Raw genomic sequence first — 57671 nt, forward strand, 5'->3', positions numbered from 1 at the left:
CATCTAAGCGTGAAGCCCCCCTCAAGATGAGATCTCCTAGCAGAAATGTGAGAGACCCCTTAGAGACGATGAGGTAGATAGGGCAGGGGTGGAAGTGCAGCGATGCATGGAGCTGACTGTCACTAATCGGTCGAAAGCTTGACCTAAAAAAAGCTTGATAAAGTAAGAGAAATCTGATATAATGTGTGCAGTTTTCAGGGTGCGCCCTGTAGATATTCCTCGATAGCTCAGTCGGTAGAGCACGCGGCTGTTAACCGCGCTGTCGTAGGTTCAAGTCCTACTCGGGGAGTTCTGGCTCCTTGGTCAAGTGGTTAAGACACCGCCCTTTCACGGCGGTAACAGGAGTTCAAATCTCCTAGGAGTCATATGGCGTCGTAGCCAAGTGGTAAGGCAGAGGTCTGCAACACCTTCATCACCAGTTCAAATCTGGTCGACGCCTCTACGAGAGACTAGTCAATGATTAGTCTCTTTTTACATTCATTAATTTTATATCGCGGGGTAGAGCAGTCTGGTAGCTCGTCGGGCTCATAACCCGGAGGTCGTTGGTTCAAATCCTTCCCCCGCAATTTCCGGAGGTCATCAGTAGTTGATGGCCTTTTTTTCATTTCATATGGTAAAAAAGGCAAATGAGCGCAGAAAAAGAAGTTTTTGTGAAAATTAAATAAAAGGTAGCGTTAAAAGAAAAAACATATTATAATGTTATTGCAAAGAAACCGAGATTGTGATAAACTTAACACATCGTACTAGATATTTTCTAGCCCAGAGTAACTATCATTTAGTAATTTTGATGATTAAAATGGAGGAATTAGTATTATGGCAAAGAAAGTTGTATTAGCAGGCGCTTGTCGTACCGCAATCGGAACCATGGGTGGGGGATTAAGCACAGTACCTGCAGCTGACCTCGGTACCATCGTAATTAAAGAAGCACTGAAAAGAGCAAATGTTGCTCCAGAGCAGGTTGACGAAGTATTAATGGGTTGTGTAATCCAGGCAGGTTTAGGCCAGAACGTTGCACGTCAGGCATCTATTAATGCTGGTCTTCCTGTTGAAGTACCTGCAACTACTATCAATATCGTTTGCGGTTCCGGTCTTAACTGTGTTAACCTGGCAGCTACAAAGATTATTGCTGGAGACGCTGATATCGTTGTTGCCGGTGGTATGGAGAACATGTCCATGGCTCCATTCTGTCTGGACAAGGCTCGTTTCGGTTACAGAATGAACAACGGCGTGTTAAAAGACTGCATGGTTAATGATGCATTAACAGATGCTTTCAATCATTATCACATGGGTATCACAGCAGAGAACGTAGCTGAGCAGTGGGGACTGACAAGAGAAGAGCTGGATGAGTTCGCAGCAGATTCTCAGCAGAAAGCAGCAGCAGCTATCGAAGCTGGCAAATTCAAAGATGAGATCGTTCCTGTAGAAGTTAAACTGAAAAAGAAAACAGTTATCTTTGATACAGATGAAGGCCCACGTCCGGGAACCACAGCAGAGAGCATTGCTAAATTACGTCCTGCATTCAAACCGGATGGTATCGTAACAGCAGCTAACTCTTCAGGAATCAATGATGGCGCTGCAGCAATCGTTGTTATGAGCGAAGAGAAAGCAAAAGAACTTGGCGTAACACCAATGGCTACATGGGTAGCAGGCGCTTTAGGCGGAGTAGATCCATCTATCATGGGTGTTGGTCCGGTTGCAGCTACCAAGAAAGTGCTCGCTAAAACTGGCATGAGCATTGATGACTTCGATTTAATTGAGGCAAATGAAGCTTTCGCTGCACAGTCTCTGGCAGTTGGAAGAGACCTTGGTTTCGATACATCCAAATTAAATGTAAACGGCGGAGCTATCGCTCTTGGACATCCTGTAGGAGCATCAGGATGCCGTATCCTTGTTACATTACTGCATGAGATGCAGAAACGTGACGCCAAGACTGGTCTTGCTACACTTTGTATCGGCGGCGGAATGGGCTGCGCTACAGTAGTTAAGAGAGATTAATCGCCATAGAATAATCCGGTAGCAGCTTTTGCTGATACCGGTGATTTCCATGATATGATTTGCTATCTGAAAGGAGATACATAACAATGGAATTCATTAATTACGAAGTAGATGGACAGGTTGGTATTATTACAATTAATCGTCCAAAGGCTTTAAATGCGTTAAACAGCGCAGTTTTAAAAGAACTGGACGCTACAATTGATGCTGTTGATTTAGATGCCATCAGATGTCTGATTCTGACAGGTGCAGGAGAGAAATCTTTTGTTGCCGGCGCTGATATCGGAGAAATGAGCACTCTGACTAAAGCGGAAGGTGAAGCATTCGGTAAAGCTGGTAATGATATTTTCAGAAAAATTGAAACATTACCGATTCCTGTTATCGCTGCAATCAACGGATTCGCTTTAGGCGGCGGCTGCGAGATTTCCATGAGCTGTGATATCAGACTCTGCTCTGAAAATGCCGTATTTGGTCAGCCGGAAGTTGGTCTTGGAATCACTCCTGGATTTGGCGGAACACAGAGACTGGCTCGTATTGTCGGACCAGGCAAAGCAAAACAGTTGATTTACACTGCACGTAACATCAAGGCGGCAGAGGCTTACAGAATAGGCCTTGTAAATGAAGTGTACCCATTAGAAGAGCTTATGCCTCAGGCAATTAAGATGGCAAAAGGCATTGCAAAGAACGCTCCGATTGCCGTTCGCGCATGCAAGAAAGCTATCAACGAAGGTCTTGAAGTTGGAATGGACGAAGCAATTGTGATCGAAGAGAAATTATTCGGAGACTGCTTCGAGACAGAAGACCAGAAATATGGTATGGCATTCTTCCTTGACAAAAATAAAGATAAAGTAAAAGAACCATTTAAAAATTGCTAATTGATAGTGAATAAGTCCTGCATTCCATCTATGGAGGTGGGATGCAGGCAAATTATATATTTTAGGAGGAAAGATCAATGAAAGTTGGAATTATTGGCGCAGGTACAATGGGTTCCGGAATCGCTCAGGCTTTTGCTCAGACAGAAGGTTATGAAGTATATTTATGCGATATCAACGATGAATTTGCTGCAAACGGCAAAAATAAAATCGCAAAAGGCTTTGAAAAAAGAGTAGCAAAAGGAAAGATGGACCAGGCTAAGGCTGATGCAATCCTTGCAAAAATCACAACAGGTACCAAAGATATCTGTACAGACGCTGACTTAATCGTGGAAGCAGCTCTGGAGAATATGGAAGTTAAAAAACAGACTTTCAAAGAATTACAGGATATCGTAAAAGCTGATTGTATGTTTGCAACAAATACTTCTTCCTTATCCATCACAGAAATTGGTGCAGGATTAGACAGACCGGTTATCGGTATGCATTTCTTCAATCCAGCTCCGGTTATGAAATTAATCGAAGTTATCGCTGGTATCAACACACCGGTTGAAATGGTTGACAAGATCAAAGCTATCTCCGAAGAGATCGGCAAAACACCTGTACAGGTAGAAGAAGCTGCCGGATTCGTAGTTAACAGAATCTTAGTTCCAATGATCAATGAAGCTGTAGGAATCTATGCAGACGGCGTTGCTTCTGTTGAAGGCATTGATACAGCTATGAAATTAGGTGCAAATCATCCGATGGGACCTCTGGCTCTGGGTGATCTGATTGGTCTTGATATCTGCCTGGCAATCATGGAAGTTCTGTACAACGAGACAGGAGATCCAAAATATCGTCCACATCCATTATTAAGAAAAATGGTTCGTGGAGGAAAACTGGGACAGAAAACTGGTATCGGTTTCTACGATTACAGCAAATAATTTAAGCAAATTTATAATGCCGTGGGGGCATTCTGTCTCCACGGCTTTAGGTGAGTTATGGACAGACTGCTCAATTTGTCCGGCTTGCTGAAATAACCAATTTAAATGGAGGAATGAAAATGGATTTCACATTAAGCAAAAAGCATGAAATGGCTAGACAGCTTTTCAAAGATTTCGCTGAGAACGAAGTAAAACCTCTTGCTCAGGAGGTAGATGAAACAGAACATTTCCCAGAAGAAACCGTTGCTAAAATGCAGAAATTAGGTTTCATGGGAATCCCGGTTCCGAAGGAATACGGCGGACAGGGCTGTGACCCGCTTACATACATTATGTGTGTAGAAGAATTATCCAAAGTATGCGGTACTACAGGCGTTATCGTTTCTGCACATACCTCTCTTTGCGCAGATCCGATTATGACCTACGGAACAGAAGAGCAGAAACAGAAATATCTGGTTCCACTGGCTAAAGGCGAATTATTAGGTGCTTTTGCACTGACTGAGCCAGGTGCTGGTACAGACGCTCAGGGCGCTCAGACAAAGGCTGTATTAGACGGAGATGAGTGGGTATTAAACGGTTCTAAATGTTTCATCACCAACGGTAGCTATGCAGATATTTATATTGTAATCGCTATCACAGACGTTAAAGTTGACGCAAGAGGAAGAAAGAAAAAGAGCTTCTCCACATTTATCGTAGAAAAAGGAACACCAGGATTTACATTCGGAACAAAAGAAAAGAAAATGGGTATCCGTGGTTCAGCTACATACGAGCTGATTTTCCAGGATTGCCGTATTCCAAAAGAGAACCTCCTTGGACCGCAGGGTAAAGGTTTTGGTATCGCTATGCATACTCTGGACGGCGGACGTATCGGTATCGCTTCCCAGGCTCTGGGTATTGCAGAAGGCGCTTTAGACCTTACCATCAACTATGTAAAAGAAAGAAAACAGTTCGGCAGAACAATCGCTCAGCAGCAGAATACACAGTTTGTACTGGCTGACCTGGCTACGAAAGTTCAGGCTGCTCAGCTTCTGGTTTACAAAGCTGCGATGGCAAAGGCTACACAGAAAGTTTACTCTGTAGAAGCTGCTATGGCTAAGCTGTTTGCTGCAGAAGTAGCAATGGAAGTAACAACCAAGTGCGTTCAGTTACATGGTGGTTACGGTTACATCAGAGAATACGATGTAGAACGTATGATGCGTGACGCTAAGATTACAGAGATTTACGAAGGAACTTCTGAAGTTCAGCGTATGGTTATTTCTGGCAGCTTATTGAAATAAGGAGGGAAAATACTGTGAAAATCGTAGTATGTATTAAACAGGTGCCTGATACAAAAGGTGGAGTTAAGTTTAAACCGGACGGAACTCTGGACAGAGCAGCTATGCTCACCATCATGAATCCGGATGATAAAGCAGGTCTTGAAGCAGCCCTTAGATTAAAAGACCAGTTTGGCGCAGAAGTAACAGTTGTTACAATGGGACTTCCAAAAGCAGAAGAGGTTCTTCGTGAAGCTATGGCTATGGGCGCTGACAAGGGTATTCTTGTTACAGACAGAGTTTTAGGTGGAGCTGATACATGGGCTACATCCACCACACTTGCAGGAGCAATCCGCAACCTTGAATATGATTTAATCATTACTGGTCGTCAGGCTATCGACGGTGACACCGCTCAGGTAGGTCCTCAGATCGCTGAGCATCTTGACCTTCCTCTGATCTCCTACGCACAGGATATCAAGATTGAAGGCGACAGCGTTATCGTTCAGCGTCAGTATGACGATAGATATCATGTATTAAAGGCAAAAATGCCATGCGTAATTACAGCACTTTCCGAATTAAACGAGCCACGTTATATGACACCGGGCGGAATCTTCGATGCATATGACGCAGAGATCACAACATGGGGAAGACCAGACCTCAAAGATGTAGATGACAGCAACCTGGGTCTTGCAGGTTCACCTACACAGATCGCTAAGGCTTCCGATAAGGTTCGTAAAGGCAAAGGTGTCATGATGACAGCAGAAACACCGGAAGAAGGCGTTGATTACATCATGGACAAACTGTTAACTAAACATGTTATCTAATAAAAAGGGAATGTGGTGAATAGAATGAATTTACAAGAATATAAAGGTGTATTTATCTATGCTCAGCAGGTTGACAATAAGATTGATTCCATCGCTTTAGAATTACTTGGAAAAGCAAATGACCTGGCTGCAGATTTAGGAACAGACGTAACAGCAGTTTTAATCGGCTCTGACGTAAAAGGTCTTGTAGATGAACTGGCTGAATACGGTGCTGACAGAGTCATCGTTGTAGATGATCCAGCTTTAAAAGAGTACAGAACAGAGCCATATACTCATGCACTGGCTTCTGTAATCAATGAATACAAACCAGATATCTTACTGGTTGGCGCTACAGCTATCGGACGTGACCTGGGTCCTCGTGTATCCGCTCGTGTCGCTACTGGTCTTACCGCTGACTGTACCGTTCTTGAGATTGGTGAGTTCAAAGCACGTGGTGATGCAGAACCACGTCAGGGACAGTTACTTATGACACGTCCTGCTTTCGGCGGAAATACAATCGCTACTATCGCCTGCCCGAACCATCGTCCACAGATGGCTACCGTACGTCCGGGCGTTATGCAGAAAAAAGACCCTGTACCGGGAGCTAAGGCAGAAGTTATCGAATTCAATCCGGGATTCGAAGAGAACGACAAATATGTAGAGATTCTCGATATCGTGAAATCTGTATCTGAAACTGTTGATATCCAGGCAGCTAAGATTCTCGTATCCGGCGGCCGTGGCGTTGGATCACCAGAGAACTTCGCTCTTCTGGATGACCTGGCAGAGGCTATCGGCGGAACAGTTTCCTGCTCTCGTGCAGTTGTAGATAACGGCTGGAAACCAAAAGACCTTCAGGTTGGACAGACAGGTAAAACCGTTCGTCCTCAGGTTTACTTCGCAATCGGTATCTCCGGAGCTATCCAGCACGTAGCTGGTATGGAAGAGTCCGATATCATCATCGCTATCAACAAAGATCCGGATGCACCTATCTTTGATGTAGCTGACTACGGTATCGTTGGCGATGCTCTGAAGATCGTTCCTAAGCTGACAGAAGCAATCAAAGCTCAGGTTGGCAAATAATTCATCGTGCGATGAGAAACTGTGGCTCGAAAGTGAAACAGAAGAAAGCGGACAGGCCTGTTCCTCTTAGTTTTCATCGAATCGCAGGATAAAATAAGGCAGATCGCAATTTCTCAGGAAGAAATGTGACGTACAGATACGGCGCATGGCATCCAAAGGGAAATGATGTTCGGATATGATCTGTCACAAATATGAATAACATTGAAAATATGCCGGTGCAAACCGCGCGGCAGCATTCAATATGGGACTGCAGTCAAGGACTGTGGTCCCTTTTTGTTTAAATAATAAATAAGATTTTGTGTTAATTTTTCATACCCTTTTGCTTTATCAGGAAAATAATATCTTTTGTCAATTTTTTGTAAAAATGTAAAAAAATGTGTTATACTGTTTTTGCAGACAGATATTTGGAAGCACAGGAACGGAAGGAGGGGATGTAGTCATATTTTGCTTCCGTACAGGAGATGAAAAATGATTTCAGTTTTGATTTTTTGTCATAAGAAGAAAGAAGCAGATATACTACATAAGCTTTGCGGATATTGTACAGGTATGATGGGAGCAGAGATGCAGGTCTGTGATATATATGGGGCATCTATGAGAAAGCAGACAGAAAGAACGGCTGAACATGGTCATTCCTGGGATATACTTATTTTTGAGATAAGCAGCGAAGAGGACTTATCAGAACTAAAAAGACTCCGAAATATATTTCCGGAGGCGGAGCTTCTGATTATTGCCAGTCCCAGGATATCGCCGGAGCGATATCTGGTACCTTCTTTGCATCCAATAATGCTGCTGATGCAGCCAGTAAACAGACAGAGAGCCCTCGAAGCCATACGCCAGGTGCTGACGTACCACTACAGACGGAGAGAGAGGGAAATGTATACCCACAGATTGTTTGTCCGCATCGGTGAAGAGAGAAGATATTTTCACTATACACAGATTTTATATCTGGAGGCCAGAGAGAAGAAGCTGATTTTACACTCTGGTCAGGAAGAACTGTCATTCTATGGTTCGCTGCGTGAGATGGAAAAGGTTCTGCCGGAATATTTTGTTCGCTGTCATCGAAGCTATATTGTGAATTTCATGCATATAAGCAGGCTGGATTTATCACAGGATCTCCTCTATATTAATGAAAGATTTGTTATCCCGATTTCAAAAAAATATAAAAATAATGTGAATATTTTGCCTGAGGACCGTGTGAAAATTACAGAAAAAGAAAGAATTACAGGGCGGAAGAAATAGTTCAAGGTTGACCACAATTTATAACAATGGTAAAATATAGCCATGAAAATTTTTCGAATTTTGTGAATATTTCAAGGAGGAGACGCATGAGCTATATTAAAGAGTACGCAAAGAAGCTTGTGACAGCAGAAGAAGCTGTAAAAGTTGTGAATTCTAACGATTGGGTGGACTATGGATGGACAACTGGTACGCCTGTTGCGTTGGATGCAGCTCTCGCTGCCAGAGCAAACGAACTGGAGAATGTAAAAGTACGTGGCGGTATCTTATTATGGGTTCCGGAGATTTTCAAAGTGGACAATGTAGCAGACCACTTTACATGGAATTCCTGGCATATGAGTGGAATTGAGAGAAAGGCAGTGAATCAGGGATTTGCATACTATGCGCCGGTTCGGTATTCTGAGCTTCCACGCTATTACAGAGAAAATATCGGCCATATCAATGTTGCTATGTTCCAGGTTGCTCCGATGGATAAGCACGGATATTTCAATTTCGGACCAAACGCCTCTCATATGAAAGCAGTCTGTGAGATTTCAGATGTTATTATCGTAGAAGTAAATGAGAAGATGCCTCGTTGTCTTGGCGGATATGAAGAAGGCATCCATATTTCTGAGGTAGATTACATTGTAGAAGGTTCTAATCCGGAAATGGGACAGCTGGGAGCAGGAGGAGCGCCTACAGATGTGGATAAGGCCGTAGCAAAATTAATCGTGGAAGAGATTCCGGACGGCGCCTGTCTGCAGCTTGGTATCGGCGGTATGCCAAATACTGTTGGCTCCATGATTGCCGAATCTGATCTGAAAGACTTAGGTGTACATACAGAGATGTACGTTGATGCCTTTGTAGATATTGCAAAGGCAGGAAAGATCACCGGAGCAAGGAAATCTATCGACCGTGGACGTCAGGTATATGCTTTTGGCGCCGGTACACAGAAAATGTATGATTATCTGGATGATAATCCGGAATGTATGAGCGCACCGGTAAACTATACCAACAGCACGGCTACTATTTCCAAACTTGATAATTTTATTTCCATTAACAATGCGGTAGATATTGACCTGTACGGTCAGGTAAACGCAGAGAGTGCCGGAACAAAACAGATCAGCGGAGCAGGCGGACAGCTTGACTTTGTATTGGGCGCTTATGCATCCAAAGGCGGCAAGAGCTTCATCTGCTGTTCTTCCACCTTTACATCCAAAGACGGTGTGATGCATTCCAGAATCCGTCCAACTCTCGCTGAAGGTTCTATCGTTACCGATACCCGTCCGAATACACATTATGTGGTAACAGAATACGGTAAAGTATGCCTGAAAGGTCTGTCCACATGGGAGAGAGCAGAAGCTTTAATCAGCATCGCTCATCCGGATTTCAGAGATGAACTTATTGCAGAAGCTGAGAAGATGAAAATCTGGAGAAGAAGCAATAAATAATAAAATCGTTTTGAACAGCGTGGATTCATATTATTATAGCTAGTTTGACTCCTGCCTGAATGAAGCGAGAATATAATATCCCCTTACACAGAAGAGAAATCGTGTAAGGGGATATTTTGCTGTATTCTATTCTTATGCTGAGAACAGAGTGTTATTTTAAAATCAGATTATCTATATTTTTGATAATAATAGTGGTTTTGCCGGTAACGTCTGTCTGAACTTCCAGATTGGCAAGTTTATTATAGGTCTCCATAGGTATGGAGATCTCAATGCCGCTGTCTGTCACCATAATCTGTTTCTCCAGCTTCTTCACAGTTGATTCGTTGGTAACAGTAAAGTTATCAAACTGCAGATCATATTGTTCCATCTTCTCATCAAATTCGGATTTCTTCTCCGGGCTGTTTCCGAAAAGCCGATTGCCGATTTCTTCGACGTCGAAAGACTGCCGGTCCACATATTCTTTTTGAAGAGCGCTTTTTGTATCCATCTTCGTCTTCAGGTCAGCGCCGTCATATTTGTTAGATATGGTGTTGATCACCTTTGTGAGAATATTAAGCTTTCTCTTAGGTGGAAGGCTGGTATGGCAGACGAGGAAGTTTTCAGAGAGATAAAATACCTTTTCTCCGTTGACTTCATAGCGTTTCTCGAGAAGCTTGATGTGCATATCATCAAGCTTAATGATGATAGCCTCCGGAATTCTTGTGCCGGATGCAGGAAGCAGCGCCCTGGATTTTACGATATCAGCGCGGATTTCTGTTGTGGCTGGTTCTTCCTTGGATGCGGCTCCAGAGGAAACATCTGTATCAGACTCAATATCTGTATCAGAAAAAACGCCAGCGGCAGGGATGTCCGAAACAGAGATTTCGTGGGTATAGCTTTCTTTGTAATTCATTTTCAGAAGCGCCAGATAGATGACGCCCTCTGCCTGGAAGGTGACAAACAAAAGGTCTGCAGCAGGAATGTCCAGCCCTTCTCCCATGGATGTATATAGTTTCTCGGCAATCGCCTGACTGGTGGCGATAAAAGATTCTTCATCTGATTCATCCCACGCTGTCAATATAGGGTAGATGGGCGACGTCTCCGGATTAAATTCGCAGTCCTTCGTGTCATCGCTGACGACTATTTTATAAATATGATTACGAATAAATTCATATAAGTCCGGACCCGGGTCCAGAAGGGTGTTAGAGAGGATGCACTGCCCGTGCATGGTATCAAGAATATGTAAAATCGCTTTTCGGATGATAATATCGTCTCTGGCTATCATAAATATTCACTCCTTGTACATTTACTGTGTCAATGTCTGAGAGTTTAGTATACCACTGGAAGGGGGAGCTGTAAATGCTGACGGCAGGAGAGATCGTCGATGGGAAATATATAATTATCAGCGTACTGGGCAGGGGAGGTATGAGTACCGTATATCTGAGCCGGCATGTGACTCTGGGAAAAGAGCGGGCCATAAAAGAAATCTGCCGGGAGGGATGCTCGTGCTATGAATGGCTCAGACAGAGATTGATCAGAGAAGCCAATATTTTAAAGGAGCTGGATCATCCGAATCTGCCGGAGATTATAGACATTATTGTCAAGAAAGATTCTTTGCTGATTATTATGGAATATATTCCCGGGCATACATTGAAGGAACTGTTGGACAAATATGGAAGAATAGATGAAAGCACAGTGATTGAGTGGGGAAGGCAGCTTTGCGAGGTGCTTTTATATCTGCATACAAGAACGCCTCCGGTGATTTACAGAGATTTAAAGCCTTCCAATGTGATAATAAAACCGGATGGGAAGATTGTTCTCATTGATTTTGGCACGGCGAGGGAATATCGGGAGACGGATGAGGAAGATACCATTTGTCTGGGAACGAGAGGATACGCTGCTCCTGAGCAGTATGGAGGCGATCAGAGTGATGAGAGGACAGATATCTATTGTATGGGGGCAACATTGTATCATCTTCTGACCGGAAGAAGTCCGGAACAGCCACCCTATCAGATCTGCCCTATACGCAGGTGGGATCCGGGATTCTCTCCCGCTCTGGAAGAGTTTATTTTGACCTGTACCCGGCCCAACCCGGCGGAGCGTTATCAAAACTGTCAGGAAGCCGGATATGCGATCGAACATCTGGAAGAAAGTACAAAAATATATAGAAGAAAAGAGAAGAAAAAAATCTGTTTTTTTCTTTGTCTTGCCGCAGGAATGGCAATAAGTGGATTCCTTTCTCTTTTTTGCCGGAACATCATCAGAGATATCATTAGAGATGCCATCGTTGTTTATGTGAGACAGGCAGAACGAGCTTCAGACAGCGACGTCAGGGCGGAGAATTATATCGAGGCCCTGGAAATATCGCCTGCAAACAGCATGATTTATGAAAGTTTGCTGAAGCAATATGTAAAAGTTAATGATTTTACAGTGAAGGAAGCAGCGGAACTGATGAATATCCTGGAAATGGCAGGGAAAGGCGGCGGAGGAACGCCGGTACTTGAGATATTGCGACAGAAGAACCCGGAAACCTATGGCGCATTTTGTTACCACATAGGAATCGGATACTTTTTCTATATGAATACTATAGAAGGAAAAAAAGCTGCGCAGGTATGGTTTGAAGATGCGGCCCGTAAGCTTTCAGGAGGTATAGAGGAAGCCCAAAGAAAAAGAGCGTATTTATATGCACGCATATGTTCTTATTATAATACATTTCTGACATCGGGAGAGGATAGAAGCGGCGAACAGCAAGAGCCCGGATATGTTGATTTTTTTAACACTCTGAGCAGTTTAAATGATATCACACTCCGGGAAAGCAGCTCGTCCTCTCAGGCGGCCGCAGCCTACATGGTATCAGTGGAAGTGGCGGTGGAGCTTGCAGGTTTTGCCGTTCAATTCCAGAAAGAGGGGAGAATATCCAGTGAGAGAATACAGAAAGAACTGGATAAAATTTATGTAATAAGAGAAGAGACAGGGGAGGAAGCAGACTGGGGTGAAAGAAATGAAAAACAGACGGAAGAGAGCAAGGCAGCAGATGGCTCGGAAAAAAATTATTTTGGCAGAATCGACATACTGGAGAAATTCAGAGCAAAAGAAGAAATCGATAATCTGAAAAATCTTGTCATAGACGCTGGCAGAAAAAATGCTCTGGCGGCAATGGCCTTAAAGCAGGGAGGAGGATAAATGGGGTAGAGAACAGTATGCATATTGTGGCAAAACTAGAGATATGGCGGTATCTGGAACTCTGCGGATATGCAGGAATGATCTTGTTTGCGGCGGCAGCGTCGTATATATTCTGGAAAGTAAAAATATACGAAGCATTTTGGTATTTTTTTAAAAAATGGAAAAGAAAAAGAGAATGGAAAAAACAGTATAGAAAAAGGATGAAGGTGCTCATCTGCGTCTGTGTGTCCGGTATTTGTTTTACTGCGGGATGTAGCCGTACGGAGCTGGCATCAGTAAAAAATAGGCCAGTAAAAGCAAATATGTTTTCCGTATCGGCAAGAGAAATGCCGACAGCGGCGGACACGGTACCGGAGATAATCATTCTGCCGTCAGATAAATGTAATCTGGTGGAAAACATCAATTATTATAATGAAGGCATATACGGGAAAATATCAGTGGAAAAAGAATGGGTGGAAAAAGGAGAAATTATGCTGCGGGCGGTTCCGCTTGACAATGTGGCGGAGGAAGAAGCAGGAATTGACAGAGAAAGCAGTGAGGATGGCAGTTATAAGATTCAAGACTGGTATGTGGATGAAAACAGAGTAGAATTCTATTTTAACCTGCAGGGTAAATGGATGATTGCATTCTCCTGTCGAATAAAGACGGAAGAAAACAGCAGCGAACAAGTTTATACGGCTGAGAGCGAGCCATTTGTGGTAGACAGGGAGGAACCGGAGTTGTCCGTTATCTATGGCAATTGCAGAGAGATCAGCAGTGCGAAGTCTTCTGAGGAAAATGTAAACCGTATCATCCAGAGAAATATAAAGAGGATTTCCTCATCGGACTGCGAAGTGTTTGCTTCTGGAAAAGGAGAGGTTACGATTAAGATAAAAGAAGATTATTTTTCGCCCGAAGATGTGAGAATAAAGGTGTTTAAAGAAGATTATGAAAGCGGCAGAAAACAAGATGTTGCGAAACAGTGGGAGCAGAGGGGGCAAAGTGGAAATAATCAAAAACTAAATGGAGGAAAATGGGAACAAAAAGGAAATACATTTATTCTTCAGTATCAATGGGAGGAAGAAGGACATTATCAATTTCATATCGAATATGAAGATAAAGCAGGAAACAGACTGACGGCGCAAGAAAACAGTGAGACAGATTTCTGTATGGACGGAAGCGCGTATGAGGGCCCGACTTATACCCTTGATAATACTCCGCCGGAGCTTAAAGCATTTATCTATGATCAGGAGCCCGGGAAAATATGGGGAGCCCGAAGTTATTTTACAGAAAGCCCGGTCATAATAGTTGAAATAGAAGAAGAAAACTTTAATCAGCAGGATTTTTCATTTCAGAATGTTATGACCCGCGCAGACAGACGGCAGATACGTCCCCTCTGTAGTGAGGATGATTACGCTATCGTGTGGACAAGCAGCTACGAAAAGGGAAAACGGCGAAACAGAGCAGTGATTGCGCTAAAAGAAGAAGCTAATTATACATTTTCCGGATGGGTGACAGATGGATGCGGACAGAAAAGTTCTGTTCAGGAAGGGCAGTGTACGTATGATACAACACCACCGGAAATTATGATTCGCATCAAAGGACAGGATTTTTTTGCGCCTTATGAAACATATCAGTATTTTGGCAGAAAGGAAATGATTGTTTCGGTTACGGCAAAAGATGATATCAGCGGCGTGCAGGCTATCATGCATAAAGAAGGGCGGGAAGAGTCAGAGGGGAGTGAGGCTGTCATCAGTTCCAATGAAAAAACAGACGTGCTGAAGGATGATCTGTCCGAATACTCCACGGATATCGTAGTGAGTCAGCAGGATTTCAAAGGGACAATTTTTATATGGGCGAAAAACTTTGCGGGACAGAAAAGCCGTGAAGTCAACAGCCCGGGGATGATTCTGGCCTCTCCTTCCATGCATCAAAATAGCAGCGGCATTACCCTGGAGTTATCAGAGGCAGACTATACAGATGAGAAGAAAAAAGTAAAGTATTATCGAGGTCCCATCACTATAACGGCGAAAGGAACGGACAGTTATGCGGGAATCAGAGAGTTTACGCTTGATATCAGGGATCAAAGGAGGCATAAACAGGAAAAGGCTGTGTCTGAAGAAGAACAGCCGTCAAGAGGACAGGAATCCGGATGGCTGGATTCAGATTGGCAAAATAAAAACCAGAAAAAAGATATCGTCTATGAAAAAATGTTGACAATGCATGTGAAAGCAGAGGATTTTCAGGATACCGGTGAAAAGAAGCCTCTGAAAATTGGCGCGACGCTTATAGATAACGCAGGTAATCAAACGTCTGAAAAATACAAGGAATACCGCGTTGTGACTGACAGTCAAAAGCCTGAGGTCGGGGTCGTTTATGATACTGATGATGCAGAGAACGGTCAATATTATAACTGTACCAGAACGGCTACGGTTACCGTCCGGGACAGAAACTTCAATCCCCATGCGGTGCGGTGGGATATCTCCGGTTCCAATCAAAATTATCAGATTGGGAGATGGACCGGGGAGGGGGAACTGCATCAATGCCAGGTGACTTTTGCGGAAGAAGGAAAAAATTATCGGATAAAGCTTGAAGTGGAAGATTATGCGGGAAATAAAACGGTATGGGATGAAGATCATAATTTTACTATAGATAAGACACCTCCTGTCATTGAGATGGCGATCGATGCTGGCAATGCGGAAAATAAGATATATTATCGTTCCCCGCAGAAGATCACATTTCATGTAAAAGATAAGAATATAGATCCGGAAAGTGCTGCCGTGTATTTTCAGAATCGGCGAAAAAAAGGGAAAACGATTTCTTTGACACATACCGAAAGCAATCATTATATTGCAACACAGATGTATAAAAAGGACGGGGAATACCGCCTTTATTTTCAGTGTACAGACTTGGCGGGAAATGTATCGAAAAGTGAACAGGCGCTGCGCTTTGTTATTGACCGTACTGCGCCTGAAATTCAGGTTAACGGAGCGGCAGATAATATGGCGTATACAGGGAAAGTGTGTCCGTCCGTAACGGTAAGAGATAAGAATCTTGCAGACGGACTGGTAAATGTAAAGCTGGAAAAAATTGACGGAGCGGTGAACAGAGCTATCGATGGGGTGGCAGATGGGGCTTCCGCATCCGGCGTCTCTGCGGTAATTGCCAAATATACATGGGTTAATTTTCCGTATAACGAAGAGGCAGATGGAGTCTACCGGCTGCAGGCATATGCGGAAGATCTGGCCGGAAACCATAGTACTTTAGGAAAAGGAATTGTGTTTACGGTTAATCGATTTGGCTCAGTGTACGTGCTGCAGGATGGATTGGAAACAATTTTAAAGCGGGGATATATGAGAAAGCCAGAAGGAATCGTGATTACTGAATACAGTGTTAATCCTGTTGATACAAGAATTACGATATTGAAAGATAACCAGAGCTGGAGGGAGTTATATCTGGGAGATATTCCATCAGAAAAAGAATCCGCACAGGAGATGACGCAAAGATATCATCAGCCTGCGGCAAAGAGCAAAATAGAATCTCTCTGGCAGCGGGAAACACGGGATGGGAAATATGCTGTACTGACAGGCAAGGCAGTTTTGGGAGAAAGAAGCGGCTGGTATGTGAAACGACATTTCATTTCTGAGAGAAATTTCCGGGAGGAGGGAACTTATCAGATTACGCTTGAATCCAGCGGGTATATTATGAAAAACGGAAAAAGGAATATCATAAAGGAGACGAGCAGCACACTCAGAGGAAAAACAATTTATTTTACGGTGGACAAGACGCCGCCGGTAGTTCAGATCGGAGGTCTGGAACAGGAATACTATGAAGAAGAGACACATCCTTTTGTCATCACGGTGATGGATAATTTTGCCTTTGCGCACATGGATTTAACTATACGGCGGGAAGATGCTGATGAAAAAGAAGAAACTATCCGAATCACTCCTGATGATCTGGAAAGTAACCAGAGTGTTGTGAAGGAACTCAAGGCATATGAGGGCAGACAGACGATTTCTTATCAGGCGTGGGATGCCGCTGGAAATTGTCTGGACTCAGAGAAGGCCGGAGAAGAGATCAGCTGCGTGGTTCTCAGCCGGGAAATGGTCGAAAAAAGAAAAAGTAATGTCAAAAGTGAGCTGGGAGAAGCAAAAGACTGGGGAGAAACGGAGAATCCGAGGAGAAGTACTGCCGGACTGATATCTCAGATTGCGGGTCTGCTGCTGGCGGTACTGGGACTGGCTGCAGCGGCCGGTGCCGCTGGTTACCGCAAACTGTTTTGACGCGGCAGCAAAATTTTGTTATAGTTAATTCATGGAGGTAGGCGCAGCATGGATTTTCAGGTTGGAGAAGTGATCAAGATGAAAAAGCCGCATCCCTGCGGAACTAATGAGTGGAAGCTGCTTCGGGTCGGGATGGACTTTCGGCTGCAGTGCAATGGCTGCGGTCGCCAGGTTATGCTTCCGCGAAAGATTGTGGAGAAGAATTTCCGGGGATATGTAAAAAAATAACTTGTTTTTATGAATGCTCTATGGTAGAATAGGTCATTGTAGTGCGAAAATCCTTGTTCTCCCGGGAGGGGAGGACCATAAAGACCAGAAGGAGGTGCAAGAATAACCATGAATAAGTATGAATTAGCATTGGTTGTGAATGCAAAGATCGAAGACGACGCTAGAGCCGAAGCCGTTGAGAGAGTGAAAGCTTTAATCGAGAGATTCGGTGGAGTGATTACTAACGTTGATGAATGGGGTAAGAAGAGATTAGCTTACGAAATTCAGAAGATGAGAGAGGGATATTACTATTTCATCCAATTCGATGCATCCAGTGACTGCCCGGCACAGCTTGAACAGCGTGTACGTATCATGGAGCCAGTCATCAGATATTTATGCGTTAAACAGGATGCATAACGAATAGGAGGAATTCCATGAATAAAGTAATTTTGATGGGACGTTTGACCAGAAATCCGGATGTGAGATATTCACAGGGAGAGAAGGCAACGTGCGTAGCAAGATATACTTTAGCAGTTAACAGAAGATTCCGGAGAGAAGGCGACCAGGACGCAGACTTTATCAACTGTGTTGCATTTGGAAGACAGGGAGAGTTTGCAGAGAAGTATCTGAAACAGGGTACGAAGATTGTTATTTCCGGAAGAATTCAGACAGGCAGTTATACCAACCGCGAGGGTGTTAAGGTGTATACCACAGATGTTGTGGTTGAAGAACAGGATTTTGCTGAGAGCAAGGCTGCTGCAGCGAATTACAGCGGAGGATATCAGCAGAACAGCTACCAGGGAGCACCGGCTCCTGCACCGGAACCACAGCCGACCATGACCAGCCGTCCGGCTCCGTCAGAAGCGGTGAGCGACGGATTCATGACAATTCCGGAGGGGATTGAAGAAGAACTGCCATTTATCTAAGGTTTGAGGAATTTAGGAGGTAATATCAAATGGCATACAGCAAAGAACGCGGCGATTCTTCCATGAGAAGAAGAGGCGGACGCAGAAGAAAAAAAGTCTGCATTTTCTGTGCAGATAAGAATTCAGTCATCGACTACAAGGATGTTAATAAGTTAAAGAGATACGTTTCTGAGAGAGGCAAGATTTTACCGAGAAGAATTACCGGTAACTGTGCAAAACATCAGAGAGCTCTCACTGTGGCAGTGAAGAGAGCAAGACACGTATCCTTGATGCCTTACACAGTAGAATAATGTGTCTTTGAGCATAGTATTGTCGCAGCAGTTGGGAGAACCAGTTGCTGCGATTCTTTTTCACAGAACAAACGGGAGGTTATCATGAAAAAGAGAGGAATATTAAATGCACAGCTGTCTTATCTGATAGCGGCATTGGGACATAAAGATTTATTTATGATCGGCGACGCCGGCATGCCTATACCGGAAGATGTAGAAGTGGTGGATCTTGTGCTGACGGCGGGAGTACCATCCTTCAAACAGGTTATGGATGCTGTTCTGGAGGAAACATGTGTGGAGGGGTACTATCTTGCCCACGAAATTAAAGAGTTTAATCCGGATTTGGAGGATTACATTAAAGATTCACTGAAAGATGCGGAGGTAGAATATATGCCGCATGAAGATTTGAAAAAGTTTAGCAGCAAATGCAGATTTGCTATCCGGACGGGAGAATTTTCTCCATATCCAAATGTGATTTTAAGAGCTGGCGTAGTATTCTGATATTGCATTTTTGCAAACAGTCATTACAAAACTGTTAAAAGATGGTTACTTTCTCTGAATGTGTTGAAAACTGCTAAAAAAAGAGTTATACTGCAAAATAACAGCGGTTTACTGAATCAACGCAGGAAAGGGGAGGCTCATGACATATTTGCAGGTGCAGAAGGGAACGGATATACTACCTATTAATATAGTAAGTGTGGACAACAGATGTGTAAGCTTTGTGGTGAACGCAGATTTGTCTGTCAGTATGAAGGTTCCTGTTGGTATGAGCCAGGAAATGGCGGAGAAATATATCCGTATAAATGAAGAGAAAATCTGGCAGGAATATGAACGGTCGAAGAAAAGAAACCATCAGGCACTGCCGGTTACGCTGGAACTGGAAGATGGACGGGTTCAATATTACAGCGGAATGCTGCTCCCATTTATGGGCAATATGAATATGGAGCTGCGGGTAAAGTATGTTTCACAGGGTGAGGAAACGAAGCTTTATGTGGATAAAAGACCCGGCGGAGGGCATATTCTTACAATTCGGACAGAGAATATGAATCAGAGATTTATTCGGTATTGTGTGATGCGTTACTATAAGAAGTGCGCAGCAGATATCATTGCCCGAAGAACCGCAGATTTCGGAAATCAGATGCATCTTAAGTTCAATCATGTTCAGATAGCCAATAAAAAAAGAAATAATCGTCCTGCTCTTGCCCGCCTCAATTACAAAAATATTGAGATTAAAGATCAGAAAACTTTGTGGGGAAGCTGCAACAGGAAGAAAAGTCTTAGCTTTGACTGGAGGATCATTATGCTTCCGGTGGAGATTATAGATTACATTATTGTTCATGAGCTTGTTCATCTGAAGAAGATGAACCACTCCTCCGCCTTTTGGACAGAGGTGGAAAGGGTGATGCCGGAGTACAGAGAATGTCAGAACTGGCTGAACAAACATGGCAGGGAGTATGAAATATTTTAAAGTTTTATATAGCAGCAACGGAGCCGGCAGTTTTGCCGGCTCTTTTTAGGGTTAGCTCTTTCTAGTCAGAGTACAGATTTTCAGTTAAAAAAATTCCACTGTATAAAAAAATTTGATATAATTACATAAGAAAAACGCAGAAAGAAAGGAAGAAAAGAATGGCAATCGAGCATCCATTTCCTCCGTTGTATGATAAAGATTCGAGAATTCTGGTTCTGGGAAGTTTTCCTTCTGTAAAATCACGGGAACAGAATTTTTTCTATGGACACCCTCAGAATCGTTTCTGGAAGACTGTGGCGGGAGTACTGTCAGAAGATGTGCCGCAGACCATAGAGGAAAAAAAGAAGTTCCTCCATCGAAATCACATTGCTCTGTGGGACGTGATCCATAGCTGCGATATAGAAGGCTCTTCAGACAGCACCATACGAAATGTGATTCTCAATAACCTGGACGTCATTTTCAAGGAAGCCGATATACAGGCGATTTATTGCAATGGGGCGAAGTCCTTTGAATATTATGAAAAATATCAGAAGAAAGAAACCGGGAAAGAAGCTGTAAAGCTGCCCTCCACCAGCCCGGCCAACGCCGCGTTTTCTCTGGAGAGACTGAAGGAAAACTGGCGTCAGATCTGTGTGCCGTTGAAAGCTGCGCCGGAGGGGATTGGCAATATTCTTTTAAAATGGTATGATTATAACGCAAGAATTCTGCCGTGGCGAAGTGAACCTACGCCTTACCATGTCTGGATTTCTGAGATCATGCTTCAGCAGACCAGGGTGGAGGCCGTAAAAAAATATTACGACCGTTGGATGCAGGAGCTTCCGGAAGTGAAAGCCCTGGCGGAAGTGGATGACGACAAGCTGATGAAGCTGTGGGAAGGCCTGGGATATTACAATCGCGCGAGGAATTTGAAGGCAGCAGCCGCCACTATTATGGAAGAATATGGAGGAGAGCTGCCGGGAAGTTACGAAAAACTTCTTTCGCTGAAGGGAATAGGTGAATATACGGCGGGAGCTATCGCGTCCATCGCGTTCGGACTGCCGGAGCCGGCGGTGGATGGAAATGTACTGCGGGTATTTTCCAGATTACTGGCGGAGAACGGCGATATAACCAGGCAGAAAGTAAAAAAGGAGATTGGCAGAGAGGTGCGGCGTGTACTCCCTGCGGAAAGAGCGGGAGATTTTAATCAGGCTCTTATGGACCTGGGATCGGCTGTATGTCTTCCAAACGGCCAGCCTTTATGCGGACAGTGTCCATGGGAAAATGTCTGCCAGGCGCACAAAGCCGGGCGAGAATTGGATTTCCCGGTAAAAGCCCGAAAAAAAGCGAGAAAAATAGAAGAAAAGGGAGTGTTTCTCATTGAAGTAGAGAATGTATCTGATGGTTCTTCAGAATCTTCCTGGGATATTCTTCTACACAAAAGGTCTCCTCACGGGCTGCTGCCGGATTTGTGGGAATTTCCAAATGCGGAAGGAAAATATACGCTGGAAAAAGCCCGTGAATATATGGAGAAAAGACTTCATGGATCGGGATATATTATAGAACAAATTGATGCTCTGGGAGATGGGAAGCACATTTTCTCCCATGTGGAATGGCATATGAGTGGATACCGGTTCCGACTAATGAAAGCGCCGGGGGAAAAGCAAAATGCTATCTGGGAAAATGCACGAAAGTCGGAAGAAGCCGGGGAGTGGATTTTTGTATCCAAGCAGAAGGCTAAGGAAGAATATGCCATACCATCGGCTTTTGAATATTATAAAAAGCGGATGTGAAGGACTACAGCGGAGGTGACTGAATGGAAAAACTGATTGTATTGGGAACAGGGAATGCATCTGTAACAAAGTGCTTTAATACCTGTTTTTTGCTGCAGGACAGTAAAGGACGATATTTTATGGTGGACGCCGGAGGCGGGAATGGAATTCTCACCTGTCTGGAAAAGGCACAGGTATCTGTCAGCGAGATTCACGAATTGTTTGTAACTCACAAACATACGGATCACCTTCTGGGCGTGATCTGGATGGTACGAAATGCAGGACAGATGATGGAAAAAGGCTCTTATGAGGGAAAGCTTCACATTTACTGTCACGATGAACTGGCTGGAATCATTCGGCAGATCTGTGCGATGACTCTGGTAGAAAAAATAATGAGGCTCTTTGACGACAGGATATGCATCCATCAGGTGGAAGATGGGGAAGACAGGCAGATTCTGGATTATAAAGTACATTTTTTCGATATACGATCAACGAAGGCCAAACAGTTTGGGTTTGTGACGACTTTAAATAATGGGAAACGCCTGACTTTCTGTGGAGATGAGCCGTATCAGGATCATTGTTATCAGTATGCGTATCAGACAGATTATCTATTACATGAAGCCTTTTGTCTGTATGATCAGAAAGATATTTATAAACCATATGAAAAATGTCACAGTACGGTGAAGGACGTCGCTGAACTGGGCAGTCGGCTGGAAGTAAAAAACCTTTTGCTCTGGCACACAGAGGATGATAATATCAGGCGAAGAAAATCTCTCTACAAGAAAGAGGCAAAAAAATATTTTAAAGGAACGATTTTTGTACCATATGATGGGGAAAATATAGAATTATAAAAGAAAATAGTGCGTGAAATGCACAGATTTCTCCACGAACGGACATTGATTTTTCTGTTTTTCGGTTTTATAATAATAAAAGAATCAATATAAAATGGGGATAATAAAGGGTGATAAATCTATGGATGTAAAGTTACCGGTGCTGAAGGTTCAGATGCTGGGCGGATTGTCTTTAATGTATGGGGATAAACCGATATCCTTTTCAAGAAATACAACAACGAAGGCGATGAAGCTGCTGCAGGTTCTTCTGTATTACGGAGAAAAGGGGATATCCCGTAATAAACTCATAGAAAATCTGTACAAGGCAGAGGAACTGGCAGATGCACCAAATAGTTTGAGAGTGACGTCATACAGGCTGAAAAAAATGCTGGTAAATATGGGACTTCCAGAGCATAACTATATCAGAATATCGAAGGGTATTTATTTTTGGAATGGGCCTATGGATACCGAAGTCGATGTTCATAAGTTTGTCGATCTTATTCAGGCAGCAGAAATGGAAGCCGCCGTCGAAAGGCGGATGGATTATCTGAGGGAAGCGTGCCGTATATATAAAGGAGAGCTGCTTCCGGGTTCTTCAGAAGAAGAATGGGTGCTTATCGAAAGTGTGCAGTGCAAGAAAATGTACAGCAGTGCCTTGCAGCAGCTTTGTGATTATTTGTGGGACAAAGAAGAATATGAAGAGATTCTCCGGCTCTGCGAGCCGGCCTGCGCGATGTATCCTTTTGATGAGTGGCAGGCAGTCCGTATTGATTGCTATATGGCCATGAACCGATACCAGGAAGCCATGAACGAATATGAATCGACGGCAAAATTGTTCTTTGAAGAACTGGGAATCAGTCCATCGGAAAAGATGATCAATCAGTTCAAATATATGAGCGAACGAATGAGTAATGCACCGCAGACTATCCGGGGAATAAAGAGCCGGCTGAGGGAAGAGGAGATAGAGGCGGGAGCCTTCTATATGACCTTGCCAAGTTTCCGCGACAGCTACCGCCTGGTGCGCCGGATTATGGAGAGAAACGGACAGTCCGTATATCTGATGCTTTGCTCTCTGGTGGACAGTAAGGGTGCGCCGATGGAAGACCCGGATAAGCTTGGTTCTATGTCAGAAGAATTAATGGCTGCAATTAAACATTGTCTTCGGAGAGGGGATTCTTTCACGCGGTACAATCCAAGTCAGTTCCTTATACTGCTGGTGGGAACAAACAAAGAGAACTGCGGATTGATCTTTGACCGGATTGAGAGATACTTCTCCAGAGAACATAAATCCTGGAGGAAATATCTTGAATTTTACATTACTTCTCTCGCTGATGCCGATAAGGACAGTGCACAGATAGTATTCCAGAAAAACGGAATCCGCTGGGAAGCATAATCATTCTGAAAGAGGCAGATAAATATGAAAGAAATGCAGTATCCTATAAACATATCCGCTCCGAATCTGGTTAACGTCTGTGTAGATGAGAGCTTTGACGGAGAAATATCAGGGAAGCTGTACAACTGTTACCAAAAGGAACCGGTTCTGTTTTCCAACCTGGTTCAGCTTCTCAGAACAATGGAAAAGTTCTTTGATGAGATACAATTTCCCCAGTCATCCACCAGAAGCCGCAGCTTTTATGTTTCGGATACACAGGAATCCCGGAAAAAACCAAAGGTAGCGGATCAGGTTGATGTTGTAAATCATAGAGGGGAGAAAGGCACATTTATAATTACCGTACAATTCAGACAGAACTCTACATGGCAGGGAGAACTGTTCTGGATAGAAAAAGTTGAAAAACAGAACTTCTCCAGTACATTGGATCTCATCAAAATCCTTGATGGAGATCTGATGTTGGCAGAAATAAAAGCAAAAACAGCAAGCGGCTATGTCGTGGGAAAATAAAGAAGACGAGTAAAAGAGACGAAGAACAGAATCTTTTGCTCGTCTTTTCCTTTTTATAAACTATGCTGGCAAGGAAGATGTTCTATCACACTTGTAATATGATTAATCCTGACCGAATGACCCTTGAGCTGAAGATCAAAAAAATCCTGCCTTTTATTCTGACGCTGCTGCTCCTCGAGCATCGCATCCATCTTGTCGTTCAAAGAACCATAGCCTTCAACAAGGATGTTGATCTTATGATCAATATTGTTCTCAAGTTTAAGATTGATCTCGAGAATATCCTGCCGCATGTCGGAAATATTCTGTTCCATGCTGGACATTTCCGATTTGATACCGACGACTTCCTGCTTTAAGCCGGAGATGTCCTGTTTCATGGTGTTCATTTCCGATTTGATACCGGAAATATCCTGTTTCATATCGGTGACTTCCTGCTTTAAGCTGGAGATGTCCTGTTTCATGGTGTTCATTTCTGATTTCATGTCAGCAATATCTTTTTGCATAGGGCCGATTTTGGAGACCTCGATCCAGAGCTTTTTGATATCTTCCTGCATAGGGCCGATCTTAGCAACCTCAGTCTGAAGCCCTTTGATATCTTGATGCATGCCGGAAATATCTTGTTTTATGATATGAACATCATCTTTTATGGGGTTCAAGGCCTGATTCATGATATCGGCTATCATGATAAAATCACGTTGTTCTAACATTTATGTACCTCCCGAAAATACATGTCTAATAGTTTGTTATACCTGGTGTGCGGGCGCTTCCATAATTCCGCTAATGGCTTGCCTGGAGTTCTGTATGCGGGATGAAAAAAGGTATAGAAGGTTTACTGATAATATACAATAAACAAACTGTAAATGCAACACTAAATTGTAAAAAAATGTAAATTATTCCGCGGAGCATAAACTGCTGATGTAGTTATTGTTTTGTATTTTTGATTGTATCACACCCTCACATGTATCTCTTCCCAGATGACTTCTTTAATCTTTTCAATACTCATATCAGTGATAGAAGAAATATTTTCCAGAGAAAACCCCAGTTGAAAAGAACGAAGGATAGTATTTGTGAGCGTTTCTGTGCGCCCGGAGCTATATCCTTCTGCGAGTCCCTCTTCCCTGCCGATTTTAATGCCGTATTCTTTTACGCCCTGGCTTAGGTTACACATGGTATCCACTTCCTTTCTAAATGAATCTATCGTTTCCGCGTCGTAGTGTTCGGGTGCGATCCCGTATTCCCGCCGGAGGACTTCAAACTTCTGTGTTTTGGAGAGTACCGGGGAGAAGAGTATCCGTAGCAGGCGGTGCAGGCGGTAGCGGGCATCGCCGGGAGAGGACAGGTCGGGTACTTCTCCGGACAGGCCGATAATAAATAGGTTGAGAAGGCCGAGGCATCCTTTGGATACGTGGTCACCCAATACCTCAGTGCGATTTAAAGCAAAATATTCCGTAAAATCTTCTTTCATGTTCATGCAGATCCAAATGCTGTAGACCTGCAGGAGATCATTAAAGTGCATCCCGGTAAAGTCGCGTTCTTTCTGAGAGGAGACGAGACGGCAGACGTAGAAGATACCCCGGTGCAGGAGCCGGTAGGAGGAGGGTTCATCCTTCTGGGCTTCGACGTCAACGATGGCTCTGGAGCGGCGGTCGGACAGACGCAGGTAAAAGAGAACGTCAAAATAGATCTGCCCCTCATAAAGTTCGCTGTTCTCTGTGTTAAGACCGACGATACGTTTTCCGGTTGTATTTATGACCTCGTTGGTCTGTCCCGGTTCTGTGGGCACGACACCCGTGTAGATCTGGCTGTCAATGTAGGGAAGAATTTCCCACGGCTCCCAACCATGAAAATCAGGGATCAGGGCCGCTAAAATATGAGCCAGGACAATCCGGTGTCCGAGAAGCGCCTTGGCGTGCTGGTCATACTGGACTTCCGTATCGCTGTCGGCATGAGCATATTTGCTGCTCTCAAAGGAAACAGGGCTATGATTACTATCAAAAGCCTGCTGGTCAAAAGTTCGCTGGTCGTTATCATACGTTCTGTGAAATGTACTGCCTTTATCATTTGCTGTCTGTGAATCAAAATGTTGTTCTTTGGACAAAGGCAACTCCATCCTGTTATATTAACCCGAACAAATCCCTATAATGTCACAATGTAAAATGATATAAAAATATATTATAAATCATATTGTAACTATACATCACATCATGCTGAAAATCAACACAAAATGTAAAAAAATGTAAAAAATAAAAGAGACACTGGAAGAAGAAATGTCCCCACTTAAAACCATTACATTTCTTCAGAAAAACCGTGACAAAAATATTACAAAATTACGAAAATTTAGTGTACAAAAAGTTTCTAAAATGGCATTGATGTAATGTTTTCTGTAATGCCCTCATTAGTATAATAACTTCATGATAAGCATAAACCCTGATGGATTCTATGCGAAAAGGGAAAAGCCCAAGACCAGAGATTCATGACAAATGAATGAAATTGCCCAGAAAGGAGTGCCAGAATGTGAGAACAAAGGATTACAAAAAAGACCAGACATTCATTTTAAAAATTCTGGACAGGCAAAACAGTACGTGGCAGGGAAGTATTCTCTGGGTCGAAAAACAGAACGAGCAGTATTTCCGAAGCGCACTGGAAATGCTGAAATTAATAGATGAAGCTTTGGTTCAGAACGACGAAAAAACAGGAGGAGGCAGCCATGAAGAGTAAAATGAGGAAAAAATTAATAGCGTTCATGCTTTGCATGGTTTTGGTTATCTGTAACAGCGTGTCCATACTGGCGGATGCTCCGGCAGCGGCGACTACGACTACGGAAAAACAGGTAAAAGAGACCGGAACAGCAAAGAGTGAAGGTGCGTCTGAGGAAGAACAATCCGCAGATGATGAAAAAGATACGTCGGAACAATCCGATGAGGAATCCGCTCCGGAGACGGAAACAACCGAAAAGAAGGAGGAAACCACCGAAGCGACCACAGAGGATAAGGAAGACGCTACAACTGCGACGACCACGAAAGCAAAAGAAGAGACAACGGAAGCCACAGAGACAGGCGATAAAGACCAGACAACAGGGGCAGAGGACGACTCTGACAAAAAAGACAAGACCTCTGAAACTTCTGAAGAGGAGACCGACAAAGAGAAGACTACAGAAGCTAAGGATGAGACAGCACCGTCAGAATTGACATATACGAACGATGACGTTGTTATCACAGTCAGCGAAGTGGCAGAGGGAGCCATCCCGGAAGGCGCAGAACTGAAAGTCGTTCCGATTCTGAAAAATGACGCGGACACACAGACACAGTATACAGAAGTAAAAGAGAAGATTCAGGAAAAAGCTGCCGAAACCGAGACAGAGATCAAAGGTTTCCTGGCATATGACATTACTTTCGTAGACGAAGAAGGCAACGAAATCGAGCCGAACAGCGAAGTAAAAGTGTCCATCGAGTACAAACAGGCTGCAATCCCGGCAGAAATTAGCGAAGAAGATGCAAAGGATACAGAAGTATCTGTAATGCATCTGGAAGAAGACGCCGATGGAAATGTATCCCAGGTTGTAGATATGGGTGAAGCCGGAAAAGTTGATACACTGGAGACCACCGATGCGAAACAGGTGGAAAAGGTGGAAGTGAAGACAGAGAGTTTCTCGGTGTTTACGATTACGTGGAAGTATGGTAATAGAAATAATCAAAAATTGACGGTTACCGCCAAATATGTATATTTAGATGAAAATGGAAATGTAAGAGAATTCTCAGAAGATTTAGTACAAGAAGAAGATATTTCAATTTATGAAGGAACTAAACTTGATTTGACTACTTATCAACGTGAAATTGAAGGTTACACTCATACTAAAACTGTGGTAGGGGAGGATGCTAATTCAGGAACAGAGATTACAAAGTTATGGGCACATTCAGAGAAAAAAGGGTTTATTATCTATCAGACGTATCATTATATTGATTATTTAGAAGAAGGTACAGCAGATAATGAGAATAGTTATATACAGTGGTTAGGGACAGAAGACAGGTTACAAACATCGGGAACTATTTTATTCGTCTACGAAGAAGTTGACCAGAGTGACCTCAAGATTAAAGACAACATCATAGAAAATGGTACCCTTGATGCTGAATATACAGGTAAAGCAATGCCAGTAGAATATAAATGGTATAAATCAGGTTCTAAAGATGGTGAATATAAACTTGTAAAAAAAGTGAACTATCAAGGCGGCGCTTCCAATCTTTCGGAAGATGGAAAAGCATTATATCCAGCTTATGATGAGGGTGCACGTGAATGGTATAAAGCAGAAGTAATATTTGAAGATGGTACAAAAACGGAATCAAAACCGTATCAGGTGCCATATTATGATGAGCTGGAGAATGGTGGATTTGAAACACCTCAGACTAATAGTTTTTCCGCACAGTTTAGCAATAGTGAATATTTGATGGAAAATGGTGTTTGGCAATCTACGGCAGTCGCAAAAAATGGTTCCAACAAATCTGTATCTATAGAGATTGTACGAGAAGGTGTACCGAATGGAGATAATGAAAATAATGGTTATTCATGGTATCAAGATTGGGATAATGCGGCTATTGAAGGTAAGCAGTTTGCCGAATTAAACTGTGAAGCTGCCGGAGCTTTGTATCAAGATGTGCTCACAATGCAGGGAACCTCTTTGAATTATTGGTTAGAGCATAGAGCTAGAGGAAGTGAAAAGAGTCCTAAACCAGAATTTGATACAATGTATCTTGTTATAATGCCGTCTAAAGAAGCTATTGATAATCATTTGACAACTCAAGATAAGTTAACAAATTATTTATATGAAAACTGTAACCGGTTAGATATCAATCAAAGATATGAACAGGTTGGAAACAGTATTGTATATGATAATAAGGAAAAAGGAATTTTAGTTGTAAGAGTTACAAGTAGCGACCAGGCATGGCAGCATGTAGAAGGATTAAATAAATATGTACCAACATCTTCGGTAACAAGATTTTTCTTTGTTGCAGGTAACACAGAGGTTGGAGACTCAACAGTAGGAAATTTTTTAGATGATGTTCATTTTACTCAAAAACTTCCAGCTGTAGCTGATGATGAATTTACTTTACAGATTAGCAAAAAATTTGAAGGTAGCCTTGATGATACCGCTTTGTCCAAGGTGCAAGATCAGATTCAGTTTGAAATTTCTGTAAAAGATATTGTTAATAATAAAAATTTATCAGCATCTGAAATTAAGGATTTATTGGGAATAGATAATATTATTAATGGTTCTGATATAGATTCAGGAATAGACGGAAGTTTGACAATAACAATACCAAATCGGAAGATTGTAAATGGACATTCTTATGAAATCACTATAAAAGAAGTGAACGCGGAGTTAAGCGGGTATGGAATGTCTTCTGAAGTACAGACAAGTATAAAAAATGGGGAAAGTGATACAGTCACAAATGAACCAGTAAAAGGAGATCAGGCAACTGTTTCTATTACAGGAAAAACTATGGCCTATGTCACTTTTACCAATACTTATGATCGTGCTGAGAAAAAGAATATCAATTTCCAGAAGGTTTGGGATGACGATAATAATGCGTATAATACAAGACCAGAGAATTTAAAGGTCACTTTAAAAGCTACGATAACTGTAGGTGGTAAGGAAATTGAACTGACCAAGGAAGATTTAGGATTAGACAGCTTGGAAAAGACCCTGACAGCAGAAGCTGGTTGGAAAACAGTGTGGGAAAATGTACCTGTATATTACAACTATACGGATGCCAAAGGAAAGGTTGTAAAGAAGGTAATTAATTATACGGTAGAAGAAGGACAAATAGATAGTAATTATCTGTATACATCTGGGGATGTTCAATATGGTGATAGTAAAGATTATAAGTATCAGATTGATATGAGTAATCCGGATGAAACTTTAACTTCCAGTGACAACAATAAGATTAATAAGACATCAGCAGCACTTTCTGCATCAGCGGCATCTGTAAAAGTACAAGCAGCATCTAATGGAACAGAAGCAGGAACCCTAGGTAAGCCGGGACATCATAAATATGTTGAGTATAACAAGCAGACAGGAGACTATACTTTAAATCTAGATGTAACAGGAGCAAAAGGAGAGGCTACAGGGGTGGATGTCCTTTTTGTAATTGATACGTCAGGCAGCATGGGATCAGGTTGGGGAAATAATAACCTTCTTCCGAATGTACAAAACTTGTTAACGAAAAATAATGGAATTATCGACCAGATATTTAAAACAACGGACAATGTAAATTCTGTGGCGTATGTATCATTTGCAGGTAAGGATGAGACATATACAAGTCGTTGGTATGATACGGTTTCAAAACAGGAATTGAAAAGAAAAATTAATAACCTACATGCGACTGGAGGAACAAACTGGACATATGCCATGCAGCAGGCGTCTAAAGCATTGGACGATAGAGCAGGTAATAAAAACGATAAAGTGGTTATTTTCCTGTCGGATGGTGCACCAACATATTCCATGGGTTATGATTGGTGGTGGGGACAGCAATATTATGATGAAATAGGTAATGGTTCAGATACTGAGAATAGCTATTATAGTGATGCGGCTAATGTTGTAACTGGTTCTGATTCATTAAAAGATGCAGAGATTTATTCCGTTTATCTGACTGATGGAACAAAATCAGGAATGGAGAAATTCTCAGAAAAACTTAGTAATTCAGAATTGATAAATGGTATAAATTTATCATCAGCATTAACGACTATATTGAAAACTATCATTCCGACATACAAAGATGTAGTCATTACTGATACTTTGAGTGACTATGTAGAATTTGTAAATCTGGATGAAATTACTGTTACAAAGAAGGTAGGAAATAGTGAGGAACCTTTATATCCAGGTCAATATAACGTCACTATTAGTGGGAAAACTATTAAGGTAGAGTTGCTGAATGGTAATTCATTAGAAGATCAAGCCACTTATACTGTTAGCTTTAGAATAAAACCAAATGAAACAGCAGACCAGTATTATGCACAGCATAAAGGATATCCACATACTGGAGATTCAGGAACGGGAACAACAAGTGAAGGCAAGAAGGGATTTTATTCTAATGAAGAAAATACAGCAAAGGTTAGCTATAAGGTAAATGATACGCCTGATAGCGCGGATTATCCAAGACCGGTAGTCCAGGTGACGACACATACTTTAACTTATACGAAAAAATGGAGTCATCCGACAGATGTTGCTGACCCGAATGAAGATATAACACTTAATGTTACATATAATACCGGGGAAACAGGAACGGTTATTCTGAAAAATGATGAAAATTATACATATACAGAAACTGTACCTGTTACAAAAACAATTCGAGAAATATCTGAGGAAACAGAAATTAAGGATTATGTACCATATTGTCAGGTTGCTCAGGATGGATTGTCGGCAACAGTAACCAATACGTATTCTAAGTTGACTACACAAAATATTACTGTACAGAAAGATTGGGTAGGTGATAAAGAAGAACAACGTCCGGAAAGTATTACGGTTGCGTTATATAGAAGTACAAATGATCAAGATACACAGTTGATTGAAAAACGAGAATTGAATGAAAACAACGCTTGGAAAACTCAATGGACGAACTTAAGAGATGAAAGCGTGGTTGGTGGAAACGTAGAAAAGTATAGTTATGCTGTTCGTGAAATTGATACTCCGCTAGGTTACAGTAGCAGTATTAGTTATGAGCCAACTCAGGATGGAATTATAGCAACGATAACCAATACTTATGATGAAAACTGTGAAGACGAAAATCTCTATATTGCAAATGTTCTTCAAACAGAAAAAGTTAATGTGCAAAAGATTTGGGATGATAATCAAAATACATTGGGTTATCGGCCAAATAATTTAGATGTGACGGTACATCATAACAATGATGACTATAGTGTATCTTTAACAGAAAATGGTGGATGGAGTTCTACACTCACTCTTCCGAAACAGAAAAATAGTGCCACAACTGATTATTCCGCGACAGAAAGTTTACCGGATAACCATTATAAATTAGAGAGCACGAATGTCAGAGAAACGCTAGATGGATACGTTATTGAATTAACCAATACTTTGGACTATGAAACAATTTTTAAATCTATCATTGTAAAGAAAGACTGGAATGATAGAGAAGGAACTAATAGACCAGTGAGTATTCAATTTGCAATCCAGTATAGAGAAAAGGATTCAAATGATGAATGGCAGTATTGGGGAAATAGGAAATATACTTTGACAGAAGAAGATACAATTAAAGATGCGAAGGGTGATTATATTTCTTGGGCAAAAGAAATCAAGAATCTTCCTATTGAAAATGAGTATAAGATTGTCGAAGTAAATGTGGCTGGTAATTATAATTCTGTTGTAACTCCGGATGGAAATACATTTACGATAACCAATACACTGAAGTGGAGCCTTAAGAAAACAAACTTACCGGAAAGTACTGAACAAGCAATACCGCTTACAGGCGCAACTTTTGATTTGAAGAATGAGAATAATGAGCTTATAGCACAAGGTACATCTGGTGAAGATGGATTTGTTGTATGGGAATTGACAGAAGTAGGCGAGAAACAGGAGAGTGATTTACAAAATCTGAACGGGGATTATACATTAATTGAGACTAAAGCTCCGGCAGGATATCAAAAATTAGACACAGCTTCTTGGAAACTTACATTTAAAGAGGGATTACTGACAAATGCAGTAGGGGCAGAAGGAGATTTTGATGTTTACATTTCTGCTACAGAAGATGCGCAGAGAGGAATTGTAGTCACACTCAAGAACGACCTCCTCTACGAACTTCCAGAAACCGGCGGCCCGGGCGTTCACTGGTATACCCTCGGCGGAACCCTCCTCATGGCAGGGGCAGCGCTGATAGTATATAGACAAAAACGTAAACGGGAGGTGCTGCTGAGAAAATAATGAATAAGATTTTTCAACGGCTCCTCGGAGCCGTCAGGATAACCCGTTTTAATTGCGTTACCATTTCACGCAGAATAAATTTTCATCCTGCAAGGCGCTGGAAGGAGACGTAGCGGTGGCTACGCTGACTGATAGCAACGCAGCAGGTGGAAACTTAGACAAGTGAAATGTAATGATGATTAACATGGGTTATCCTGAGATGAAACAAAACATCATAGCAACTAACAACAACAAAAGGGGAGAATCCCCGGAAAAGGAGATGTATTTATGAAGAGAATGAAAAAATTATTTGCCATTCTTATGACAATGGCTATGGTTATGGGACTTAGCATAACCGGATTTGCGGCAGAAGACACAGCAACTATTACAATTAATAATGCTGGAAACGGAAGATTCGCAGTAGTACAGGTGATTAAAGAAGATCCTACAAAAGATACCGGTTGGGATTTTGTGGAAGAGTATGCACAATATTTTACAGCATCAGATGCATTTAATACAGAGGATACACAGGCTATTATTAAAGGAATGATTTATGCACAGAACCCAAGTGCTTCTGAAGCAAAGGAAATTCCAAATTTTGATACTAAATACGCAGCAGCATTAAATAAAGTTTATAATACATTAGATGATACAAATACAAAAGGAAGCCCATTTACAGTAGATAAGGCTGGTGTTTGGGTCATTAGAGGTTTTGAAGAGAAATATAGCTATAGCCCAATGGCAGCGTATGTAGGATTTAGTTACGAAAGTGGTAAACCAAGTGGTTTGTTAGATGCAGAAGAAATCAATGCTAAAAAAGCACCAACTTATGTTGAAAAATCAAATGATGATGCTGATAAAGTAGTTGAAATTAATAAACCAGTTACCTACACGATTCAATCTACAGTACCATTTGTTCCAGAAACAGATACGAATAGAAAATATGAGGTTAAAGATACAATCACAGGAGCAAGATATGATGTAGATGAAAACGGAGAGCTTACAGTTAATGTAGTTATTGATGGTGTAGATTATAATGTGCCAGCTAAAGTGACACCATCTTCGATTGATGAGACAGAGGATGGAAGAACTACTCAGAACTTTACGTTGGATTTGTCAAGCATTTTAACAAATAATGTATATGCAAACCGTACTATCACTTTAACATATACAGCTATTGTTACTGATCTTCAGATTGGAAATGATGTAACAGTTGGAAATGGAGAGAATAATGGTAAATTTGGTCATGATTCAGATTCATTAACCAGTGGTAAGGTGACGTTAACTAAAAAGAATACCGAAGGAGAAAAATTGAAAGGTGCAGTCTTCAATTTAATTAAAAAGATTGATGCTGATACATTATATGCAGTTGTTGATCCTAGCACTAATACTTTAGTTCGTTGGAGTGAAAATGTAGAGGAGGCTACAGCGTTGACAACTGGTGAAGATGGTACCTTGGTTGTTAAAGGTCTTGAGCCTGAAGATGATACCTTTACATATGAATTTGACGAGATAGAGGCTCCGGATGGTTATAGCATAAATGACATGAATGCAGATGTAAATTGGGGAGAAACCCCTAGTGATACAGATAAGGATGGCCTTTACGATGCAACAGCTGAGATGACAGATACAAAATTAGCATCTCTCCCTGGTACCGGTGGCATGGGTACAACCCTCTTCACCATCGCTGGTTGTGTCATCATGATCTCCGCAGCAGGTCTCTTCTTCGCAACACGCAAGAAAGCTAACTAATCAACTGGTGAGAGAACTTGACAGGCATTAGGCTGAACCAATTACATAATTATAATAAGAAGTAATTAGTGATTAACACAAACCACAAGCCGGGGTGGAATTCCCACCTCGGCTTATCATAAGAAAGGGAAGGAAGCAAGCTGCTTTAAGGATTTTTTATGAAATAGTTATTAACTATAGTTGGGTAGGTTTGTGGTATGTTCTATTTCATATCAGAAGATCTTATTCGAGAAAAACAAGGCATTTTGTATTGACTGACGGCGACTGTGAGGGCAGCCGCCGGTAAAAGAAGGAATGGTACATAATATAGAAGAAGCGGCTGACTGAGGTGGAGGAGGAAGACATATATAAACGGCTGTTTTTCTACGGAGATATCTTATGAGTGAAATTAACCATACCAAAGTTACAACAATAAGGAGAGGTCGGATGAAAAAGAAATTAAACATCATAGTAATCGCAGTCTTATTTTTAGCCGGGTTGTCCGTATTGCTGTATCCCTTCGTTGCCAACCAGTGGAACAGCTACCGGCAGAGCCGTTTGATGAGCAGTTATGAGGAAGGTGTGGCGGAGAAGGACGCCAATGGAGAGATTGATTACGAGGCAGAGTGGGAAAAGGCGAGAGCCTATAATGACGCGCTGATGCCAATGATTCTTCCCGATTCCTTCGCGGTGGCGGAGGCGTCGGACCGGGATGAGGCGTATATGAATTGCCTCAATATTAATGGCGATGAGATCATGGGGATTGTGGAGATCCCGAAGATCGATGTGGAACTGCCAATCTATCACACCACTGACGAGGAGGTGCTGCAGATTGGAGCCGGGCATCTGGAGGGAAGTTCCCTTCCGGTGGGAGGCGAGAGCACCCATGCGGTGATCTCAGCACACCGGGGTTTGCCGAGTGCCACATTGTTTACAGACCTTGATCAGCTGGTGGAAGGAGACCACTTCCTTCTGCACATTTTGGATGATACCCTCTGTTATGAGGTGGATCAGATCACTGTGGTGGAGCCGGACCAGACGGAATCGCTGTCCGTGGTGGAGGGCGAAGACCTGGTGACGCTGCTCACCTGTACCCCTTACGGGGTGAACACCCAGCGCCTGTTGGTGCGGGGACACCGGGTGCCGTATGATGCGGAGACGGTGGCGGATGAGGCGTCCAACTCGCTATTTGGAAACAGTCTCCATACCAATTACATTTTCTGGGTGGCTGTGGGACTGGTGCTGACCGGTGCATTTATTGCAGCGTTGATTCTTCGGGACAGATACCTGAGGAAGCATCCGGAGCGCAGAAGGAAACACGACAGGAAACAGCAGAACGGAGAGTGACCATGAGAAGAAAGATCTTTACTATCCTGTTTGCTCTGTTATTTCTGGTCGGGTTCGGGATTCTGGCGTATCCTACCATTTCCAATCAGTGGAATACTTACCGGCAGAGCAGATTGATCAGTAATTATAAGGATATCACAGAGAATACTGATACCGAAGATTTCAGCAGAGAGTGGGAAAAGGCAGAAAGTTATAATGACAGCATCACTGTGAACCAGCCCATGAGTGCCGACGTGTTTAGCGAAGGCGGTCAGGAGAACAAGGATTCCGAGTATTGGAATGTCCTAAACATCGCTGGAGACGGCATGATGGGCTACCTTTCCATCCCGAAAATAAATGTGGAGCTGGCCATTTATCATGGCACTTCCGATGACGTGCTCCAGACCGGGATCGGTCACATCGAGGGGACGAAGCTTCCCATCGGCGGAGAGAGCAACCACACGGTGCTGGCGGCCCACCGGGGACTGCCGAGCGCCCGGCTGTTCACAGATTTGGATCAGCTGGAGGAAGGCGACCAGTTCTATATCCACATCTTTGATGAGGTGCTGGCCTATGAGGTGGATCAGATCCTGCCCATGGTGGACAAGGATGACACCGGGGCTTTGCAGCAGGCGCTGGCCATCGAGGACGGTCAGGATTATGTCACTTTATTTACCTGTACCCCTTACGGTGTGAACACCCACCGGCTGCTGGTGCGGGGTACGAGGGTGGAATACAACGGTGAGGAGGATCAGCCGGAGACGGCGGCGGATACCGTTGGTAATCTGTTACAGGATTACTACATGTTCTTCCTGATCGGCGGCGTGGCGGTTACGGTCATCGCGATCGGGGTGATTCGGATCGTCATGAAGAAAAAGAAGAAGGAAAAATAATATTTTTTAACTATAAATATATACATGTGGATTATCCACGATTTGGGAGAATGAGTCAAATCCATAGAAATGGAAAAGGAGGCGTATTATGAAAAAGATAATGCATACGATGAGAAAATATGGAGTATTCATGGCATTTCTTCTTGCGTTTACCATGGTATTTGGGGTGGTATCCAATGTGCAGGCAGAGGAAGACGACACAAGGGACATCGGACAGGTGATAGATGTTTATGATCCAGATAAGCCGGGAAGTATCACGGTGACACTCCCTGACCTGGAAGGGGCAGAAAGTAAAAGAGACGTACAGATCAATCTTTATAAAGTGGGAGACTTGGATGTAGATAATGGATATTTTAATTTTACTTTAACAGACGCTTTTAAAGATGTAGATGTTGATCTAAACGATATGTCGGATGCAGGAGACAATGAAGCGACAGCTAAAAAACTGGCAGATAAAGTAAAAGAAGATTCCATAGAAGCTTTAGAAAGTGTCTGGACAGATGAAGCTGGCAAAGTAACATTTGCTGATCTGGAGCAGGGCATGTATATGGTGTCCCAGGGAAATACAAACGCATACGGATCGTTTAGTGCATTTGTCATGCCTGTGCCTTATGCCAATGAAACCGGCTGGGTGTATGATATCACGATCGCACCGAAGGCAAGTCTCGTAACGACCATGGGACGTATTGATGTCACAAAAATGGTGAAAGGTATCTATGATGGAAACCTGCAGGATGTGCACACAGAAAATGCGACCTATTATATCGGGCTGTTTTTAGATGAAGACGGGACAAGACCATACCGTGGTCAGGGCGGTATCAAAGCCGTGAATATCATCGATGGAAACAGCGCAACAATCAGCTTTGAAAATGTCCCGATCTCCGATCAGCCGTATTATATTTTTGAGACAACGCAGGACGGCACACCGATAGAATATATGAAACAGCAGGGCACGGAAAACGGTTTCTACTGTATGGCAGGTGAAGTCCTTGACGCGGAGGGGCATGATGCAGCGCCGGTGATCATTATGGAGAATGAGCCGGATGGTATTGGCGATGCCACCATCAGTAACGTATATTCTGATCTGCCGGATGGTTACTATTACACCGGTGATATCACAATTACAAAAAGTGTAAGAGACGGCGATGATATCATAGCGACCGATTATACTTTCTATGCCGGTATTTTTGCACAGGATGCGCAGGGAAATGTCAGTGCGAACCCAACGGAGATCGTGAAGTTAAATAACAACGGTTCTGTGACAGTGGAAGTCCCGCTGGGTGGTACAGACGGAACGGAGCCGATCACTTACGTTGTGCAGGAGACCAATGAAAATGGCGTTCCGGTCAGCCAGGACAGCACTTTCCCGTATACGGTGTCAGGAGAAGGGGCAGTGAACCTGTCAATGGACCAGACCGAAGCAACGGTGAACATCGTCAACAGCCTTGGCACTGCTGACGGCTACTATCAGGAGCCGTCCACCCAAGCGCCGACCGATCCAAACGCCGGCAATAACAATAATAACAACAGCACGGACAGAAACAGCAGCAACAGAAACACATCCAGCGGAACCAACCGCAGCTCACGTTCTTCCAGGACCGGAGACGACAACCAGATTCTGCTGTACGGCGGACTGCTGGCAGCGGCAGTGATCGTCGGCGGCGTGGTTGTGGCGCGCAGAAGAAGACGCACGAACGGATAAAGATTGGATGCGTGTACGCTGATACATTTATAATAAAATGAACTGTTACAAATGGAGAGCCCCCGGTGGTCTGATGAGAGACTGCCGGGGGCTTTCTCTGTGGGAAGATGTCATGCAGGTGTTATCAAAGAGCAAATGTGGAGCTGCTTTTGGGCAAAGCAATTTTTTTAAAAAATATAGGAAATTCTTTATATTTTGTGATATAATACAAAAAAGATAATTAATATAGAATTAGCCAGGGAGCATTATCCCGGCGGGTACACTACCTGAAACGGGAGAAGGGAGGAATCGGAGAGATGTGTGAATATTCAGAGAGAATCTTTAATGGTGGAAAGGAAGAGGGCCTTCGCGAAGGGAGACAGGCCGGCCTTCACGAAGGGCGACAAATGATGGTAGCTCAAATGAGAGCGCAGGGAGTAGACGAGGGGATTATAGAGAGAATCTTGGAGAACATTGCAGAAAGAGAAACTGTGTCAATATAGGCCAAATAGATATTTCTTTAAAACCAGCGATCCGGACGATATGAGCCAGGGAGCATTATCCCGGCGAGTAGACTACCTGAAACGGGAGAAGGGAGGAATCGGAGAGATGTGTGAATATTCAGAGAGAATCTTTAATGGTGGAAAGGAAGAGGGCCTTCGCGAAGGCCGCCGGGAGGGGCATCAGGAAGGCCGGCGCGAGATGCAGGATGAAATCCTGAGAATGATTGCCGGAGTGAGCAGACAGGGAAGCGCAGAAGATGTGATAAATGAGATTATCAACAAGATACATAGCGAAGGAAAAGCGAGAGCAGAAAGCGATGGTGTATTATGAGATTCAGACCATGTATAGATATTCACAACGGAAAAGTAAAGCAGATTGTGGGCGGCAGCCTTCTGGATAAAGGAGATTATGCAGAGGATAATTTTGTCTCGGAGAAGGACGGCGATTATTATGCGGCTCTGTACCGGGACGCCGGTTTGACCGGCGGGCACATTATCCTCCTGAATCCGGCAGGAAGTCCATATTATGAAGAGGACGTCCGGCAGGCGTGCCTGGCTCTTTCGGCTTACCCGGGAGGGCTGCAGATCGGAGGAGGCATGAATGATGAAAACGCGGCCTTTTTTCTGGAGCAGGGGGCATCGCATATTATTGTGACTTCTTTTGTATTTCGGGATGGAATGATTAACTATGAGAATTTAAAGAAAATAGTCAAGGTGACAGGCAGGGAACGGCTGGTCCTTGACCTGAGCTGCCGGCGGAGAGACGACGCCTACTATATCGTCACAGATCGGTGGCAGAAGTTCACTGATGTGAAGCTCACCGAGGAGGTGTTGGATGAACTGTCCGGATACTGCGATGAGTTCCTCATTCATGCTGTAGATGTGGAAGGAAAGGCCGGTGGAATCGAGAAAGACATCGCGGCGCTCCTTGGCGGCTGGGACGGTATTCCGGTCACTTACGCCGGCGGCGTAGGCACCATGGAAGATTTGCGCCAACTGAAAAGCCTGGGCCGGGGTAAGGTGGATGTGACCATCGGAAGTGCACTGGATTTATTTGGCGGAGCACTGCGGTTTGAGGATGTGCTGGAGGAGATAGGGAGAGATTTTTGAGAAATAAGTGTCCCTGTTTTTGATGCAATACACAGAAAATGAAAGTGGATACTAATGATACATACAGTGGGGAAAATTGACAGAAAAATTTATAAATGTATTGCAAATGTCCTTATTACAGATGAAGTGATTATCACGGACAATCAATTACGACATATATTAGATAGGCATCCCGATGCTTATAACGAAGTGATAAATTACTTGTCAGAAATTATCTGTGATCCAGATTTCATTATAGAGGATAAACACAAAAATACAGGGCTAGTTATAAAAAAGATTAAATCGGAAAAAGGATATGCTACAAAAAAGAATGATTACTATATAATTGAAGTACAATTAGGTAAGAAGTTATTCGAGGTGGTAAATTTCGTTGCAACCACGCACCCTTTGGGTTAAAAGAGATGCAGGAGAGGCGACGCCTGCCGAATAACTTCTTATTTTGCAAATCAAATAATATAAGTTTTACAAAACTTTCAGGGGAGATATTTTCGTCTCCCCCTTCTATTTTGTCCGTTTTTTATTATTTCATATTGTCTATGTCAACATATACCTGCATTTGTCTGTACTGATATCCGTCTATTTCCCTTCACTCTGACACAACGCCACGGTTATCCCTTTATATTTCACTTTGTCCCGCAGGATGCGCCCTTTGCCTGAGGCCAGATAGGCGCTGGCGGTGGAGACGGAGAGAACGCCGGTCTGCTCTGCCACGAAGTTCGAGGTCTGGATACCGAGGGTCTGGATATCCAGCGCTTCAATGTCGGCGGTGGAGATGACCTCCACGGGAACTCCCAGCCGTTCGGCGGTGGTGAGGATGCCGGGTTCGTTGGCTTTCAGCGGGATGGTGCTGATACATTTGAGTGCAAGAGGGCTTATGCCCTCTTTTTTTAATGTCGTAAGCAAGGCTTCCTCGATGGAAGCGGCGTCCATGTGCCGTTTGCAGCCGATGCCGGCGCAGATGGTCCGGGGCCGGAGATAGAGGACAGGAAATGGCGGCGCGGACGGGAAGGTGAAACCTTCGTCGATGACGACTGTGGGTAGGTTTGCCTCATCCGTGCAGTTTGCCTCCTTAACAGTAAGAATCTGTATTTTCCCGGCGGTACCGTGCCACGTGGACCCGGAATTATGCCCGGTAGCGGCAGGCGTGCCGCCAGTCAGTTCCTCATACTTTCCATCCGTAATCACGCGGATGGAGCGTCCGTCCAGGAGCGCACCGCTGATGTGTTTGAGTTGTCCGATGTTCTCGATGGCCATGTGGTGTTTTTTGGCGAAGGTGTCGAAGGACAGTTCGCCGGCCACATCGGTGGCGGTGGTGATAACGGCTTCGCCTCCGGAGATGGCGGCCATTTCACGGGCCAGGTCGTTGGCGCCGCCCAGGTGGCCGGACAGCAGGCTGATGGCGTAGCGGCCTTTCTGGTCCAGGACTACGACGCCCGGGTCGCTGGTCTTGTGGACGATCAGCGGAGCCAGGATGCGGACAACGATGCCCGTTGCCATGATGCAGACCAGATAGTCGTATTTGTGAAAGGCTTCCTGCAGGTTCGCCTTGAAGTTTTCTTTATTATAGAGGTCGCCGGGGTGGGAGGCTGCCAGTCTGCGGGCCAGCTGTTCGCCCTCGCCGGTGAGATAAAAGTATGCGGTTGACATATGGATGTCCCTCCTGTTTTTTGTGATGTTTGTGAAACCCGATATGCTGTAAAATAACGCCCCGCTCCATATTGTCACCCTTTCAGTAGCGTCTTCTGCGTGATATAGTCGATGAACTGCCGGGCTGTCTCGTCTGGCGTGATGTCCGCGGGGGTGACCAGATGGGTCTCTATGGTCAGTTCCGGGTATTTTTCGTATTCGCTGGCGGCGAAAGGAACGAAGGCCACTTCCGGGAAGGAATAATACTGGAACATGCGGCGGGAGGCGAAGCCGATGAGGGAGGAGCCGTGGAGGATGTGCAGGAATTCGTTGATGCCTGCGGTGTCCTGCACCTGGCAGGAGACTCCCTTTTTGGCTGCCTGTTTCAAAATAAATGTGTTGAAGTCCTCCATGCTGTCCAGGAGCAGCAGGTTCTGGCTGTGAAGCTCGGGCAGACGGACATTTCCTTTCAGGGCCAGAGGGTGGCGTTTGTCCATGACCAGATGAACCGGTTCCCGGTGAAGTAAATGTACAGAGGTCAGTGTTTCGGGAATCGGGGCCTGCATGAAGGCTACGTCTGCATGCTGATAGAGCAGCTGCTCCGGAATGTCGTGGTTGTTCTTCTCCTGGTAGCGGATCTCCGACTGCGGGTAGGAGGCCCGGTAGCCGGAAAGAAAGTCCTTTCGGCAGGACAGGGCGAAGCCGTGGTAGGCGGCGATTTTCAGCACCCGGTTCTGCCGGATGTTGTCGATGGCCAGCAGAAGCTCGTGGTAGGAATTGGCGATTTTATTAAAATGCTGAAACAGAAAATCGGCCTCTCTGGTGGGCTCCACGCCAGAGGTGTGGCGGTCGAACAGAGAAAAGCCCAGCTCTTCCTCCAGACGGCTCACGGACTTGCTCAGTCCCTGCTGTGATATGTACAGATTTTTGCTGGCTTTTGTGATGTTAAGATCCTTATAAAGCTGTATAAAATACTGAATTTGTCGTAACTCCATGATCCTTCTCCTGATCTGAGATACATTTGCTGAAGCAGTGCGGAAAAATGATATACAGCACCGCCGGCGGAAGCTGCCGCGTGTCTTAGTCGGCTGCCCCTGCAGTCTCAGAGTCTTATTCTTTTATCATGATATATGGAACAGAGACAGGTGTCAAGGGTGAGGAGAACTGTATTTTTCTGTCTTAGCGAGAGGAAAAATATTCCGGGAAAAAGTGGGAAATCAGGCATTTAATATAAAAAACTCGGAGAATTTTGGTAAAAATATAGGGAAAATAAATCAGAACAATTTTTTTTGCGGTAGAATGATACTTTTTTGACTGTCAAAATGAAAAACTATCTTTAGCCCGGATAAGATTCATGATATACTAGGAAAAGCGTTTAAAATGAACTGGTATTCTGCCGGAAATGTATCGGCGGCAGTCATAAATATTAAAAAGGAGGTTGTAGAATTGAATACAACAAAGTCAGAGGAGCTTTATAAGATTGCGTTGGATTTGATGCCGGGCGGTGTGAATTCACCGGTGCGTGCGTTTGGTTCCGTGGGAAGGAATCCGTTGTTTATCGATCATGCCAAGGGCGCGTATGTCTGGGATGTGGACGGCAATCAATATATAGATTATGTGTGTTCCTGGGGCCCTGGTATTCTGGGACATGCCCATCCGGAAGTGATTGAAGCGGTGGTGAAGGCCTGCTATGACGGACTGACCTTCGGCGCGCCGACCGGCAAGGAGAATACTCTTGCGGCCATGATCCGGGAGCTGATTCCGTCCATGGAGATGGTGCGGATGGTCAACTCCGGCACCGAGGCGACCATGAGCGCCATCCGTGCGGCGAGAGGATATACGGGAAGAGATAAGATCATCAAGTTCAAAGGCTGTTATCACGGACATTCCGACGGCCTTTTAGTGCAGGCAGGCTCTGCTGCGCTCACCCAGTCCGTGCCGGACAGCGCCGGCGTTCCGGCGTCCTTTGCACAGCAGACGCTGGTGGCTCTCTATAATGACAGAGATTCTGTCCGGGAGCTGTTTGAGAATAATAAAGATCAGATTGCCGCTCTCATCGTGGAGCCGGTGGCTGCCAACATGGGTGTGGTTCTGCCGGAGGAAGGATTCCTGCAGTTCCTGCGGGAGATCACCGAGGAGAACGGAACAGTCCTGATCTTCGACGAGGTTATCACAGGATTCCGTCTGGGCATCGGCGGCGCACAGCAGTGGTTCGGCGTGAAGCCGGATATGACCACACTGGGCAAGATCGTCGGCGGCGGCATGCCGATGGCAGTGTACGGCGGTAAGAAAGAGATTATGCAGAAAGTGGCGCCGACCGGCAAAGTATATCAGGCAGGCACTCTGTCCGGCAATCCGATTGCCACCACGGCGGGCATTAAGACCCTGGAGCTGCTCCGGGATAACCCGTCCATCTACGACAGAATCGAGGCCAACACGAAGAAACTGGCGGCGGCTTACAAGATAAGAGCGGAGAAGTTCGGTCTGAAAATGCACATCAACCAGATCGGTTCTCTCATGTGCGCGTTCTTCACCGATGAAAATGTAAAGGATTACGCCGGAGCGCTGTCATCTGACACGAAAGCTTATGCCGATTACTTTAACTACATGCTGAACAACGGCATCTACGTGGCGCCGTCTCAGTTTGAGGCCATGTTCATTTCCGGCGCACATTCCGACGAGGATATCCAGAAGACTATCGATGTACTGCTGGCGGAATAGGCGGCAGCCTGCGGCATCAGGCCGGAATGGCCTTTATCAATTAAGAGAAATACCTGTAGAAAAGGAGAATAGAGAGAATGGTACATTTTATAGGAGCCGGTCCTGGGGATCCGGAATTACTGACATTAAAGGGAAAGAGACTCATTGACCAGGCGGATGTGATCATCTATGCGGGTTCCCTTGTAAATAAAGAGGTTCTTGCGGGAGCGAAAGAGGGAGCGAAGATTTACAACAGCGCCACCATGACGCTGGAAGAGGTCATCGACGTGATGAAGGACGCCGAAGCTAAGGGGCTTGACGTGGCGAGAGTCCACACCGGAGACCCGGCGATTTTCGGCGCGCACCGGGAGCAGATGGATGAACTCAGTCGTCTGGGCATTGAGTACGAGGTGATTCCGGGAGTCAGCTCATTTCTTGCGACAGCGGCAGCATTGAAGAAAGAGTATACCCTTCCGGGCGTGTCCCAGACGGTTATTCTCACCAGAATGGAAGGAAGAACGCCGATGCCTCCGAAGGAGAAGCTTCGGGATCTGGCGAAACATAATTCCACGATGATCATTTTCCTGAGTGTCGGCATGATCGATCAGCTGGCGGAGACTCTCCGGGAGGAATATCGCGAAGATACGCCGGTGGCGGTTGTGTACAAGGCGTCCTGGGAAGATCAGAAGATTGTCATCGGCAATCTGACCAACATCGCGGAAAAGGTAAAAGAAGCGGGCATCACCAAGACCGCCCTCACCGTGGTGGGAGATTTCCTTGGGGATGAGTACGAACTGTCCAAACTGTACGACAAAACATTTACACATGAGTTCAGGAAAGCAAAGGAATAAGTTTGGAAGTGAACTTCCAAATCTACCATTATTAACGCAGCAAATGCGTCAGGAAAGAGGAAAAAATGGGGATTCAGATCATCAGTATCAGCCATAAGATCGCGCCTCTTCGCATAAGAGAAATGTTTGCGTTCACGGAAGAACAGCAGAAGGATATGATGCGGAAGATGACCGAGTACCTGGAGGTCTCGGAATGTGTGGTTCTGTCCACCTGCAACCGGACGGAAATGTACGTGTACTCCGAGTCGGAGAGCGTGGGCGTTGTATACAATCTTATGGAGGACGTGCTTTTGCAGTGCGCAGGCGCGGAGGAAGAAGAGGATATCGGAAATTATCTGCTGTTTTTCCATGGAAAAAAGGCAATCCAGCATCTGTTTCAGGTGGCGGCGGGCCTGGATTCCATGGTCATCGGGGAGGATCAGATTCTCGGGCAGGTGAAGACGGCCCATCAGCAGGCGAGAGCTGCCGGAACCACGGGAGTTTATCTGAATACCTTCTTCCGGATGGCGGTGACCAGCGCCAAAAAGGTAAAGACCGATACGGATTTGTCGAGAACTTCAGTGTCCACGGCGACTCTTGCCATCAAGGTGGCGGAGGAAGCGTTGGGCACGCTCAGAGATAAAAAGGTAATGATCATCGGAGCCACCGGCAAGATCGGCGGCATCGTTTTGATGAATATTCTGTCTCTTGATGAGGCGGAAGTTTACGTCACCACCAGAAGTAACAAGGTCATCAGTACCAAGCATGGGCAGAATAATTTCCTGACCATCGAGTATGAGGACCGCTACGATTACATAGACGCCATGGACGTGGTCATCAGCGCCACATCCAGTCCGCATTATACGCTCACCAGCAGCAAGATCAGAAAGAGCATACGGACAGAAAAGCCGAGGGTATTTGTGGATCTGGCGGTGCCGATGGACATCGAATCCAAGGTGACGGCTATTAATGGCGTAGCCTACTACAACATCGATGATTTTACCCGCATAGCCAAAGAGAACAATCAGAAGAAGCTGCGGGAGGCCCAGGCGGCCACCAGTATTCTGGAAGAGTACGAGCTGCAGTTTGAGCAGTGGATGGTCTTCCAGAAGTCTCTGCCGATCATGGCGAAGGTGCGGGATAACTTTATGAAGGTGACGGAACACAAGGGCGTGGAAAAAGCATTTGACCACCTCTTTTACTGGGTGCGGGAGAACAATGATCCGGAGGATCTGGAGATGTTTTTCCGGTGCCTGAATCATTAGAGCAGATGGAGGAAAACAATGGGTAAATTATACGCGGTGGGCTTTGGCCCGGGCGGTTATGAGCATATGACGGCGAAAGCCATTGATGTGATAAAAAATGCAGATATTATTACGGGATACACCACCTATGTGGAGATGCTGAAGAAGTTTTTCCCGGACAAGGAATATGTAGCGACGCCGATGACCAAAGAAATGGATCGGTGCCGGATGGCCATTGACCTTGCCAGCGAGGGTAAGACAGTCGCCATGGTGAGCTCCGGCGACAGCGGCATCTACGGCATGGCGGGTATCCTGCTGGAGATTGCCAACGAGAAGAAAGCCGATGTGGAGATTGAGACGGTGCCGGGCGTGACGGCAGCCAGCGCGGCGGCTTCTGTGCTGGGCGCCCCGCTGATGCACGACTTTGCGGTGATCAGCTTAAGCGACCTGATGACGCCGTTTAACCTGATCATGAAGAGAGTGGACTGTGCCGGACAGGGTGACTTCATCGTCTGCTTCTACAATCCAAAGAGCAAGAAACGTGTGGATTACGTGGAGAAGGCGGCGGATATCCTGATGAAATACCGGGATGCAGACACGCCGGTGGGCGTGGTGCGCCACGCGGGCCGGGAGGAAGAGTCCTCTTACATCACTACCCTTGGCGAGCTGAAAAATGCGCCGATTGACATGTTCAGCATCGTGGTGATCGGTAATTCTAACACCTATGTGAGAGAAGGCAAAATGATCACCCCGCGGGGATACGAGGATAAATACGGATTTGCCAATATTGGCTAGTCGGAGGCATTTATGAAAAAGACTATTAGAATCGGAACCAGAAAGAGTCTTCTGGCTCTGGTGCAGACAGAGATTGTAAAAGACGCGCTGCTTCGTGCCTTTCCGGAGACGGAGATTGAGATTGTAAAGATTGACACCAAGGGCGACCAGCTGCTGGATCGCTCCCTGACCTCCTTCGGGGGCAAGGGCGTGTTCACCGTGGAGCTGGAGGCGGAGCTTCTGTCCGGAGCCATTGATATCGCCGTGCACAGCGCGAAAGATATGCCGATGGAGTTTCCGGCAGGGCTTGGCATCGGCGCGGTGCTTTCCCGGGCGGACGCCAGAGACACTTTTGTGAGTCTGGACGGAACGAAGCTTGCGGACCTGGCGCCGGGCAGCGTGGTGGGAACCAGCTCCCTCCGGCGGGAACTGCAGATTAAAGAAATCAATCCGCAGGTGCAGATCAAGCTACTGCGGGGAAATGTACAGACGAGACTGCGCAAGTTAAAAGAAGGCCAGTATGACGGCATCATCCTGGCGGCGGCAGGCATCGAGCGTCTGGGTTACGACAACGAAGAAGAATTTCATTATGAATATCTGGAGCCGGGGACATTTCTTCCGGCGGCGGGCCAGGGCATCCTGGCGGTGGAAAGCCGGACGGACGATGCGGAGACGGCAGAGATGCTGGCGGCCATTCATGATGCGGAGGCGGCCTGTCTCCTTGCTGCGGAGCGTTCATTCTTAAAGACCATCGGCGGAAGCTGCAACGCGCCGGCGGCGGCATACTGCCGCAAAGAAGGCGGACGGTTCCTCATGGACGCTATGTTTGTGAAGGACGGCGCGCATCTGCGCCGGGCGAATATGGACATCACTGCGGACGCGCAGGGCATGCTGGAAGCGGCCACTCAGCTTGGAAAGGACATTGCAGGAGAAGTGAATAAAGGAATCGTATATCTGGTGGGAGCCGGCCCGGGGGACGAGGACCTGATGACAAGGAAGGGTCTCAAGGTACTCCGGGAGGCGGACGTGGTTGTCTATGACAGTCTGGCGTCCAGCTCTCTGTTAAATGAGGTGCGGGACGACGCGGAGTTGATCTTCGCGGGCAAACGTTCTTCTCATCATTTTAAGAAACAGTACGAGACCAATCAACTTTTGATTGATCTGGCGAAGGAAGGAAAAAATGTAGTCCGTTTAAAAGGCGGTGACCCGTACATTTTCGGGCGCGGCGGCGAGGAAGGACAGGAGCTTCGCGCGGCAGACGTGGACTTTGTGGTGGTGCCTGGCATCTCCTCTTCCTACTCGGTTCCGGCCTACTGCGGTATTCCGGTGACTCACCGGGATTATGCGTCTTCTTTCCATGTGATCACCGGACATGAGGGTAATCACAAAAACGGAGTCACCGTGCTGGATTACGGCACTTTAGCAAGGGAAGAGGGAACGCTCATCTTCCTCATGGGACTTAAGAACCTGCCGAATATTGTGAAGAACCTCATAGAAAACGGCAAGGACCCGAAGACGCCGGCGGGCGTTCTGCAGGAGGGAACCACCGCAAGACAGAAGATGGCGGTGGGAACTCTCGAAAATATCGTGAAAGTGGTGGAGCGGGAAGGCATACAGACTCCTGCCATCACCGTGGTGGGCGACGTGGTGAGCCTGGCCGACGAACTGCAGTGGTACGGCGGAAAGCCGTTGTCCGGACAGCGTGTGCTGGTGACTGGAAGCCGTTCCATGGTGGAGCGTTTGTCACCGCTGCTGAAAGAAGAAGGGGCGGAGGCCATCTCCTTCAGCCTCATTCGGACGGAAGCCATGGACACGCCGGAGTTTGACCGGGCCATGGCAGACATTGACAGTTACACATGGATTGTACTGACCAGCGCCAACGGCGTGGAATGTTTCTTTGATAAATTAAAAGCCATGCGAAAAGATATCCGCGACTTTAAGGATGTACATTTCGCAGTGATCGGCGACGGCACGAAGAAAGCCCTGGAAGGCCACGGCATTTACAGCGACCTGATTCCGACGGCGTATTCTTCCAAAGACATGGCGGCGGCCATGGTGCCGCACATGAAGCCGACCGATAAGGTGCTGCTGCTTCGGGCGGAGGAAGCCAACGCGGTGCTGCCGGATTCTCTGACGGCGGCGGGCATCGACCATACCTGTGTGTCTCTCTACCACACGGTGGTGGACGAGCGCAAGGCCGATGAGCTGTCACGGCTCATTGAAACCGTGGATTACATTACATTTGCCAGCTCCAGCGCCGTGCGGGCCTTCGTATCCATGGCGGGCAGCCTGGAAAATGTATCGGCAAAATACATCAGTATCGGCCCGGTGACCACAAAGACCGCCGAGGCGGAGGGACTGCATGTGGACAGGACGGCGGCAGTCTATACGGCCCAGGGCATCGTGGATACGATCATCGAAGATGTCCGGGAGAATTAGCGGCAAAAAGACGGCGGCGCGGCGGCCGGAAATTATGCGAAATTGCTCGCAATGCGGCAAAAAGGAGATGCTGATGAAATGAAAACACAAATAAAACGATTTTTGCTGACCCTGGGATTTATGACGAGGATTCCGGTCAACGTGGATCTGGGCGAGGTCAAAGATGAGGACATGCACAAAGGCTTTCTCTACTATCCGGTGGTGGGACTGATCATCGGTCTCATTGACATGGTGGTGTACCTGCTGGTGTGCCAGATTCTGCCGGAGATCTACGGCATCATCTTTGCCCTCCTGGCTAACTTCTTCGTGACGGGAGCCTTCCATCTGGACGGCCTCTCCGACACGGCGGACGGCATTTATTCCGCCAGGACCAGGGAGCGGATGCTGGAGATTATGAAGGACAGCCGCATCGGCACCAACGGCGGCATCGCCATGTGCTTTGACATTATGCTGAAGGTGGTGGGACTTGCCTGCTGCGACATGCGGTGGCTGATGATTCTCATGATGCCTGTGGCCGGTAAAATGGTGCAGGGCGCCATCGTCTACAAGGCGGTGTACCCGAGAAAGACCGGTATCGGTATCTACGTGGGCACGGTCAGCCTTAGTACCGTCATCGGCACGGTGATTCTCGGCCTCATCGCCATGACCGTGGCATTTTCCTGGTGGGGAATCCTCATGTATGCGGTGTTGTTCGTGCTGGCGTATCTGTTCCGCGTGTACATCACCGACAAGATCGGAGGAATCACCGGAGACGTCATGGGAGCCGGCAGCGAACTGGCGGAGATCTTTCTGCTGATACTGGTACTCATCATCACCAGATTCGCCGGATTCCCGGTGGGACTTTATGGAATATGGTAGGGTGATGTGGACAGAAGCGGAGAAATGTGGACAGAGCCGCCGTGGGAATCTGCGATATGTGGATAACCCTGTTGCAGACTTTGCAGAATGAGGGCGGCGGTACATTTGCAGGAATATGTGAGTATCGGGAAATGCGGCCCTTACATATATGGGTGGAAACGAGATAACGGAAATATCGGAAGGGATGATAGAATTGACACTGGAGGAAGCGATTAAGAAAATACAGCCTCTGGACAAGGAGGCCATGGCATATACTCACGCCCGCTGGAATACGCTGGGCAAGCCTCTTTACAGTCTGGGACGGCTGGAGGAGATGGTGACGCAGTTTGCCGGGATTTACGGGGATAAGAATCCGCATCTGGGCAAAAAAGCGGTTATCGTCATGGCGGCTGACAACGGCGTGGTGGCGGAGGGCGTCACCCAGACCGGACAGGAAGTGACAAAGACTGTCACGGAAAATATGACGAAACACAACGCGACCATCTGCATCATGTCCGCCATGAGCGGAGCGGATGTGATTCCTGTGGATATCGGCATTGCCACGGATTGCGATAACCCGGGCGTGCGGAACTGCAAGATTAAATATGGCACCGACAATATGGCCAAGGGCCCGGCCATGAGCCGGGAGGAGGCGGTGCGCGCCATCGAGGTGGGCATCCATATGGTGGAAGAGCTTGTAGCCAAAGGCTATAATCTGTTCGCCACCGGAGAGATGGGCATCGGCAACACCACCACCAGCAGCGCGGTATGTTCCGTCCTTCTGGACCAGCCTGTGGAGAAGGTGACCGGCAAGGGAGCGGGTCTTACCAATAAAGATCTGGAACATAAGATCGCGGTGATAAAGGAAAGTATCGCTCTCAATCAGGTGGACGCGTCGGATCCGCTGGATGTGCTGTCCAAGGTGGGCGGCCTGGATATTGCCGGTCTGGTGGGATGCTTTATCGGTGCGGCGGCGTGCCGGGTTCCTGCCTTTATCGACGGTTTTATCTCTTCCGTGGCGGCGCTTCTTGCCGTGCGGCTGGCGCCGCAGTGTGACCCGTATCTGTTCCCGTCCCACTGCTCCAACGAACCGGCAGGGCAGATGGTGCTGGATGCCCTCGGCAAACAGCCGTACATTCTGGCGAACATGTGCCTGGGTGAAGGCACCGGCGCAGTGATGGGATTTACCATTGCGGACTACGCCTTCAAGGCGTACTGGGAGCTGCCGAGCTTTGAGCAGACAAATTTTGGAACTTACGAGGATTTGAGTGATAAATAGAAAAGGAGAAACAATGCTGGATAGGATTGCGATTGTAAAACCGGAAGATATCGAGAAACGCAGCATGGAGATTATCACCAGCGAGCTTGGCGGAAGAACCTGGCCGGAGCCGGAGTTCTCCATCGTGAAGCGGTGCATCCATACCTCTGCGGATTTCGATTACGCCGACAATCTGTGTTTTTCAGAAAATGCGGCGCAGCTTGGCGTGGAAGCGCTGAAGCGCGGAGCGCACATTGTGACGGACACGAGAATGGCGTGGTCCGGAATTAATAAAAAGAAGCTGGCGTCCTTTGGCGGCGAGGCTCACTGCTTCATGTCAGATGAGGACGTGGCGGCCGAGGCAAAGGAGAAGGGCTGCACCAGAGCGGCCATCTGTATGGAACGGGGAGCTGCCCTGCCGGGCGAGGTGATCTTTGCCGTGGGCAATGCGCCGACCGCTTTGATTCGTCTCTATGAGATGATAGAAGAAGGCCGGGTGAAACCTGCGCTGATCATCGGAGCGCCGGTGGGCTTTGTCAACGTGGTGGAATCCAAAGAACTTATCATGGAGATCGGGCAGAAGGCCGGCGTGCCGTTTATCGTGCCGAAGGGCCGAAAGGGCGGCAGCAACATTGCGGCGACCATCTGCAACGCCATGTTATATCAGTTATGAAAAAATTAAGAGAAGGGGTCTCCACCGGCTCCTGCATGACCGGCGGCGCGGCAGCGGCAGCGCTGTGGCTGACCACCGGCAAATGCCCGGATATCATCACAGTGGAGACGCCCATTGGAAAAACTTTGTATCTGGATGTGATTCCCAAAGAAAAGGGAATCTGCGGCATCGTCAAGGACGCCGGAGACGACCCGGATGTGACCAATGGAAGTGAAGTGATCACATCGGTGAAGATTCTGCCCGAAGACGGGGAGATTACTTTCGTGGGAGGCGATGGCATCGGAACCATCACTCAGGAAGGTCTGAAACTGCCGGTGGGTGAGCCGGCCATCAACCCGGTGCCGCGGCAGATGGCGGAGAAAGCGCTCCGGAAGATTATCGGTAACCGGGGAGCCGTTGTGACGGTATCCATTCCCGGCGGCGGGGAGCTGGCGAAACGTACCTTCAACCCGCGGCTTGGCGTGCTGGGCGGCCTGTCCGTCCTGGGCACCACGGGTATTGTCCGGCCCATGAGTGAGGAAGCCATGAAGGATTCCCTGCTGGTGGAGCTTGACATGTACGCCAGACAGGGACACCGCTCCATTTTGTTTGTGCTGGGCACCACAGGAGAAAATGCATTGAAAGCCCGCTACGGCCAGTTCGCGTGCGTCCTGCAGGTCAGCAATTATATCGGATTTATGATCGAGGAAGCGGTGGAGCGGGGATTTACCGATATTCTCATCGGAGGCTTTGTGGGCAAGCTGGTAAAAGTGGCTTCGGGAACCATGAACACTCACAGTCATGTGGCCGACGGCCGGCTGGAGACCATATGTACCCACGCGGCGCTTCACGGCGCTTCACGGGAAGTCATTGAGAAGATTTACTCCTGCGTCACCACCAAGGCGGCCATGAAGATCGTGGAGGAAGAGGGCCTCATGGATATCTGGAAGGATATGGCGGAGAAGGCCGCCCTTCACTGTAAGAAAACCGCCCACGAGATGGCGGAGGTGGGAATCATTTTTCTGGATGGAGATAACCAGGTGCTTGCTGAGAGTGAAAATGTGCAGGAAATCCTGCCGAAAGTATTGAGACAACAGGAGGAATAGCATGAGCCGTTTGACAATTATAGGAATCGGGCCGGGAAGCGCGGAATATTTCATGCCGGCGGCGAGGAACCGAATGCGCAGCGCACACACAGTTATCGCTGCAAAACGGATTTTACCGATGCTTCAGGAAGTCTGCGGCAGCACGGAAGCGCAGTTCCAGCCCATGGGAAAGATTAAGGACACACTGGAAGTCATTGACGGCCTGCTTCATCAGGAAAAAGATGTGGCGCTGGTGGTCAGCGGCGATCCGCTGATGTACAGCCTGTACAAAACGATTCTGAATCAGGAGATCAGCGAGGACTGGGAGATGGATGTGATTCCGGGCATCGGATCCATGCAGATGCTGGGAGCGGCTTTCGGGGAGACCATGGAGGACGCCCGGCTTATGAGCGTGCATGGAAGAAGCCGGACGCCGGGCTCGGTGGCTCTCTGCGTGACGGAGAATCCAAAGGTATTTTTCTTGTGCAGCAAGGAACAGGGACCGGCGTGGCTGTCCCGGATCATGCTGGAATACAACCTGCATGACGTGGAAGTCTTTGCGGGAGCCAATCTTTCCTATGAGGATGAGATGCTGGTGTCCGGAAGCCCTGCGGAGATGGCGGAGAAAGAATTCCCGGCGCTCTGCGTGGCTATGATCAAGAACCCGCATCCTCGTCCGGTGACCCGTCCGTGTTTCCTGTCCGACGAGGACTTTGAGCGGGGCAGGACGCCGATGACCAAGGAAGAGATCCGTGTGCTGATTCTTCACAAAATGAAAATACATCCCGACGACGTTATCTGGGATATCGGCGCGGGAACCGGTTCCGTCTCCGTGGAGTGTGCAAGGCAGGCGCCTTTCGGACAGGTTCACAGCGTGGAACGGGACGAGGCAGCGATACATTTAATAGAAAAGAACCGGGAAAAGTTCGGCCTTGATAATCTGTTCATCTATGAGGGCGACGCGGCGGAACGCGCGGCGCATCTTCCGGCGCCAGACAAGGTATTTATCGGCGGCAGCGGCGGAAAGCTCCGTGAGATCATGGAGATCATCGATACATTTCCTAAGAAAATACAGGTCACCGTGTCGGCGGTGACGCTGGAGACCATCGCGGAAGCCGGAGAGATTCTTGGAAACTATGACGCGGATTACGATGTGATTCAGGCGACGGTGGGCCGGGGCAGAAAGATCGGCAGTTACCACATCATGGACACAAATAATCCGGTAATGATATTTACAGCGGCCATACATGGCCAGGAAAGGTAAGCGACAAATGAGTAAAAAAGCATTGATGATTGTCAGTTTTGGAACAAGCTTTGATGAGGCAATGCCAGCCATTGTAAATATTGAGGAAACCTGCCGGAAGGCGTTTCCTGAGTACGACTTCTACCGTGCCTTCACTTCCGGCATGATCATCCGGAAGCTGAAACGGACCAAAAATGTGGTGATCGACAGCCCGGAAGAAGTGATGGAGAAGATGGCGGCGCAGGGCTATGAGGAAGTGCTCTGCCAACCGACCCACATCATCAACGGTATGGAATACGAGAAAATGATGCGGATGCTCCAGCCGTACAAGGACCGGATTCCGGTGATCCGCGCCGGCAAGCCGCTTCTCACTGAGGAGGAGGACTACAGGAAGGCGTGCCAGATCATGATGGAGGAGCTGAAAAGCCCTCTCGCTGAGGACGAGGCATTTGTTCTCATGGGACACGGCACCGAGCACTATGCCAACAGCGCCTACTGCCAGTTTGAAAATATGCTGCGGGATCTGGGCTATGAGAATACTTACGTGGGAACCGTGGAAGGATTTCCGGGCCTTGACTACGTGATTCGCCGCATGAAGATCCGGGGCATCCGCAAAGTGCATCTGATGCCGCTGATGATCGTGGCCGGCGACCACGCAAGAAATGACCTGGCAGGCGCGGAAGAAGATTCCTGGAATTCCCTGCTTCAGGCCGAAGGCTTCGAGACGGATATCGTTTTAAAAGGCATGGGAGAGATCGACGGCATTGCGCAGATTTTTGTGGAGCATCTGGAAGCGGCGGAGCAGATATAGGAGGAATTTATGAAGGGAAAATTATACGGCATCGGCGTGGGCCCGGGCGACCCGGAGCTGATGACTTTAAAAGCGAAACGGCTCATTGAGGAATGTGACATCGTGGCCGTTCCTGTAAAGAAAGAGGGAGAGGAGAGCGTGGCTTTAAACATCGCCAGAGGCGCGGCCAGCGTGCCGGAGGAGAAAGTCCGCCGGATTCTCTTTACCATGAACAAAGATAAAGCGAAACGTGAGGAATGTCGGCAGGCAGCGGCGGAAGCCATCATGGAATATCTTGACGCGGGACAGTCCGTGGCAATGCCGGTGCTGGGCGACGTTGGTATCTACAGCACCTATTCCTATGTGCATAAAAAACTCATCCAGGCAGGATACGAGGTGCAGATGATCTCCGGCATCCCGTCTTTTTGTGCCGGAGCCAGCAAAGCCAACATCTCCATCGTGGAAGGCAACGAGGGCTTTGGCGTGATTCCGTCCTTAAAGGGAATCGACCAGGTGAAAAAAGCCATGGGAGTCTTTGATAATCTGGTGATCATGAAGGTGGGCAGCCACGTGAAGGAAGTCTACGATATTCTGAAAGCAGAGGGCAAAGAAGACAACGCCATTATTATCAGCAACGTGGGCATGGAAGGCGAGTACGTGGGACCGCTGCTGCCGGACAGAGAATACGGATATTTTACGACCATGATCATTAAGTCAGAAATGTAAGAGATTGAGCGGCGATGACGCAGCTGAAACTGCAGAATCGCCGTAATTATCCAGTTGGAAATGTAAGCTTATGAAATACGACGTAATAGTGATTGCCGGAACCACGGAAGCAAGAGAAGTGATCGAACGGCAATTAAAAGAACATAAAAAAGTGCTGGCGTCGGTGGCCACAGAGCTGGGCGCGCAGATGCTGGCGGAGTATCCGGTCGACGTGCACACGGGACGGCTTGACGAGGAAGGATTTGTCCGTCTGTTTGCGGCAAATCCATGCGGGAAGGTGATTGACGCCTCTCATCCTTTTGCCCAGGTGGTGACAGAGACAGTCCGCCGGGCAGCCGCGGAAGCGGGTATTCCGTACGAGCGCTATGAGCGCAGTCAGCTTCATTATGATTACGACCGCATCATACCGGTGTCGGACGCCGCGGAAGCGGCGGAGTATCTGAATACTACGGAAGGAAATGTACTGCTGACCACAGGCGTCAACACCGCGGCCGTCTATGCGGAGCGAGTCAAAGACGCCAGGCAGCGGCTCTATATCCGGGTGCTGGATACGCCTGCTTCCTATGAGGGCTGCGCCAGAGCAGGGTATCTGGAAGACCATGTATTCGGGGAGATGCCGCCTTACACGGTGGAGGATAATCTCCGTCTCATCGAAAAAACCGGTGCTGCGGTGATGGTCTCTAAGGACAGCGGTAAAACCGGAGGCGTGGATATTAAAATAGAAGCCTGCCGGAGAGCGGGTATTGACTGTGTGCTCATCCGGCGGCCGGAAGCACAGGGCAGTGAAGCATGAGGGGGCGGAGCAACATGACAAAAATGGAAAAACTTCCCCGGATTCTGCTGGCCGGAATGAACAGCGGATGCGGCAAGACCAGCATCACCTGCGGGATTCTGAAAGCGCTGACAGACCGGGGCATACGGATACAATCTTATAAATGCGGCCCGGATTACATTGATCCCATG

At 46.2% G+C, this 57671-nt stretch carries 49 protein-coding genes, 4 tRNA genes and 1 rRNA gene (1 of these 54 running past the window's edge); 49 read left to right on the forward strand and 5 right to left on the reverse strand.

Features of this window, described 5'->3' with window-relative positions; all coding sequences use genetic code 11:
• The 13 genes from B5F87_RS00005 to B5F87_RS00065 all read left to right on the forward strand — a co-directional run.
• A 23S ribosomal RNA gene (locus B5F87_RS00005) occupies nucleotides 1–146 on the forward strand; the annotation flags it as partial.
• 70 nt (nucleotides 147–216) lie between these two features.
• Nucleotides 217–289, forward strand: a tRNA-Asn gene (locus B5F87_RS00010).
• Between the two features lie 4 nt (nucleotides 290–293).
• Nucleotides 294–365, forward strand: a tRNA-Glu gene (locus tag B5F87_RS00015).
• A gap of 3 nt (nucleotides 366–368) precedes the next feature.
• Nucleotides 369–439 (forward strand) — tRNA-Cys (locus B5F87_RS00020).
• A gap of 53 nt (nucleotides 440–492) precedes the next feature.
• Nucleotides 493–566: transfer RNA gene (locus tag B5F87_RS00025), tRNA-Met, on the forward strand.
• A gap of 247 nt (nucleotides 567–813) precedes the next feature.
• Complete coding sequence (locus tag B5F87_RS00030) at nucleotides 814–1995, forward strand: acetyl-CoA C-acetyltransferase (RefSeq protein ID WP_087275109.1); 1182 nt, start codon at nucleotides 814–816, stop codon at nucleotides 1993–1995.
• 86 nt (nucleotides 1996–2081) lie between these two features.
• Entirely contained in the window at nucleotides 2082–2867 is a 786-nt protein-coding gene (locus B5F87_RS00035; protein ID WP_087275111.1) for an enoyl-CoA hydratase-related protein, read from the forward strand.
• Nucleotides 2868–2944: 77 nt separating this feature from the next.
• A complete protein-coding gene (locus tag B5F87_RS00040; RefSeq protein ID WP_087275114.1) occupies nucleotides 2945–3784 on the forward strand; it encodes a 3-hydroxyacyl-CoA dehydrogenase NAD-binding domain-containing protein in 840 nt (279 codons plus the stop codon).
• Between the two features lie 119 nt (nucleotides 3785–3903).
• Entirely contained in the window at nucleotides 3904–5058 is a 1155-nt protein-coding gene (locus B5F87_RS00045) for an acyl-CoA dehydrogenase (RefSeq protein ID WP_087275116.1), read from the forward strand.
• Between the two features lie 14 nt (nucleotides 5059–5072).
• A complete protein-coding gene (locus B5F87_RS00050) occupies nucleotides 5073–5858 on the forward strand; it encodes an electron transfer flavoprotein subunit beta/FixA family protein (protein ID WP_087275118.1) in 786 nt (261 codons plus the stop codon).
• Between the two features lie 24 nt (nucleotides 5859–5882).
• Complete coding sequence (locus B5F87_RS00055) at nucleotides 5883–6917, forward strand: electron transfer flavoprotein subunit alpha/FixB family protein (RefSeq protein WP_087275120.1); 1035 nt, start codon at nucleotides 5883–5885, stop codon at nucleotides 6915–6917.
• Between the two features lie 468 nt (nucleotides 6918–7385).
• Complete coding sequence (locus tag B5F87_RS00060; RefSeq protein ID WP_087275121.1) at nucleotides 7386–8156, forward strand: LytTR family DNA-binding domain-containing protein; 771 nt, start codon at nucleotides 7386–7388, stop codon at nucleotides 8154–8156.
• A gap of 86 nt (nucleotides 8157–8242) precedes the next feature.
• A complete protein-coding gene (locus B5F87_RS00065) occupies nucleotides 8243–9583 on the forward strand; it encodes a butyryl-CoA:acetate CoA-transferase (protein WP_087275123.1) in 1341 nt (446 codons plus the stop codon).
• 151 nt (nucleotides 9584–9734) lie between these two features.
• On the opposite strand, the gene B5F87_RS00070 is transcribed toward B5F87_RS00065, so the two are convergent.
• Nucleotides 9735–10847: a nucleoid-associated protein gene (locus B5F87_RS00070; protein ID WP_087275127.1), complete on the reverse strand. Its 1113-nt coding sequence runs from the start codon at nucleotides 10845–10847 to the stop codon at nucleotides 9735–9737.
• A gap of 74 nt (nucleotides 10848–10921) precedes the next feature.
• Between B5F87_RS00070 and B5F87_RS00075 the strand changes: the two genes are divergently transcribed.
• The 12 genes from B5F87_RS00075 to B5F87_RS00130 all read left to right on the forward strand — a co-directional run bounded on the left by B5F87_RS00075 (nucleotide 10922) and on the right by B5F87_RS00130 (nucleotide 24355).
• Nucleotides 10922–12745 carry a serine/threonine-protein kinase gene (locus B5F87_RS00075; protein WP_087275129.1) on the forward strand — a complete coding sequence of 608 codons (1824 nt, stop codon included), beginning with the start codon at nucleotides 10922–10924 and terminating at the stop codon, nucleotides 12743–12745.
• Between the two features lie 17 nt (nucleotides 12746–12762).
• On the forward strand, nucleotides 12763–17007 hold the full coding sequence (locus tag B5F87_RS00080; protein ID WP_087275130.1) for an Ig-like domain-containing protein: 4245 nt from the start codon (nucleotides 12763–12765) through the stop codon (nucleotides 17005–17007).
• A gap of 48 nt (nucleotides 17008–17055) precedes the next feature.
• On the forward strand, nucleotides 17056–17235 hold the full coding sequence (locus B5F87_RS00085; RefSeq protein ID WP_087275132.1) for a DUF951 domain-containing protein: 180 nt from the start codon (nucleotides 17056–17058) through the stop codon (nucleotides 17233–17235).
• A gap of 108 nt (nucleotides 17236–17343) precedes the next feature.
• On the forward strand, nucleotides 17344–17631 hold the full coding sequence (gene rpsF / locus B5F87_RS00090; RefSeq protein ID WP_087275134.1) for a 30S ribosomal protein S6: 288 nt from the start codon (nucleotides 17344–17346) through the stop codon (nucleotides 17629–17631).
• Nucleotides 17632–17648: 17 nt separating this feature from the next.
• Complete coding sequence (locus tag B5F87_RS00095; protein WP_087275135.1) at nucleotides 17649–18140, forward strand: single-stranded DNA-binding protein; 492 nt, start codon at nucleotides 17649–17651, stop codon at nucleotides 18138–18140.
• 29 nt (nucleotides 18141–18169) lie between these two features.
• Nucleotides 18170–18430: a 30S ribosomal protein S18 gene (gene rpsR, locus B5F87_RS00100; RefSeq protein WP_087275137.1), complete on the forward strand. Its 261-nt coding sequence runs from the start codon at nucleotides 18170–18172 to the stop codon at nucleotides 18428–18430.
• Nucleotides 18431–18514: 84 nt separating this feature from the next.
• Complete coding sequence (rbsD, locus tag B5F87_RS00105; RefSeq protein ID WP_087275139.1) at nucleotides 18515–18910, forward strand: D-ribose pyranase; 396 nt, start codon at nucleotides 18515–18517, stop codon at nucleotides 18908–18910.
• A 139-nt stretch (nucleotides 18911–19049) separates the two neighbouring features.
• The gene (locus B5F87_RS00110) at nucleotides 19050–19877 is read left to right on the forward strand and encodes a SprT family zinc-dependent metalloprotease (RefSeq protein ID WP_087275141.1); all 828 of its coding nucleotides are present in this window, start codon (nucleotides 19050–19052) and stop codon (nucleotides 19875–19877) included.
• A 158-nt stretch (nucleotides 19878–20035) separates the two neighbouring features.
• Nucleotides 20036–21646: an A/G-specific adenine glycosylase gene (gene mutY / locus B5F87_RS00115; protein ID WP_087275143.1), complete on the forward strand. Its 1611-nt coding sequence runs from the start codon at nucleotides 20036–20038 to the stop codon at nucleotides 21644–21646.
• A gap of 23 nt (nucleotides 21647–21669) precedes the next feature.
• On the forward strand, nucleotides 21670–22476 hold the full coding sequence (locus B5F87_RS00120; protein WP_087275145.1) for an MBL fold metallo-hydrolase: 807 nt from the start codon (nucleotides 21670–21672) through the stop codon (nucleotides 22474–22476).
• A 121-nt stretch (nucleotides 22477–22597) separates the two neighbouring features.
• Nucleotides 22598–23848 carry a BTAD domain-containing putative transcriptional regulator gene (locus B5F87_RS00125; protein WP_087275147.1) on the forward strand — a complete coding sequence of 417 codons (1251 nt, stop codon included), beginning with the start codon at nucleotides 22598–22600 and terminating at the stop codon, nucleotides 23846–23848.
• Nucleotides 23849–23872: 24 nt separating this feature from the next.
• Nucleotides 23873–24355 (forward strand): hypothetical protein, encoded by a 483-nt coding sequence (locus B5F87_RS00130; RefSeq protein WP_087275149.1) that lies wholly within the window; start codon nucleotides 23873–23875, stop codon nucleotides 24353–24355.
• A 53-nt stretch (nucleotides 24356–24408) separates the two neighbouring features.
• Here the strand turns inward: B5F87_RS00130 and B5F87_RS00135 are convergent, their stop codons facing one another.
• Nucleotides 24409–25059, reverse strand: a complete 651-nt coding sequence (locus tag B5F87_RS00135; RefSeq protein WP_087275151.1) for a hypothetical protein — start codon at nucleotides 25057–25059, stop codon at nucleotides 24409–24411.
• 239 nt (nucleotides 25060–25298) lie between these two features.
• Complete coding sequence (locus B5F87_RS00140) at nucleotides 25299–26450, reverse strand: hypothetical protein (protein WP_087275153.1); 1152 nt, start codon at nucleotides 26448–26450, stop codon at nucleotides 25299–25301.
• 416 nt (nucleotides 26451–26866) lie between these two features.
• On the opposite strand from B5F87_RS00140, the gene B5F87_RS00145 reads away from it, so the two are divergent.
• The 10 genes from B5F87_RS00145 to B5F87_RS00190 all read left to right on the forward strand — a co-directional run bounded on the left by B5F87_RS00145 (nucleotide 26867) and on the right by B5F87_RS00190 (nucleotide 40900).
• Complete coding sequence (locus B5F87_RS00145) at nucleotides 26867–27070, forward strand: hypothetical protein (RefSeq protein ID WP_242964195.1); 204 nt, start codon at nucleotides 26867–26869, stop codon at nucleotides 27068–27070.
• The gene (locus B5F87_RS00150) at nucleotides 27060–33281 is read left to right on the forward strand and encodes a Cna B-type domain-containing protein (protein ID WP_158096891.1); all 6222 of its coding nucleotides are present in this window, start codon (nucleotides 27060–27062) and stop codon (nucleotides 33279–33281) included. The genes B5F87_RS00145 and B5F87_RS00150 overlap by 11 nt, the downstream gene beginning before the upstream one ends.
• 267 nt (nucleotides 33282–33548) lie before the next feature.
• Nucleotides 33549–35012 carry a SpaA isopeptide-forming pilin-related protein gene (locus B5F87_RS00155; RefSeq protein ID WP_087275158.1) on the forward strand — a complete coding sequence of 488 codons (1464 nt, stop codon included), beginning with the start codon at nucleotides 33549–33551 and terminating at the stop codon, nucleotides 35010–35012.
• Nucleotides 35013–35438: 426 nt separating this feature from the next.
• Nucleotides 35439–36338: a class C sortase gene (locus B5F87_RS00160; RefSeq protein ID WP_087275160.1), complete on the forward strand. Its 900-nt coding sequence runs from the start codon at nucleotides 35439–35441 to the stop codon at nucleotides 36336–36338.
• A gap of 2 nt (nucleotides 36339–36340) precedes the next feature.
• Complete coding sequence (locus B5F87_RS00165) at nucleotides 36341–37210, forward strand: class C sortase (RefSeq protein ID WP_087275162.1); 870 nt, start codon at nucleotides 36341–36343, stop codon at nucleotides 37208–37210.
• A gap of 88 nt (nucleotides 37211–37298) precedes the next feature.
• Entirely contained in the window at nucleotides 37299–38912 is a 1614-nt protein-coding gene (locus B5F87_RS00170; protein WP_087275164.1) for a hypothetical protein, read from the forward strand.
• 296 nt (nucleotides 38913–39208) lie between these two features.
• On the forward strand, nucleotides 39209–39394 hold the full coding sequence (locus B5F87_RS00175; protein ID WP_087275166.1) for a hypothetical protein: 186 nt from the start codon (nucleotides 39209–39211) through the stop codon (nucleotides 39392–39394).
• A gap of 106 nt (nucleotides 39395–39500) precedes the next feature.
• Nucleotides 39501–39725: a hypothetical protein gene (locus B5F87_RS00180; RefSeq protein WP_087275168.1), complete on the forward strand. Its 225-nt coding sequence runs from the start codon at nucleotides 39501–39503 to the stop codon at nucleotides 39723–39725.
• On the forward strand, nucleotides 39722–40504 hold the full coding sequence (gene hisA / locus B5F87_RS00185; protein WP_087275171.1) for a phosphoribosylformimino-5-aminoimidazole carboxamide ribotide isomerase: 783 nt from the start codon (nucleotides 39722–39724) through the stop codon (nucleotides 40502–40504). Before B5F87_RS00180 ends, hisA begins: the two co-directional genes overlap by 4 nt.
• A 54-nt stretch (nucleotides 40505–40558) precedes the next feature.
• Entirely contained in the window at nucleotides 40559–40900 is a 342-nt protein-coding gene (locus tag B5F87_RS00190) for a PBECR2 nuclease fold domain-containing protein (RefSeq protein WP_087275173.1), read from the forward strand.
• Between the two features lie 180 nt (nucleotides 40901–41080).
• Here the strand turns inward: B5F87_RS00190 and B5F87_RS00195 are convergent, their stop codons facing one another.
• A complete protein-coding gene (locus tag B5F87_RS00195) occupies nucleotides 41081–42151 on the reverse strand; it encodes a cobalt-precorrin 5A hydrolase (protein ID WP_087275174.1) in 1071 nt (356 codons plus the stop codon).
• 74 nt (nucleotides 42152–42225) lie between these two features.
• Nucleotides 42226–43125 carry a LysR family transcriptional regulator gene (locus B5F87_RS00200; protein ID WP_087275176.1) on the reverse strand — a complete coding sequence of 300 codons (900 nt, stop codon included), beginning with the start codon at nucleotides 43123–43125 and terminating at the stop codon, nucleotides 42226–42228.
• A gap of 451 nt (nucleotides 43126–43576) precedes the next feature.
• Here B5F87_RS00200 and hemL point away from each other — a divergent pair, with 451 nt between their 5' ends.
• The 14 genes from hemL to B5F87_RS00270 form a co-directional block, all read left to right on the forward strand.
• The gene (hemL, locus tag B5F87_RS00205) at nucleotides 43577–44851 is read left to right on the forward strand and encodes a glutamate-1-semialdehyde 2,1-aminomutase (RefSeq protein WP_087276063.1); all 1275 of its coding nucleotides are present in this window, start codon (nucleotides 43577–43579) and stop codon (nucleotides 44849–44851) included.
• 68 nt (nucleotides 44852–44919) lie between these two features.
• On the forward strand, nucleotides 44920–45681 hold the full coding sequence (gene cobM / locus B5F87_RS00210) for a precorrin-4 C(11)-methyltransferase (protein ID WP_343215714.1): 762 nt from the start codon (nucleotides 44920–44922) through the stop codon (nucleotides 45679–45681).
• A gap of 65 nt (nucleotides 45682–45746) precedes the next feature.
• Nucleotides 45747–46925: a glutamyl-tRNA reductase gene (hemA, locus tag B5F87_RS00215; protein WP_087275180.1), complete on the forward strand. Its 1179-nt coding sequence runs from the start codon at nucleotides 45747–45749 to the stop codon at nucleotides 46923–46925.
• A gap of 18 nt (nucleotides 46926–46943) precedes the next feature.
• On the forward strand, nucleotides 46944–47699 hold the full coding sequence (gene cobJ / locus B5F87_RS00220; RefSeq protein WP_087275182.1) for a precorrin-3B C(17)-methyltransferase: 756 nt from the start codon (nucleotides 46944–46946) through the stop codon (nucleotides 47697–47699).
• 12 nt (nucleotides 47700–47711) lie between these two features.
• Nucleotides 47712–50117, forward strand: coding sequence for a hydroxymethylbilane synthase (hemC, locus tag B5F87_RS00225; protein WP_087275185.1), 2406 nt, complete (start codon nucleotides 47712–47714; stop codon nucleotides 50115–50117).
• Between the two features lie 78 nt (nucleotides 50118–50195).
• Nucleotides 50196–50975 (forward strand): adenosylcobinamide-GDP ribazoletransferase, encoded by a 780-nt coding sequence (gene cobS / locus B5F87_RS00230; protein ID WP_158096892.1) that lies wholly within the window; start codon nucleotides 50196–50198, stop codon nucleotides 50973–50975.
• Nucleotides 50976–51159: 184 nt separating this feature from the next.
• Nucleotides 51160–52233, forward strand: coding sequence for a nicotinate-nucleotide--dimethylbenzimidazole phosphoribosyltransferase (gene cobT / locus B5F87_RS00235; protein ID WP_242964196.1), 1074 nt, complete (start codon nucleotides 51160–51162; stop codon nucleotides 52231–52233).
• A 13-nt stretch (nucleotides 52234–52246) separates the two neighbouring features.
• Nucleotides 52247–52885, forward strand: a complete 639-nt coding sequence (locus B5F87_RS00240) for a precorrin-8X methylmutase (RefSeq protein WP_087275189.1) — start codon at nucleotides 52247–52249, stop codon at nucleotides 52883–52885.
• Nucleotides 52882–53970, forward strand: a complete 1089-nt coding sequence (gene cbiD / locus B5F87_RS00245; RefSeq protein ID WP_087275191.1) for a cobalt-precorrin-5B (C(1))-methyltransferase CbiD — start codon at nucleotides 52882–52884, stop codon at nucleotides 53968–53970. Before B5F87_RS00240 ends, cbiD begins: the two co-directional genes overlap by 4 nt.
• Nucleotide 53971: 1 nt before the next feature.
• Complete coding sequence (gene cbiE, locus B5F87_RS00250; RefSeq protein WP_087275193.1) at nucleotides 53972–55213, forward strand: precorrin-6y C5,15-methyltransferase (decarboxylating) subunit CbiE; 1242 nt, start codon at nucleotides 53972–53974, stop codon at nucleotides 55211–55213.
• 7 nt (nucleotides 55214–55220) lie between these two features.
• Entirely contained in the window at nucleotides 55221–56003 is a 783-nt protein-coding gene (locus B5F87_RS00255; RefSeq protein WP_087275196.1) for a sirohydrochlorin cobaltochelatase, read from the forward strand.
• Between the two features lie 9 nt (nucleotides 56004–56012).
• A complete protein-coding gene (gene cobI, locus B5F87_RS00260; RefSeq protein ID WP_087275200.1) occupies nucleotides 56013–56708 on the forward strand; it encodes a precorrin-2 C(20)-methyltransferase in 696 nt (231 codons plus the stop codon).
• A gap of 70 nt (nucleotides 56709–56778) precedes the next feature.
• Nucleotides 56779–57501, forward strand: coding sequence for a precorrin-6A reductase (gene cobK, locus B5F87_RS00265; RefSeq protein ID WP_087275202.1), 723 nt, complete (start codon nucleotides 56779–56781; stop codon nucleotides 57499–57501).
• Between the two features lie 14 nt (nucleotides 57502–57515).
• Nucleotides 57516–57671, forward strand: the beginning of a protein-coding gene (locus B5F87_RS00270; RefSeq protein WP_158096893.1) for a cobyrinate a,c-diamide synthase. The gene runs 1287 nt beyond the window's last position; only the first 156 of its 1443 coding nucleotides appear in the window; the start codon lies at nucleotides 57516–57518; the stop codon falls past the right edge of the window.

Source organism: Eubacterium sp. An3 (assembly GCF_002159465.1).
In the GTDB taxonomy this organism is placed as follows: domain Bacteria; phylum Bacillota; class Clostridia; order Lachnospirales; family Lachnospiraceae; genus Anaerobutyricum; species Anaerobutyricum stercoris.

Coding starts and splice junctions, on each gene's coding strand:
- cobK (WP_087275202.1), top strand. CDS start 56,779: ATGAAATACGACGTAATAGTGATTGCCGGAACCACGGAAGCAAGAGAA.
- B5F87_RS00195 (WP_087275174.1), bottom strand. CDS start 42,151: ATGTCAACCGCATACTTTTATCTCACCGGCGAGGGCGAACAGCTGGCC.
- B5F87_RS00120 (WP_087275145.1), top strand. CDS start 21,670: ATGGAAAAACTGATTGTATTGGGAACAGGGAATGCATCTGTAACAAAG.
- cbiE (WP_087275193.1), top strand. CDS start 53,972: ATGAGCCGTTTGACAATTATAGGAATCGGGCCGGGAAGCGCGGAATAT.
- B5F87_RS00240 (WP_087275189.1), top strand. CDS start 52,247: ATGCTGGATAGGATTGCGATTGTAAAACCGGAAGATATCGAGAAACGC.
- B5F87_RS00175 (WP_087275166.1), top strand. CDS start 39,209: ATGTGTGAATATTCAGAGAGAATCTTTAATGGTGGAAAGGAAGAGGGC.
- B5F87_RS00190 (WP_087275173.1), top strand. CDS start 40,559: ATGATACATACAGTGGGGAAAATTGACAGAAAAATTTATAAATGTATT.
- mutY (WP_087275143.1), top strand. CDS start 20,036: ATGGCAATCGAGCATCCATTTCCTCCGTTGTATGATAAAGATTCGAGA.
- B5F87_RS00160 (WP_087275160.1), top strand. CDS start 35,439: ATGAAAAAGAAATTAAACATCATAGTAATCGCAGTCTTATTTTTAGCC.
- B5F87_RS00095 (WP_087275135.1), top strand. CDS start 17,649: ATGAATAAAGTAATTTTGATGGGACGTTTGACCAGAAATCCGGATGTG.
- hisA (WP_087275171.1), top strand. CDS start 39,722: ATGAGATTCAGACCATGTATAGATATTCACAACGGAAAAGTAAAGCAG.
- B5F87_RS00065 (WP_087275123.1), top strand. CDS start 8,243: ATGAGCTATATTAAAGAGTACGCAAAGAAGCTTGTGACAGCAGAAGAA.
- B5F87_RS00040 (WP_087275114.1), top strand. CDS start 2,945: ATGAAAGTTGGAATTATTGGCGCAGGTACAATGGGTTCCGGAATCGCT.
- rpsR (WP_087275137.1), top strand. CDS start 18,170: ATGGCATACAGCAAAGAACGCGGCGATTCTTCCATGAGAAGAAGAGGC.
- B5F87_RS00080 (WP_087275130.1), top strand. CDS start 12,763: ATGCATATTGTGGCAAAACTAGAGATATGGCGGTATCTGGAACTCTGC.
- B5F87_RS00030 (WP_087275109.1), top strand. CDS start 814: ATGGCAAAGAAAGTTGTATTAGCAGGCGCTTGTCGTACCGCAATCGGA.
- cbiD (WP_087275191.1), top strand. CDS start 52,882: ATGAAAAAATTAAGAGAAGGGGTCTCCACCGGCTCCTGCATGACCGGC.
- B5F87_RS00170 (WP_087275164.1), top strand. CDS start 37,299: ATGAAAAAGATAATGCATACGATGAGAAAATATGGAGTATTCATGGCA.
- B5F87_RS00150 (WP_158096891.1), top strand. CDS start 27,060: ATGAAGAGTAAAATGAGGAAAAAATTAATAGCGTTCATGCTTTGCATG.
- rpsF (WP_087275134.1), top strand. CDS start 17,344: ATGAATAAGTATGAATTAGCATTGGTTGTGAATGCAAAGATCGAAGAC.
- rbsD (WP_087275139.1), top strand. CDS start 18,515: ATGAAAAAGAGAGGAATATTAAATGCACAGCTGTCTTATCTGATAGCG.
- B5F87_RS00055 (WP_087275120.1), top strand. CDS start 5,883: ATGAATTTACAAGAATATAAAGGTGTATTTATCTATGCTCAGCAGGTT.
- B5F87_RS00035 (WP_087275111.1), top strand. CDS start 2,082: ATGGAATTCATTAATTACGAAGTAGATGGACAGGTTGGTATTATTACA.
- cobJ (WP_087275182.1), top strand. CDS start 46,944: ATGGGTAAATTATACGCGGTGGGCTTTGGCCCGGGCGGTTATGAGCAT.
- B5F87_RS00110 (WP_087275141.1), top strand. CDS start 19,050: ATGACATATTTGCAGGTGCAGAAGGGAACGGATATACTACCTATTAAT.
- B5F87_RS00130 (WP_087275149.1), top strand. CDS start 23,873: ATGAAAGAAATGCAGTATCCTATAAACATATCCGCTCCGAATCTGGTT.
- B5F87_RS00045 (WP_087275116.1), top strand. CDS start 3,904: ATGGATTTCACATTAAGCAAAAAGCATGAAATGGCTAGACAGCTTTTC.
- B5F87_RS00200 (WP_087275176.1), bottom strand. CDS start 43,125: ATGGAGTTACGACAAATTCAGTATTTTATACAGCTTTATAAGGATCTT.
- B5F87_RS00060 (WP_087275121.1), top strand. CDS start 7,386: ATGATTTCAGTTTTGATTTTTTGTCATAAGAAGAAAGAAGCAGATATA.
- B5F87_RS00180 (WP_087275168.1), top strand. CDS start 39,501: ATGTGTGAATATTCAGAGAGAATCTTTAATGGTGGAAAGGAAGAGGGC.
- B5F87_RS00165 (WP_087275162.1), top strand. CDS start 36,341: ATGAGAAGAAAGATCTTTACTATCCTGTTTGCTCTGTTATTTCTGGTC.
- cobT (WP_242964196.1), top strand. CDS start 51,160: ATGATAGAATTGACACTGGAGGAAGCGATTAAGAAAATACAGCCTCTG.
- hemC (WP_087275185.1), top strand. CDS start 47,712: ATGAAAAAGACTATTAGAATCGGAACCAGAAAGAGTCTTCTGGCTCTG.
- B5F87_RS00085 (WP_087275132.1), top strand. CDS start 17,056: ATGGATTTTCAGGTTGGAGAAGTGATCAAGATGAAAAAGCCGCATCCC.
- cobI (WP_087275200.1), top strand. CDS start 56,013: ATGAAGGGAAAATTATACGGCATCGGCGTGGGCCCGGGCGACCCGGAG.
- B5F87_RS00075 (WP_087275129.1), top strand. CDS start 10,922: ATGCTGACGGCAGGAGAGATCGTCGATGGGAAATATATAATTATCAGC.
- B5F87_RS00155 (WP_087275158.1), top strand. CDS start 33,549: ATGAAGAGAATGAAAAAATTATTTGCCATTCTTATGACAATGGCTATG.
- cobS (WP_158096892.1), top strand. CDS start 50,196: ATGAAAACACAAATAAAACGATTTTTGCTGACCCTGGGATTTATGACG.
- hemA (WP_087275180.1), top strand. CDS start 45,747: ATGGGGATTCAGATCATCAGTATCAGCCATAAGATCGCGCCTCTTCGC.
- B5F87_RS00135 (WP_087275151.1), bottom strand. CDS start 25,059: ATGTTAGAACAACGTGATTTTATCATGATAGCCGATATCATGAATCAG.
- B5F87_RS00125 (WP_087275147.1), top strand. CDS start 22,598: ATGGATGTAAAGTTACCGGTGCTGAAGGTTCAGATGCTGGGCGGATTG.
- B5F87_RS00255 (WP_087275196.1), top strand. CDS start 55,221: ATGAGTAAAAAAGCATTGATGATTGTCAGTTTTGGAACAAGCTTTGAT.
- B5F87_RS00070 (WP_087275127.1), bottom strand. CDS start 10,847: ATGATAGCCAGAGACGATATTATCATCCGAAAAGCGATTTTACATATT.